Annotated in this window: 43 protein-coding genes and 6 pseudogenes; 16 read left to right on the top strand and 33 right to left on the bottom strand. The window is 57.7% G+C overall.

The genetic code is table 11. The features are described 5' to 3' along the window. Window positions 1-341 precede the first annotated feature (341 nt). The 4 genes from ACLBXN_RS09195 (at window position 342) to ACLBXN_RS09180 (ending at window position 6,017) form a co-directional block, all read left to right on the top strand. The gene (locus ACLBXN_RS09195; protein WP_003055289.1) at window positions 342-944 is read left to right on the top strand and encodes an isochorismatase family protein; all 603 of its coding nucleotides are present in this window, start codon (window positions 342-344) and stop codon (window positions 942-944) included. 266 nt (window positions 945-1,210) lie between these two features. Then, a complete protein-coding gene (locus ACLBXN_RS09190; protein WP_447611903.1) occupies window positions 1,211-3,103 on the top strand; it encodes a propionate--CoA ligase in 1,893 nt (630 codons plus the stop codon). A 202-nt stretch (window positions 3,104-3,305) separates the two neighbouring features. Then, entirely contained in the window at window positions 3,306-4,694 is a 1,389-nt protein-coding gene (locus ACLBXN_RS09185; RefSeq protein WP_447611902.1) for a phosphomannomutase/phosphoglucomutase, read from the top strand. Between the two features lie 18 nt (window positions 4,695-4,712). Then, on the top strand, window positions 4,713-6,017 hold the full coding sequence (locus ACLBXN_RS09180; protein WP_447611901.1) for a 3-deoxy-D-manno-octulosonic acid transferase: 1,305 nt from the start codon (window positions 4,713-4,715) through the stop codon (window positions 6,015-6,017). A gap of 81 nt (window positions 6,018-6,098) precedes the next feature. Here the strand turns inward: ACLBXN_RS09180 and ACLBXN_RS09175 are convergent, their stop codons facing one another. The 5 genes from ACLBXN_RS09175 to ACLBXN_RS09155 form a co-directional block, all read right to left on the bottom strand. Then, window positions 6,099-7,565, bottom strand: a complete 1,467-nt coding sequence (locus tag ACLBXN_RS09175) for a TolC family outer membrane protein (RefSeq protein ID WP_447611900.1) — start codon at window positions 7,563-7,565, stop codon at window positions 6,099-6,101. Window positions 7,566-7,637: 72 nt separating this feature from the next. Next, window positions 7,638-7,985 (bottom strand): rhodanese-like domain-containing protein, encoded by a 348-nt coding sequence (locus tag ACLBXN_RS09170; protein WP_003055275.1) that lies wholly within the window; start codon window positions 7,983-7,985, stop codon window positions 7,638-7,640. Between the two features lie 117 nt (window positions 7,986-8,102). Continuing rightward, window positions 8,103-8,813, bottom strand: coding sequence for a protein-L-isoaspartate O-methyltransferase family protein (locus ACLBXN_RS09165; RefSeq protein ID WP_003055272.1), 711 nt, complete (start codon window positions 8,811-8,813; stop codon window positions 8,103-8,105). A 22-nt stretch (window positions 8,814-8,835) separates the two neighbouring features. Then, a complete protein-coding gene (locus ACLBXN_RS09160) occupies window positions 8,836-12,090 on the bottom strand; it encodes an efflux RND transporter permease subunit (protein ID WP_447611899.1) in 3,255 nt (1,084 codons plus the stop codon). After that, window positions 12,091-13,377, bottom strand: a complete 1,287-nt coding sequence (locus tag ACLBXN_RS09155) for an efflux RND transporter periplasmic adaptor subunit (RefSeq protein ID WP_447611898.1) — start codon at window positions 13,375-13,377, stop codon at window positions 12,091-12,093. 187 nt (window positions 13,378-13,564) lie between these two features. Between ACLBXN_RS09155 and msrA the strand changes: the two genes are divergently transcribed. The 3 genes from msrA to ACLBXN_RS09140 all read left to right on the top strand — a co-directional run bounded on the left by msrA (window position 13,565) and on the right by ACLBXN_RS09140 (window position 16,991). After that, window positions 13,565-14,101, top strand: coding sequence for a peptide-methionine (S)-S-oxide reductase MsrA (msrA, locus tag ACLBXN_RS09150; protein ID WP_447611897.1), 537 nt, complete (start codon window positions 13,565-13,567; stop codon window positions 14,099-14,101). A 90-nt stretch (window positions 14,102-14,191) separates the two neighbouring features. Beyond that, entirely contained in the window at window positions 14,192-14,695 is a 504-nt protein-coding gene (locus ACLBXN_RS09145) for a hypothetical protein (protein ID WP_447611896.1), read from the top strand. Window positions 14,696-14,855: 160 nt separating this feature from the next. Continuing rightward, on the top strand, window positions 14,856-16,991 hold the full coding sequence (locus ACLBXN_RS09140) for a TonB-dependent receptor domain-containing protein (RefSeq protein WP_447611895.1): 2,136 nt from the start codon (window positions 14,856-14,858) through the stop codon (window positions 16,989-16,991). Between the two features lie 62 nt (window positions 16,992-17,053). On the opposite strand, the gene ACLBXN_RS09135 is transcribed toward ACLBXN_RS09140, so the two are convergent. After that, the gene (locus ACLBXN_RS09135) at window positions 17,054-18,133 is read right to left on the bottom strand and encodes a tyrosine-type recombinase/integrase (RefSeq protein ID WP_447611894.1); all 1,080 of its coding nucleotides are present in this window, start codon (window positions 18,131-18,133) and stop codon (window positions 17,054-17,056) included. Window positions 18,134-18,276: 143 nt separating this feature from the next. Beyond that, a complete protein-coding gene (pdxH, locus tag ACLBXN_RS09130; RefSeq protein ID WP_447611893.1) occupies window positions 18,277-18,924 on the bottom strand; it encodes a pyridoxamine 5'-phosphate oxidase in 648 nt (215 codons plus the stop codon). Window positions 18,925-18,958: 34 nt separating this feature from the next. Here pdxH and ACLBXN_RS09125 point away from each other — a divergent pair, with 34 nt between their 5' ends. Further along, window positions 18,959-19,573, top strand: coding sequence for a nucleotidyltransferase family protein (locus ACLBXN_RS09125; protein ID WP_447611892.1), 615 nt, complete (start codon window positions 18,959-18,961; stop codon window positions 19,571-19,573). 121 nt (window positions 19,574-19,694) lie between these two features. On the opposite strand, the gene ACLBXN_RS09120 is transcribed toward ACLBXN_RS09125, so the two are convergent. Then, window positions 19,695-20,312 (bottom strand): superoxide dismutase family protein, encoded by a 618-nt coding sequence (locus tag ACLBXN_RS09120; RefSeq protein ID WP_447611891.1) that lies wholly within the window; start codon window positions 20,310-20,312, stop codon window positions 19,695-19,697. A 102-nt stretch (window positions 20,313-20,414) separates the two neighbouring features. Then, the gene (locus ACLBXN_RS09115) at window positions 20,415-21,044 is read right to left on the bottom strand and encodes a gamma-glutamylcyclotransferase (protein ID WP_343678683.1); all 630 of its coding nucleotides are present in this window, start codon (window positions 21,042-21,044) and stop codon (window positions 20,415-20,417) included. A gap of 301 nt (window positions 21,045-21,345) precedes the next feature. On the opposite strand from ACLBXN_RS09115, the gene ACLBXN_RS09110 reads away from it, so the two are divergent. Further along, window positions 21,346-21,870, top strand: a complete 525-nt coding sequence (locus ACLBXN_RS09110) for an OmpA family protein (RefSeq protein ID WP_043003138.1) — start codon at window positions 21,346-21,348, stop codon at window positions 21,868-21,870. Between the two features lie 78 nt (window positions 21,871-21,948). On the opposite strand, the gene ACLBXN_RS09105 is transcribed toward ACLBXN_RS09110, so the two are convergent. The 4 genes from ACLBXN_RS09105 to ACLBXN_RS09090 all read right to left on the bottom strand — a co-directional run bounded on the left by ACLBXN_RS09105 (window position 21,949) and on the right by ACLBXN_RS09090 (window position 24,144). Beyond that, window positions 21,949-22,476: a nuclear transport factor 2 family protein gene (locus tag ACLBXN_RS09105; protein WP_447611890.1), complete on the bottom strand. Its 528-nt coding sequence runs from the start codon at window positions 22,474-22,476 to the stop codon at window positions 21,949-21,951. A 147-nt stretch (window positions 22,477-22,623) separates the two neighbouring features. Beyond that, on the bottom strand, window positions 22,624-23,040 hold the full coding sequence (gene gloA, locus ACLBXN_RS09100) for a lactoylglutathione lyase (protein WP_003070839.1): 417 nt from the start codon (window positions 23,038-23,040) through the stop codon (window positions 22,624-22,626). Between the two features lie 73 nt (window positions 23,041-23,113). Continuing rightward, window positions 23,114-23,317, bottom strand: a complete 204-nt coding sequence (locus ACLBXN_RS09095) for a hypothetical protein (RefSeq protein WP_447611889.1) — start codon at window positions 23,315-23,317, stop codon at window positions 23,114-23,116. A gap of 704 nt (window positions 23,318-24,021) precedes the next feature. Continuing rightward, a complete protein-coding gene (locus ACLBXN_RS09090) occupies window positions 24,022-24,144 on the bottom strand; it encodes a hypothetical protein (RefSeq protein WP_447611888.1) in 123 nt (40 codons plus the stop codon). 221 nt (window positions 24,145-24,365) lie between these two features. Here ACLBXN_RS09090 and ACLBXN_RS09085 point away from each other — a divergent pair, with 221 nt between their 5' ends. Then, on the top strand, window positions 24,366-24,653 hold the full coding sequence (locus tag ACLBXN_RS09085; RefSeq protein WP_447611887.1) for a hypothetical protein: 288 nt from the start codon (window positions 24,366-24,368) through the stop codon (window positions 24,651-24,653). A 606-nt stretch (window positions 24,654-25,259) separates the two neighbouring features. Here ACLBXN_RS09085 and ACLBXN_RS09080 read toward each other — a convergent pair. Then, a complete protein-coding gene (locus ACLBXN_RS09080) occupies window positions 25,260-25,646 on the bottom strand; it encodes a type II toxin-antitoxin system VapC family toxin (RefSeq protein WP_447611886.1) in 387 nt (128 codons plus the stop codon). Next, window positions 25,646-25,861 carry a DUF2191 domain-containing protein gene (locus ACLBXN_RS09075; RefSeq protein ID WP_034371179.1) on the bottom strand — a complete coding sequence of 72 codons (216 nt, stop codon included), beginning with the start codon at window positions 25,859-25,861 and terminating at the stop codon, window positions 25,646-25,648. Before ACLBXN_RS09075 ends, ACLBXN_RS09080 begins: the two co-directional genes overlap by 1 nt. An 85-nt stretch (window positions 25,862-25,946) precedes the next feature. Here ACLBXN_RS09075 and ACLBXN_RS09070 point away from each other — a divergent pair, with 85 nt between their 5' ends. Continuing rightward, the gene (locus tag ACLBXN_RS09070) at window positions 25,947-26,765 is read left to right on the top strand and encodes a SprT-like domain-containing protein (RefSeq protein WP_447611885.1); all 819 of its coding nucleotides are present in this window, start codon (window positions 25,947-25,949) and stop codon (window positions 26,763-26,765) included. A 124-nt stretch (window positions 26,766-26,889) separates the two neighbouring features. Here ACLBXN_RS09070 and ACLBXN_RS09065 read toward each other — a convergent pair whose 3' ends face one another. Beyond that, window positions 26,890-27,213, bottom strand: a complete 324-nt coding sequence (locus tag ACLBXN_RS09065; RefSeq protein ID WP_447611884.1) for a hypothetical protein — start codon at window positions 27,211-27,213, stop codon at window positions 26,890-26,892. Window positions 27,214-27,765: 552 nt separating this feature from the next. Then, entirely contained in the window at window positions 27,766-28,926 is a 1,161-nt protein-coding gene (locus ACLBXN_RS09060) for an IS30 family transposase (protein WP_447611883.1), read from the bottom strand. Window positions 28,927-29,152: 226 nt separating this feature from the next. Between ACLBXN_RS09060 and ACLBXN_RS09055 the strand changes: the two genes are divergently transcribed. The 4 genes from ACLBXN_RS09055 (at window position 29,153) to ACLBXN_RS09040 (ending at window position 33,359) form a co-directional block, all read left to right on the top strand. Continuing rightward, window positions 29,153-29,671 carry a Csu type fimbrial protein gene (locus ACLBXN_RS09055; RefSeq protein WP_447611882.1) on the top strand — a complete coding sequence of 173 codons (519 nt, stop codon included), beginning with the start codon at window positions 29,153-29,155 and terminating at the stop codon, window positions 29,669-29,671. Between the two features lie 16 nt (window positions 29,672-29,687). Next, the gene (locus ACLBXN_RS09050; RefSeq protein ID WP_447611881.1) at window positions 29,688-30,461 is read left to right on the top strand and encodes a fimbrial biogenesis chaperone; all 774 of its coding nucleotides are present in this window, start codon (window positions 29,688-29,690) and stop codon (window positions 30,459-30,461) included. Window positions 30,462-30,528: 67 nt separating this feature from the next. Continuing rightward, complete coding sequence (locus ACLBXN_RS09045) at window positions 30,529-32,820, top strand: fimbria/pilus outer membrane usher protein (protein WP_447611880.1); 2,292 nt, start codon at window positions 30,529-30,531, stop codon at window positions 32,818-32,820. Then, window positions 32,811-33,359 (top strand): spore coat protein U domain-containing protein, encoded by a 549-nt coding sequence (locus ACLBXN_RS09040; protein WP_447611879.1) that lies wholly within the window; start codon window positions 32,811-32,813, stop codon window positions 33,357-33,359. The genes ACLBXN_RS09045 and ACLBXN_RS09040 overlap by 10 nt, the downstream gene beginning before the upstream one ends. Before the next feature lie 54 nt (window positions 33,360-33,413). On the opposite strand, the pseudogene ACLBXN_RS09035 reads toward ACLBXN_RS09040, so the two are convergent. The 13 genes and pseudogenes from ACLBXN_RS09035 to ACLBXN_RS08975 all read right to left on the bottom strand — a co-directional run. Beyond that, a pseudogene (locus ACLBXN_RS09035) lies at window positions 33,414-33,973 on the bottom strand (Tn3 family transposase); the annotation flags it as partial. A 31-nt stretch (window positions 33,974-34,004) separates the two neighbouring features. Beyond that, window positions 34,005-34,312 (bottom strand): annotated as a pseudogene (locus tag ACLBXN_RS09030) (transposase); the annotation flags it as partial. A gap of 57 nt (window positions 34,313-34,369) precedes the next feature. Beyond that, window positions 34,370-34,683: pseudogene (locus tag ACLBXN_RS09025) on the bottom strand (helix-turn-helix domain-containing protein); the annotation flags it as partial. Between the two features lie 31 nt (window positions 34,684-34,714). Next, window positions 34,715-35,293 (bottom strand): annotated as a pseudogene (locus ACLBXN_RS09020) (transposase); the annotation flags it as partial. 97 nt (window positions 35,294-35,390) lie between these two features. Next, window positions 35,391-35,831: a type IV pilin protein gene (locus ACLBXN_RS09015; RefSeq protein WP_447611878.1), complete on the bottom strand. Its 441-nt coding sequence runs from the start codon at window positions 35,829-35,831 to the stop codon at window positions 35,391-35,393. Between the two features lie 31 nt (window positions 35,832-35,862). Continuing rightward, a complete protein-coding gene (locus ACLBXN_RS09010; protein ID WP_447611877.1) occupies window positions 35,863-39,552 on the bottom strand; it encodes a pilus assembly protein in 3,690 nt (1,229 codons plus the stop codon). Window positions 39,553-39,590: 38 nt separating this feature from the next. Beyond that, complete coding sequence (locus tag ACLBXN_RS09005) at window positions 39,591-40,418, bottom strand: pilus assembly PilX family protein (RefSeq protein ID WP_447611876.1); 828 nt, start codon at window positions 40,416-40,418, stop codon at window positions 39,591-39,593. A gap of 5 nt (window positions 40,419-40,423) precedes the next feature. Continuing rightward, complete coding sequence (locus ACLBXN_RS09000) at window positions 40,424-41,296, bottom strand: PilW family protein (protein WP_447611875.1); 873 nt, start codon at window positions 41,294-41,296, stop codon at window positions 40,424-40,426. Window positions 41,297-41,305: 9 nt separating this feature from the next. Continuing rightward, window positions 41,306-42,010, bottom strand: a complete 705-nt coding sequence (gene pilV, locus ACLBXN_RS08995; protein ID WP_447611874.1) for a type IV pilus modification protein PilV — start codon at window positions 42,008-42,010, stop codon at window positions 41,306-41,308. After that, on the bottom strand, window positions 41,998-42,582 hold the full coding sequence (locus tag ACLBXN_RS08990; protein ID WP_447611873.1) for a GspH/FimT family pseudopilin: 585 nt from the start codon (window positions 42,580-42,582) through the stop codon (window positions 41,998-42,000). Before ACLBXN_RS08990 ends, pilV begins: the two co-directional genes overlap by 13 nt. Before the next feature lie 57 nt (window positions 42,583-42,639). Then, complete coding sequence (locus tag ACLBXN_RS08985) at window positions 42,640-43,209, bottom strand: GspH/FimT family pseudopilin (RefSeq protein ID WP_447611872.1); 570 nt, start codon at window positions 43,207-43,209, stop codon at window positions 42,640-42,642. A gap of 222 nt (window positions 43,210-43,431) precedes the next feature. Further along, the gene (locus ACLBXN_RS08980; RefSeq protein ID WP_447611871.1) at window positions 43,432-43,758 is read right to left on the bottom strand and encodes a hypothetical protein; all 327 of its coding nucleotides are present in this window, start codon (window positions 43,756-43,758) and stop codon (window positions 43,432-43,434) included. A 7-nt stretch (window positions 43,759-43,765) separates the two neighbouring features. Beyond that, window positions 43,766-43,978, bottom strand: a complete 213-nt coding sequence (locus tag ACLBXN_RS08975) for a hypothetical protein (protein WP_447611870.1) — start codon at window positions 43,976-43,978, stop codon at window positions 43,766-43,768. 547 nt (window positions 43,979-44,525) lie between these two features. Here ACLBXN_RS08975 and ACLBXN_RS08970 point away from each other — a divergent pair. Beyond that, window positions 44,526-45,425 (top strand): annotated as a pseudogene (locus ACLBXN_RS08970) (IS5 family transposase). Between the two features lie 1,426 nt (window positions 45,426-46,851). Here the strand turns inward: ACLBXN_RS08970 and ACLBXN_RS08965 are convergent. From ACLBXN_RS08965 to ACLBXN_RS08955, 3 genes and pseudogenes are all read right to left on the bottom strand, one after another. Then, window positions 46,852-47,412 (bottom strand): annotated as a pseudogene (locus ACLBXN_RS08965) (IS3 family transposase); the annotation flags it as partial. Between the two features lie 713 nt (window positions 47,413-48,125). Then, window positions 48,126-48,404 carry a C80 family cysteine peptidase gene (locus ACLBXN_RS08960; RefSeq protein WP_447611869.1) on the bottom strand — a complete coding sequence of 93 codons (279 nt, stop codon included), beginning with the start codon at window positions 48,402-48,404 and terminating at the stop codon, window positions 48,126-48,128. A gap of 117 nt (window positions 48,405-48,521) precedes the next feature. Next, on the bottom strand, window positions 48,522-57,656 hold the full coding sequence (locus ACLBXN_RS08955; protein ID WP_447611868.1) for a hemagglutinin repeat-containing protein: 9,135 nt from the start codon (window positions 57,654-57,656) through the stop codon (window positions 48,522-48,524). Window positions 57,657-57,671: the final 15 nt, after the last annotated feature.

The raw sequence follows: 57,671 nt of genomic DNA, 5'->3' as shown, positions 1-57,671 counted from the left end.
GGACTCTATTTCCAATTTTTTCTCTTGGTTTTTGATGCAGCACAGCAAGTGAGCTGCGGGCATAAGCTTATTGCCTGAGGTGCTCTCAAATTTGCAGCGTATGACAGTACGTAATTTCCCCATTCTGGTGAATGCGGGTCGGGAATGCACCAATTCATGGTATTGACACAAAAAGGGCGTTGCATTGACGGACTCTCTGCCCCGGAATGCGCTTGCAGCGACAATAGCGCCATCGATTGCAGCCGACGCGGCGTTCTCCCTCGGCGCATTGCACGCCGGTCTTGCGCAAGCGCTGCGCTTTTTTGGCGGCAGGCTTGACACAGTTTTAAGAAAGATTTGCCATGTTGTTAGAAGCTTCCGAGTCGCAACTGGTTCTGGTGGACTACCAGGACAAGCTGATGCCCGTCATCCATGAAGGCGCGCAAGCGCTGGCCAATGCCGTCAAGCTGGCCAAGATGGCGCAGTTGCTGGAGGTACCTGTCTGGGGAACGGAGCAGAACCCTTCGCGCCTTGGCGCCAACAATGCGGAGCTGAAGGCGCTGTGCCAGAAGACGCTGGAGAAAATGTATTTCAGCGCCGTGCCTGAGGGTCTGGGTGAATGGCTGCGTCCTCCTGCCAAGCCGCAGGGCGGCAATGCGCGCAGCCTGCCCAAGCATCTTCAAAAGCCTCAGCAACAGGCGCCCGAGCGCAATATGGTGGTGATTGCGGGTTGCGAAACCCATGTCTGCCTGTTGCAGACGGCGCTGGAGCTGCTGGAAGACGAGTTCGATGTGTGGGTGGTGACGGATGCCTGCAGCTCGCGTACCGAGCGTAACCGGGATGCTGCGTTTGACCGTCTGGCGGGTGCCGGCGCCGAGCTGGTGACCACCGAGATGGTGATGTTCGAGTGGCTGCGCACCTGCGAAGACCCCGCCTTCAAGGAGATGCTGGCTCTGGTCAAGTAATCGCGTGCACTCAGTGAATGGAAAAAGCGCCCCTCATTGGGCGCTTTTTCTTTGGGCGAGGCGTTGGCGCGCCAGATCTCTATTCAAGGATGTCAAGGTCTTTTGAGTCGAGCCCGGGCCGGCGACGGCCTTCATGGTTTGCGCCACTAGCACCTAGCTGCATGGATGCAGCTGTCAAGTGCTGTCAGTTTTTGGCAAGCGCGTTATGAATAATTATGAATTCAGAAAACTCTCTGCAAAAGACGGAGAGTCAAGGAGACATATTCATGACCACGCGTTTCGACGATTTTTATCAGCGTTCCATTGATGACCGCGACGGCTTCTGGGCGGAGCAGGCCGGCCTGGTCGATTGGCAGCAGAAGCCCCAGCAGATCTGTGACTACAGCCAGCCGCCATTTGCCAAATGGTTTGTGGGCGGCACCACCAATCTCTGCCATAACGCCATCGACCGTCATCTGGCGGCGCGCGGCGATCAGAATGCGTTGATCGCCATTTCTACCGAAACCCAGACCGAGAAGGTCTATAGCTACCGCGAGCTGCATGCGGAGGTCAACCGCATGGCAGCCGTGCTGCAGTCGTTGGGCGTACAAAAAGGCGACCGCGTGCAGATTTATATGCCCATGGTTGCGGAGGCCTGTTTTGCCATGCTGGCCTGCGTGCGCCTGGGCGCCATTCACTCCGTGGTGTTTGGCGGCTTTGCCTCGGGCGCGCTGGCGTCGCGCATCGATGATGCCGAACCCAAGGTCATCATCAGCGCCGATGCGGGCTCGCGCGGCGGCCGCGTCGTGGCTTACAAGCCTTTGCTGGACGAAGCGCTCAGGCAGTCCAGTCACCAGCCCGCCGCCGTGCTGATGGTCAACCGCGGACTGGCTGAAATGCCCATGAAGGCCGGCCGCGATCATGACTGGTCGGCCTTGCGCGCCCGGAACCTGGATGCGCAGGTGGATTGCGTCTGGGTGGAGTCAACCCATCCCAGCTACACCCTCTACACCAGCGGCACCACGGGCAAGCCCAAGGGGGTACAGCGCGATACGGGCGGCTATACCGTGGCATTGGCGGCCAGCATGCCGCATATCTTCGATGCCCAGGCGGGGCAGACTTTCTTCTGCACCAGCGATATCGGCTGGGTCGTGGGTCACAGCTACATCATCTATGCGCCGCTGATTGCAGGCATGGCCACGGTGATGTACGAGGGCCTGCCGGTCAACCCCGACGCCGGCATCTGGTGGAGCATTGTCGAGAAATACAAGGTCACGCACATGTTCTCGGCGCCGACGGCGATTCGCGTGCTCAAAAAGCATGATGCCGATTACCTCAAGCGCTACGACATCTCCAGCCTCAAGGCACTGTGGCTGGCTGGCGAGCCGCTTGACGAGCCCACGGCGACCTGGATCAGCCAGGCCATCAACAAACCCATCATCGACAACTACTGGCAGACCGAGACCGGCTGGCCCATCATGACGCTGTGCAACGGCGTGGAAAAGCAGGCCACGCGCTTTGGCAGTCCGGGCCGGGCGGTCTATGGCTACAACGTCAAGCTGATCGATGACGCCAGCGGCGAGGAGTTGACCCAGCCGAACCAGAAGGGCGTGCTGGCAATTGAAGGTCCGCTGCCGCCCGGTTGCATGCAGACGGTCTGGCGCGACGACAGCCGCTTTGTCAATACTTATTGGAAGAGCATTCCGGGTCGTCTGATCTACAGCACCTTCGACTGGGGTATCCGCGACGAGGATGGCTATTACTTCATCCTCGGCCGTACCGACGATGTGATCAATGTGGCGGGCCATCGTCTGGGCACGCGCGAGATCGAGGAGAGCATTTCTGCCCATGCCCAGATTGCCGAAGTGGCCGTTGTCGGCGTTGCCGACAATCTCAAGGGGCAGGCTGCGCTGGCCTTCGCCGTGGTACGCGATGCCGCCTTGGTGGCCGATGAGGCCTCCAGCAAGGCCCTGGAAGCCGATGTGATGAAACTGGTCGACGCGCGTCTAGGGGCGGTTGCGCGTCCGTCGCGCGTGATCTTCGTCACGGCTCTGCCCAAGACGCGCAGCGGCAAGCTGCTGCGCCGGGCATTGCAGGCGGTGGCCGAAGGTCGTGATCCCGGTGACCTGAGCACCATGGAAGATCCGGCGGCCCTCACCCAGGTGCAACAGCGGCTGTAACTTCCGCAACGGTTGTTGCGAAGCTTCACTCCCTTGGTTGGCGCCGAAGGGACGGCGCGCCGGGATTTCGGCGAATCCAGAGTTCAAGGCCTGCGACCATCAAGGCGCAGGCCTTGCTGTTTGCAGCCTAAAATCGCCCGATCACGCTGCGCAGCCCGCTGCCTGGCGCCATGGAATTGAAAAACTTCGAGAAAGAGCTGTCGTGCAAGTTGCATCCTCCATCTTCAAGGCCTATGACATTCGCGGCATCGTGCCGTCGACACTGACTGAAGACGTCGCCCGTGGCATCGGCCGCGCATTCGGTATGGCAGCGCTGGTCGCCGGTGAAAAAACCGTGGCGGTTGGGCGTGATGGCCGTCTGTCGGGTCCCGCGCTGTCGACCGCACTGATGCAGGGCCTGACCGAGGTGGGCGTGAATGTGATCGATATCGGCCTGGCCACCACCCCCATGCTCTACTTTGCCGCCGCCACCTTGTGCACCAGCGGCATCCAGGTGACGGGCAGCCACAACCCCAAGGATTACAACGGCTTCAAGATGGTGCTCGCAGGCCGCGCCATTTATGGCGATGAAATCCAGGCCCTGCGCGTGCGCATGGAAACGGAGGACTGGACGATTACCGGTGCCGGACAGATCGGCCGGGCCGATGTGCTGGCCGACTACACCGCCCGCATCGTGGGCGACGTGAAGCTCGCGCGGCCCATGAAGATTGTGGTGGACAGCGGCAACGGCGTGGCCGGTGCATCGGCTCCCGCCATCTTCCGTCAGCTGGGCTGCGAGGTGATCGAGCTGTTCTCTGAAGTCGACGGCAACTTCCCCAATCATCATCCTGATCCCAGCAAGCCCGAGAACCTGCGCGATGTGATCCATGCCCTGCAGACCAGCGATGCCGAGCTGGGCCTGGCCTTTGACGGTGACGGCGACCGCCTGGGCATTGTGACCAAGGACGGCCAGAACATCTTCCCCGACCGTCAGATGATGCTGTTCGCCAAGGATGTGCTTTCGCGCGTGCCAGGCGGCTCCATCGTGTTCGACGTCAAATGCACCCAGCGTCTGGCCCCCGAGATCGAGGCGGCCGGCGGCAAGGCCGTGATGTACAAGACCGGCCATTCGCTGGTCAAGGCTCGCATGAAGGAGCTGGGCGCGCCGCTGGGCGGAGAGATGAGCGGCCATATCTTCTTCAAGGAGCGCTGGTATGGCTTTGACGATGGAACCTATGCAGGCTGCCGTCTGCTCGAAATCGTCAGTCGCGAAGCCAACCCCAGCGCACTGCTCAATGCACTGCCCACCAGCTTTTCCACGCCCGAGCTCAACGTGGCCTGCGCCGAAGGTGAGCCCCATCGTCTGGCCGCCGAGCTGCAGGCGCTCGCTGCCACGGAGTTTGCTGAACCTGCCCGGGTCAGCACCATTGACGGCCTGCGCGTGGACTGGGCCGACGGCTTCGGCCTGATCCGCGCCAGCAACACCACGCCGGTGCTGGTGCTGCGCTTTGAAGGCCATACACAGCAAGCCTTGCAGCGCATAGAAGCGCAGATGCTGGCTCTACTCAAGCGCGTCAAGCCCGATGCTCAGGTAGGCGCTTCCGCGCACTGACCGAAGCAGCGCTCAAGCATGGCCAAACCGGCTCCCATGAGCTTTGCCCGTGCGCTGTTCAGTGCGCTGGCCTGGGCGGTGCAGCCGCTGCTGCGGCGCAAGCTGCGTCGCAGAGCGCTGGCTGAACCGGGCTACGGCGTCGCCGTGCCTGAACGCTTCGGCCTTTACCAGCCAGCAGATCTGGGGCGCGACGGACGCGGCCGTTGGGTGTGGATTCATTCGGTGTCGCTGGGCGAGACCCGGGCTGCCGCCATTCTGATCAAGGCCTTGCGCGAGCGCATGCCTGCGATGCGTCTGCTGCTGACGCACAGCACTGCGACAGGGCGAGAGGAGGGGGCGAAGCTGTTGCGGCCGGGCGATGTGCAGGTCTGGCTGCCCTGGGACTCCCTGAGCGCCACCAGGCGGTTTGTCGCGCAGTTCCAGCCTGCTGTGGGCGTGCTGATGGAAACCGAGATCTGGCCGAATCTGATTGCGGCCTGTGCCAATGCCGGTATTCCTCTGGCCCTGGCCAATGCACGTCTCAATGAGAAATCCGAAGCTGGTGCCCTGAGAGTCAGGCCACTGTCTCGCCCTGCATACGCCGCGCTGGCTGCCGTCTGGGCGCAGACCGAGGCCGATGCCAGGCGTCTGCGCAATGTAGGCGCCAGCGTGGATGCGGTGCTGGGCAATCTCAAATTCGATGTGCAGCCCGATATTGCCCAGATCGCCCGGGCAGGCCAATGGCGCGCAGCACTGGCGCGCCCCGTACTGCTGTTTGCCAGCAGTCGTGAGGGCGAGGAAGCGATGTTCATCGATGCGCTCAAGGCCCTGGGCGATGCTGCAGCGGCGGTGCAATGGCTGGTCGTTCCACGTCACCCTCAGCGCTTTGACGAGGTGGCGAGCTTGCTGGGCAGGGCGGGCTTTGCTGTTTCTCGGCGCAGCCAGTGGGAGCAGATGCCTCCCCTGCAGTCCGGCGCGATCTGGCTTGGCGATTCGCTGGGCGAGATGCCCCTGTATTACGGCCTGGCTGCGGCAGCCCTGATGGGCGGGAGTTTTGCGCCGCTGGGCGGACAGAACCTGATCGAGGCGCTGGCCTGTGACTGCCCCGTGATACTCGGACCGCATACCTTCAATTTCAGCCAGGCTTCCGAGCAGGCGCTGCAGATTGGCGCAGCCCTTGGCGTGCAGGATATGGGAGCGGGCCTATGCCAGGCCCTGGACCTGGTGGCCAAGCCGGATCGTCTGCAGGCTGCCGTACAAAGCTGCCGCCAGATGGTGCAGGGCAATCGGGGCGCGGCTGCGGCCACGGCCGAGGCGATTCAAGCGTTGATGAATGCTCCTTGATCAGGAGCATATGGCGCCCTACAGGTAAGGGTTTGAGGCCGGTATGGCGGTAAACCCTGAAAGCCTGCTTCTCGACCGGTCTTAACGCTTGAGCGTTCTGGCTGCAGGCTTTGCAGCAGCCATGCCGCTTGTGACCGCTGGCCTGGCTGCGGCAGCCGGGGCAATACTGGGCATGCGTGTCAGTGCGTCGATCATGCGCAGATCATCGTCGCTGAGCACTCCCGCGGCCTGGCGCAGCTTGAGCTGGCCAAGCAGCACCTGATAGCGCGCATTGGCCAGGTCGCGCTCGGTCTGGTAGACCTGACTCTGGGCATTGAGCACATCGATATTGATACGCACGCCAACCTCATAACCCATCGTGTTGGCTTCCAGCGCACTCTGGCTGGAGGCGAGAGCCGCTTCCAGCGCCTTGACCTGAGCCTGGCCGGACTGCACACCGAGGAAGGCCGTGCGCGTGGCCTGCTCCACGCTGCGACGGGCATCGTCGAGCTGGGCGCGGGCTTTTTCCTCCAGCGCCACGGTTTCCCGGATGCGGTTCTGCACCGCAAAGCCCGCAAACAGCGGCATGTTCATGACCACGCCGATCTGTGCTGCGTTGGTGCGATAGCTCAGGGGAATGGAGGGGGTCATGGAGCCGTTGGGATAACGGTTGACCACATAACCGGCCTGCAGGTCCACGGTGGGCTTGTGGCCGGCCTCGGCCTTCTGCGTGTCCAGCCTGGCGATGTCCAGGGCCAGCTGGGCCTGACGCAACTGGGGCTGGGCGGCCAGTGCCTTGTCCACCCAGTCTTGCATATTGTCGGGCTCCACCCTGGGCAGGGTCAGCGGTGCAGCCAGCGGCGTGGGCTGAATGCCGACGCGGCCCACGAGCTGATCCAGGGCTACGCGCTTGACCTGCAGGTCATTTTGCGCAGCGATTTCCTGGGCTGTGACCAGATCGAAGCGTGACTGGGCTTCGCGTGAATCGGTGATGGTGGCCGTGCCAACTTCGAAATTGCGTTTGGCCATCTCGAGCTGGGTGCTGATGGCTTGCTTTTGCGACTGGGCCACCTGCACGCTGTCCTGGGCCGCCAGCACATCGAAATAAGCCTGGGACACACGCACGATCAGGTTCTGTGCAGCCGCATCCAGCTGAGCCTGGGCCACATCCACGCCTCGCTGCCCCTGCTCGTAGGCAATCTTGTTGGCCGGACGGTACAGCGGCTGCTGGGCGCTGAGCTGCACGTTCTGTTGTGTGTTGTTGAAGCTGCTGGCCATGCCGGGTATGGGCACGGAGGTATGGATGTCCACATGGGTGCGGTTGGCACCCGCTGACAGCCCCACGTTGGGCAGCAGCCCGGACAGGGCCTGATCGGCACGGCTGGCGGCCGCTCTCGCATCGGCTTGCTGTGCCTGCCATGAAGCGTCATAGCCGCGGGCCTGGGCCACCAGCTCTGACAAGGTCTGCGCCTGTGTCTGAGCGCCGGCCCACGCCAGCAAAACTCCCAAGGAAATGGCACGCAGAGCGTGGGCGGAGGGGGCTTGCAGAGGCCTGGGCAGCTTGGTCATAGATGTCAGGTTTGGGCGGTCTCGATCACAACGGGGAACTCAACAGGCAGGAGGCGGGGATGTCGGACGGTCTTAGTAACGGGGGACGCTGGGGTCTGCGCTGAGCGACCAGGCATCAATGCCGCCGGTGATGTTGCTGACGTCCTCAAAGCCGTTGTTGACCAGAAACGCAGCCACGCTCATGCTGCGCGCGCCATGGTGGCACAGGCAGGCGACGGGGTGGTCGGGGTTCAGCTCCTGCAGACGACCGGGGATATCGTGCATGGGAATGCAGCGCAGCTCGAAGCCTTCACCGGGCTGGATGCTGGCCAGGGTGACTTCCCAGGGCTCGCGCACATCCAGCACCACAGGCTTGATGCCATTCGCGGCATGAGAGGCCAGCCATTGCTGGAATTGGGCGGGCAAGACCTGGGTCAACATAAAAACTCCTGGTGGCCGGCCGTCGAATCTGCGGGCCGGCCCTGACACTGAAAGACAGGCCCTGCCGGGTGCGCCGGTGTGTCAGGGCGCAGGAAGCAGGGCTAACGCAACAAGCGTTTAGAACGAGAAGCGCGAAGGCTCTTCAAAACCCACGAGGCGCGTGGCAGCGGTATCCCAGGGTTGCTGGACTTCGAAATTGCTGCCGTTCTTGGTCACCAGCGTGAAGCGCATCACGGGCATGTGACCGACGATGGCGGCAATGCGGCCACCTTCGTTGAGCTGGGCGTAAAGGGCATCGGGAACCTGTGCCACCGAGCCGCTGAGCACGATCACGTCAAACGCGCCTTGAGCCAGGGAAGCTGTGGCACCGTTGGCCAGCTTGACTTCGACATTCTTGACGCCGGCGCTGAGCAGATTCTCACGGGCCATTTCGGCCAGTTCGGGATCGATCTCCAGCGTCACGACTTCCTTGGCCTGGGCGGCCAGCAGGGCTGCCATGTAGCCGGAGCCGGTGCCAATCTCGAGCACGCGGTCAGTAGGCTTGATCTTCACGTCTTGCAGCATGCGTGCTTCGATCTTGGGGGCCAGCATGTGCCAGCCTTTGGCGGCAGCTTCTTCGGCAGTGCCCTTCAGGGGGACTTCAATGTCCATATAGGCCATGTTCGCGTATTCGGGCGACACATAGTCTTCACGGTGGACCTTGCCCATCAGCTCCAGCACGGATTCGTCCAGCACATTCCAGGGACGGATTTGCTGTTCGATCATGTTGAAACGAGCCTGCGCGTGCACATCGCGCGGGTCCACTTGGGCATTCATTGGCAGGGCCATGGTATCTCCGGGGAAAGACTTATCAGGACAAACCGTCGATTCTACGAGCCTCGGAGGCTTCGTGCGGCGGCTCAGCGCTTTTTGAGGGGGCGCCAGACCATTTACGGCGCATCCAGTTGGCAAAATCATCGAGATAGCAGTACACCACGGGCACCACGACAAGGGTCAGCAGCGAGGAAGTGATGACGCCGCCGATCACGGCCTGACCCATGGGCGCGCGTTGCTCGGAGCCCTCGGTGACCGCAAAGGCCAGCGGCACCATGCCGAAGATCATGGCCAGCGTGGTCATCAGGATCGGGCGCAGGCGCACGCGGGCCGCCAGCAGCAGCGCTTCGTTGCGCGGCAGGCCCGGCTCGGTCTGGCCGCTGGCCTCGTTGGTACGGGGCTCGCGGGCGCGGATGGCAAAGTCCACCAGCAAAATGGCGTTCTTGGTCACCAGCCCCATGAGCATGACCACGCCGATGATGGAGAACATGGACAGGGCTGAGCCAAACATCATCAGGGCCAGCACCACGCCTATCAGTGTCAGGGGCAGCGAGGTCATGAGTGCCAGGGGCTGGAGAAAGCTCTTGAACTGGCTGGCCAGAATCATGTAGATGAAGATGATGGCCAGCATCAGCGCGGAAATCGCGTAGCCAAAGGATTCGGCCATGTTCTTTGCCGCGCCGCTGAACTGGTAGCTGTAGCCGGGCGGCATGGGAATGGTGGCCAGCGCCTGCTTGATATCGGCCGTGACCTCGCCCGTGCTGCGCAGATAGACATTGGCGTTGATGGCGACCTCGCGGTTGAGATTGCGGCGGTTGATCTGGCTGGGGCCGGTGGTGTCCACCACGCTGGCAACCTGGTTGAGGCGCACGATGCGCATGCCTCCATCTCCGGTCGCCAGTGCAAACGGCAGGCGCTCCAGGTCCTGTGGCGTGGTGCGCGCCTCGGGCTCGAGCCGCACGTTCACGTCATAGGTCTGGTCGTCGCTGGCCCGCCAGTTGCCCACGGTCTGGCCGGCGACCCAGGTGCGCAGCGCGCCGGCCATATTGCCTATCGACAGGCCCAGGTCGGCTGCGGCATCGCGATGGACCTCGATATTGACCATGGGCTTGTTGGGCTTGAGGCTGGAGTCCAGATCGACCAGGCCCGGAATATCGTCGATGCGCTCCTGCACGATCTGGCTCAGGCGGGCCAGTTCGTCCAGATCCGGGCCCATGAGCGAGAACTCGACCTGCTTTTGCCCGCCCACGGCCTCGCGCAGGCCCACATGGGTGAGCTTGATGCCTGCAATCGCCTGCAGCCTGGGGCGCAGATAGGCCGAAATCTCGTCCACATTGCGGCTGCGCTGATGGCGGTCAACCAGGCGCACATAGATATTGGCGTAGTTCTTGCCGTTGGCATTGCCGGTGTTGATGGTGGTCAGCGTGTAGCGCACCTCGGGCAAGGCGCGCAATATGTCCGTCACCTGTCTGGCCTTGGCTTCGGTGGCTTCGATCGAGGAGCCTTCGGGGGTGTTGAAGCTGATCGAAGTTTCCGAGAAGTCTGCCTTGGGCACAAACTCGGTGCCAAGCAAGGGTACAAGAGCGATGCTTGCTATGAAAATTATGAATGCCAGCGCCAGGGTGAGCAGCTTGTGGGCCAGCGACCAGCGCAGTATTCCCTGGTAGAAGTCCGAGAGCCGATCGCTCATGCGCTCCACCCAGGCCGTCACGCGTCCCAGCGTGCGGTCGTACAGGCTTTTGCTGCCATGTTCGCCATGGGCGTGAATCGCCGGGTCATGCCAGACGCTGGAGAGCATGGGGTCCAGGGTGAAGCTGACGAACATGGAGATCAGCACGGCCGCCACGATGGTGATGCCGAACTCATGGAAGAACTGCCCGATGATGCCGCCCATAAAGCCTATGGGCAGAAATACGGCGACGATGGAAAGCGTGGTGGCGAGCACGGCCAGCCCGATCTCCTGCGTGCCTTCCATGGCGGCCTGATAGGCGTTCTTGCCCATCTGCACATGGCGCACGATGTTCTCTCGCACCACGATGGCATCGTCGATCAGCAGGCCCACGCACAGCGAGAGCGCCATCAGCGTGACCATATTGATGGAAAAGCCGAACCAGTACATGAAGAGGAAGGTGCCGATCAGCGCGATGGGCAGTGTCAGCCCCGTGATCACCGTGGAACGCCAGGAGTTCAGGAACAGAAACACGATGAGCACCGTGAGCAAGGCACCCTCGATCAGCGTCTGGCGCACGTTGTCCACGCCCACGCGGATGGCGCGCGAGTTGTCGGCAATCGCCTGCAGGCGCACGCCGGGCGGCAGCTCGGGGGCGATGGCCTTGATCGCTGTATTCAGGCCGTCGACCACCTCGATGGTGTTCTCGTCCTGGGCCTTTTGCACGGTCATCAGCAGGGTGCGGCTGCCGTTGTAGAGTGCCAGGGTCTGCAGCTCCTGCGCATCATCCTGCACGCGGGCCAACTGGCCGACGCGGATCGGAGCGCCGTTGCGGTAGGCCACGATGATGCGGGCAAATTCCTCGGGGCGCTGGATGCGGGCATCGATCTGTACCACGCGTTCCTGGGCTTTGGAGCGGATCGCCCCCACAGGCAGATCCTGGTTCTCGGCACGCACCGCCTGGGCAACCTGCTCGGGGGTAATGGCATAGGCCTCGAGCGCCCGTGGATCCAGATAGACATTGATCTCGCGCTTGGTGGCTCCGACCATGTTCACGGCGCCCACGCCGCGCACGTTCTCCAGCCGCTTTTTCAGCACCTGGTCGGCCCAGCTGGTCAGTGCAATCGCATCGGGCGGCGTTACGCTCTGGCCATCGGGGGCGGTCTCGCCGTGCAGAGCATGGGGGTCTGGCAGCACGGCCAGCGACCACACCGCCGTGCTGGCCGGGTCGAAACGGATGACACGCGGCTCCTTGACCTCGTCACGCAGAGTTGGGCGCACCGAGGCGACCTTCTCGCGCACATCGTCGGCAGCGCGGCGGCCGTCTATATGCAGCTGGAACTCGATGATGACGACGCTGGTGCCTTCGTAGCTGCGCGAGGTCAGGGCATTGATGCCCGCGACCGAGTTGACGGCTTCCTCGATCTTCTTGGTGACCTCGCTCTCCACGATCTCGGGCGAGGCTCCCGGATACTCGACCGTGACCACCACCACGGGGAATTCGATGTTCGGGAACTGGTCGACCTTGAGACGCTGGTAGGAAAAAACGCCCAGCACCACAAAGGCCAGCATGAGCATGGTGGCCAGCACCGGGTTTTTCAGGCTGATGCGCGTGAACCACATTTAGGGGCTCCCGGGACGAACTGCATCCGCCCCCTTGGCGGCGGGGGCAGCAACCGCAGCCGGGCTCGACGCTTCGACCAGCGTGCCTTCACGCAGACCGCCGGTGCTGCCGGCCAGTATCCGGTCACCCGCATCCAGACCCTTGAGGATCTGCACCCAGGTTGCGCCTTCATGGGCGGACTGGCGTCCCAGTTCCACAGTCTTGTGGACCACGCGAAGCTCGGTGCGGCCGGCCATCTCCTGGGCCGGCTCCGGTGCGGCTGCAGTCACGGCCGGCTTGCCGGCTTGCAGCACCTGTACATAGGGCAGGGGCTTGTCGGTGCGTACGGCGGCCAGAGGCACGGCCAGCCGGCTGTCCTTGCCGGTCAGTATGCTTCCCTGCAGAAACAGGCCGGGGCGCAACTGGGGAAGGCGCTGACTGCTATTGTTCTTGGTGGCCTCGTCCTCTTGTACCGCCAGATAGGCCGCCACCGTGCGCGAGCCGGTCTGGGCGCTGGGATTGATGCGCACCACCTTGGCGTTGATGGCCTTCATGTCCTGGGGAGCGCCGGGCACTTGCAGCTCGGCCATCTGGCCGACCTGGACCTGTACCGAATCGGCGGGGGCCAACTGGGCCATGATTTCCAGCTTGGCCGGATCGACGACTTCGACGATGCGCGCTTCCACACCGACACGCTCGCCGTTCTGGACAAAGCGCTGGGCGATCTGTCCGTTCATGGGGCTGGTGATGACGGCGTCGGTGACGGACTTGCGGGCCACATCGGCGGCTGCTTGCGCGGCGGCCAGATTGGCGCGGGCCGAATCCAGGTTGGCCTGAGAGGTCAGCAGCGCTGTGGTCGAGATAAAGCCTTTTTGCACCAGGGCCGCATTGTTGTCCTGGTTGCGCTGGGCAATTGCCAGCTGGGCTCTGGAAGCGTCGGCCTGCTGCTGGGCCTGGCGCCAGCGTGCCTCGGCCTCCGTGGCGTCGACGCGCGCCAACTGCTCGCCCTTGCGGACGCTATCGCCTTCGCGCACTGTCAGGCCGCGTAGCTCGCCCGCGACATAGGCCTTGACCACGGCCGAGTTCACCGCCTGAACCACACCGTTGAGCGGAACGCTCAAAGCAAGCTGAAGGGGCTGGACCGTCAGAACCTCCTGGGCAGCCAGTTGTATGGGGAGCTCCTGCGGAACCGCCGCATGGTTCGTGGCTTGTTTTTTATGCTGCAGATTGACGACTGCGCGCCAGCCTATGACGACCAGCAAGCCGATGAGAGCCAGACTCAAGGCCCAGCGGCCGGAACGCTTCATGGTGTGTATCCCTCTGAGGCAGGTTTTTCTGTTCTATGCGCCACATGGTAGGTGCGCCGGGCACAGCTTGTATTGCAAGTGTAGTGGGCGCCCCGCAGCATAGCGGGGCCGCAATCGCTGTCATTGGTGAAAATGGGTAGTTGATTTGAGCTACGCTTGACGCGTCTTAAAAAACAAGGAGCCGGTGATGGCAGCGGAAACCATTTATCTGGGCGGAGGTTGCTTCTGGTGTACCGAAGCCGTCTTCGACCGTGTGCGCGGAATAGTCGATGTGCAGAGCGGCTATGCCAATGGCCACCTGGATCATCCCAGCTATGACGACATCTGCACCGGCCAGACCGGCCATGCCGAGGTGGTGAAGCTCGACTTCGACCCCGCAGTCATCAGCCTGCGCGATGTGCTGCTGATCTTCTTCGGCACCCATGATCCGACCACTCTGAACCGCCAGGGCAACGACGTGGGCACGCAGTACCGCAGCGCAATCTTCACCACCGATGCACAGCAAATGGCCGAGGCACAGGCATTGCTGCAGGAAATGCAGAATGAAAAAGCATTTGATGCGCCCATGGTTACCCAGATCGAGCCCCTGACCAACTATTGGCCCGCCGAAGACTACCACCAGGACTATTTTCTGCAGCACCCTGGCCAGGGGTACTGCGCTTTCGTGGTCGGCCCCAAGGTGCAGAAATTCCAGAAAGCGTTCTCACGCTGGCTTAAGGATTAACCTTGGCTTTCAGCGCACGGCCCGGAGTGCAGATACACTTTGCAACCCCTGGCCGCTTTCGCACCGTCCGAGATCGATTGAGCCCATAACGTGTCACTCCACTCCCATCTGCGCCGACCCCGCCGCTCAGCCCCTGCTGACGGTCGCCTGTGTCTGCGCGAAATCTGGGTGATGCGCTGGCTGCTGGCCCTGGCCCTGGCCATGGTGCTGGGGCCGACACTGGGCCAGATGCACCGTGCCGTTCACCTGGGCAGCGCGCCCGGGGGCAAGGTCCATGCGGTGCACAGCCATGCGGCCCCCACGCTATTGGCAGCCTCGGTCGAAGCGATAGGAAATTGCCCGACTGACCGCAGCAACTGCGCCTCGGACCTGTCCTGGGTGCATGCGTTGTTTGCCGGTCACGGACCGGCAGAATGCCAACTGCTCGACCAGGCCAATCATGGCTATGCCGGGCCCGTGGCCGTGCTCGCTTTCAGTGAGCCGCCACCTGACAGTTTTATCCCCCGGCCTTTTGCTCCCGCGCCCAGAGCCATCTTTATTGCAGCGCCATTGGCTGCCCGCGCGCCCCCTCTGTCTCTCAGCTTCCTGGCCTAGGTAGGAGCCATGCTGCGGCATGGTTTGCTGCCTACACCAGAAACTTCAGAATTGATAGCTGTAAGCGCTTTATTCATAGGCGATTCAGTCTGTTTTTATTGAATTTCCGTGCGTACTTTCTTTGATGGTCTGCGTACGCACGGTTGTTTGTGGAACTGAGATGTCTCAACGTTTTTCGAATTCTTCCGCCCATTCCTTGCGCCGCTCCCCCAAGTCGGCTCTGGCCCGCGCCATCGAGGCGCTGCAGCCAGCAGGGCGCGGACTGGCCCTGGGCACGGGCCTGGGCCTGCTGGCCTGCTCACCCCTGGCCTTTGCGCAGTCCGATGCAGCCAAGCAGGAGTCCAGCCTGGCCGAGGTGACCGTGTCGGCGACCGGCATGGCCGCCGGCGATATGGCCACGCCTGTTCAGGTGCTTGGCGAAGAGGAATTGCGCCTGCGCCGCGCTGCAACCCTGGGCGAGACCCTGGCGGCCGAGCCCGGCATCAATGCCAGCCATTTCGGCGCAGGAGCCAGCCGGCCCGTGATTCGCGGCATGGATGGTGCGCGGGTCTCCGTGCTCAGCGATGGCTCGGAGTTGCTCGACGCATCGACCGTCAGCCCCGACCATGCGGTGACCACCGAGCCTTTGCTGGCCAGGCAGATTGAAGTGCTGCGCGGCCCTTCGGCCTTGCTTTACAGCCCCGGCGCCATGGGAGGCGTGGTGAATGTGCTGGACGGCAAGATTCCGACCCAGGCGCCCGAGAAGGGCCTGGAAGGTTCGGCCGAGGTGCAGGCTGGCACGGCTGCAGGCATGTCGGCAGGTGCGTTCTCCCTGACCACGGCCACACCGCTGAAGAACGATAACGGCCAGCTGGTGCTGCATGCGGAAGGCGTGGCGCGCAACGCGGGAGACTATCGCGTGGGCAGCGGCTGGGGCCAGAGCAAGGTTCCGGGCAGCTTCAGCCGTGGCAACACGGGCAGCGTGGGCCTTTCCTGGGTAGGCAATCAGGGCTATCTGGGCCTGGCATACACGCGGCAGCAGGCCAAGTACGGTTTGCCCGGCCATCAGCACAGCTTCGAAGGCTGCCACGCACATGGCGATCATCTGCACTGCGGCTCCCATGACGGACACGACCACGACCACGATCATGAGGAGAGTGGCAGCGTGCCCGTGGTCGATCTGACCAGCGAGCGCTGGGATCTGCGCGGCGAATGGCGCAAGCCCACGGCCGGTATTGCCGCGCTGCGTCTGCGTGGCGGTCTGACCAATTACCGTCACGACGAGATCGAGGACGGCAGCGTTGCCACCCAGTTCAGAAACAAGGCCCATGACCTGCGCCTGGAGATGGAGCATGAGCCCATCGCCGGCTGGCGTGGCACGCTGGGTCTGCAAACCCTCAAGCGCCGCTTCAGCGCCACCGGCGAGGAGGCCTATGTGCAGCCCACGGATACCCAGCGCCACAGCCTCTATTTGCTGGAGGAATACCGCTGGCAGGATTGGAGCTTTCAGGGAGCCTTGCGCCACGACCGCCAACGCGTGGAGGCCGAGCTGAGCAACGAGCGTCGCAGTCATAGCGCCACTTCGGCGTCGTTGGGCACGGTCTGGAAGTTCCAGCCTGGCTATAGCGCATCGGCCTCGTTCACCAGCGGCAGTCGCATGCCCACGGCGGAAGAGCTGTTTGCCAACGGTCTGCACATGGCCACGGCAACCTACGAGATCGGCAATCCCAATCTGTCACGCGAGCGCTCGCAGGCGCTGGACCTGGGTCTGGCCAAGACGACCGGTGATACGACCTGGAAGCTCAATGCCTATCACTACCGTATCAAGGGCTATATCTACGGCGCCACGCTGGATGCCCACGAAGGGCTGCAACTGCTGCAATACACCCAGGGCAATGCGCGCTTTACGGGCTGGGAGGCTCAGCTGAGCCAGCGCCTGAGTCGCGAGTTGAGCCTGAGTGTGTTTGGCGACGGTGTGCGTGCGCGTCTGGAAGACGGCTCTGCGCTGCCACGCATTCCGGCCTTGCGTGCGGGCCTGCGGGTGAATGCGCGTATGGCCGGCTGGGACACCATGGCTGAATGGACCCAGGTGCTGCGCCAGAACCGCACAGCCCAGTACGAAACCCAGACGCCGGGCTACGGCATGCTGAATCTGGGCGCGAGCTACCTCTGGAAGAGTGGCGGCAACCAGTGGCAGTTCTATGTCAAGGGCCAGAACCTGACCAACCGTCTGGCCTACGCTGCCACCTCGTTCATCAAGAGTGCAGCGCCGTTGATGGGTCGCAATCTGGTGGTCGGTCTGAGAATGGACTTCTGATCCGGCTCTTGGTGAGCCAAGCCGCATCCGGCCCGGGTTTGGGCCTGGGTCGGATGCTACAGCTATAGATAGTGCTGCAGATGGCGCAGGGAACGGGTGCTGTCCACACCTATCCTGGCAATCACTTCCGATTCGGGAACGCCGGCGCGCAGCCATTGCACGATGGCCGTGTTGCGCAGTACCTGCGGCCCCACGCGCTGCAGCGGAAATTTCTGGCTGTCCTCGGGCTGGGCCTTATGGGCGCGCTGGATGATCTGCGAGGCCACATGGAACAGCATGCGTACCGACAACTCGCCGCCACGACGCGAGTAGAAGACGATATGGTTGCCGTCAATCACCGACGGCCCGCGCTGTGCGGCGCTGAATCTTCTCCAGCTTTGCAGGGCCTGGGCCACGGAGTCGGGCAGCTCAAGCAACCGTTGCTGCGCATTTCTGCCGCCTTCTATCTGCAGGTAACGGGGCAGGGGCGATTCTCCGTTCGCAATGCTTTCCGAGCTGCCAACCCAGACCTGATCGGCACTTGAAAGCAGGTTCTTCCATAGCAGGCAGCGCACTTCCTCGGGGGCCAGAGCCATCTCGTAGAGCAGCAGCACTATGGCGCGGTCGCGTGCATCCTGATAACCGTCAGCGCTGGGAAAGTGTCTTGGAAGCGATTGCCAGAGCAGGGGAGGCAGACAATGCCCCTTGCCGTCTTCGGAGGGCGGGCGTTCGGCTGGTTCGAGACCGGTTGCAGGGTTGGCGCTGATCCAGCCATGCTCCATCGCATGCTCATAGATGCGCTCCAGCAGCCGCCAGTAGCGGCGGCGGGTGACCGGACTGATCTTGCGCTCGGGGTGGTGATGCGCGCGTTGTCCGTCGCGTATCTGCAGGAAGCTCTGCACATCCAGCTCGCTTGCCTGATGCCAGGACTTTGAAGGCAGCGGTCTGCGGGCAGGGCGCTTTTTATCGCCGATAGCAGCATGTCCGGACAGATGCATCAACCAGGCCTGCCAGACCTTTTCGTAGTTGCCGTCTGGAGAAGTGTCCAGCGCATCCCAACTCTTGCTGCCCTCATGCTCGAGCCAGTCGCGAAACAGCTGGCTTCCGGTTGGCAGTGTGGATGGATCTGGAGACGGCTGACGCTGAATGCTTTCATCTTGCATAGAGTGATTTTAATGTAACTTACATGAATAATTTATCGCGATCATAAAACATTCATTCACTTAATGACAGGCCCTGTGTAACCAAGGAAGAGGGCGCATTCTGTTAACGCGCCCACACGTTTTCATGACAGACCCGTCAAACCTTAGGGCGCCAGCCGTTCGCGAATCCACTGCTGACCTTCCTGCCGATAGCTCAGGCGGTCATGCAGGCGGCTCTTGCGCCCCTGCCAAAATTCCCAGCGCTCGGGCACCAGACGAAAACCGCCCCAATGAGGAGGCCGGGGAGGATTGAGCAAAAACTGCGCACTGTATTTGGCGGCATTGGCTACCAGCACGCTGCGGCCGCTGATGACCTGGCTTTGCGGACTGGCCCAGGCACCAATCCTGGAGTCCAGCGGGCGGCTGGCAAAGTAGGCATCGCTTTCCTCGGCGCTGACCTTTTCGACATGGCCTTCGATGCGCACCACGCGCTCGAGCTCCACCCAGTGAAATTGCAGGGCGGCGAATGGATTGCCTGCCAGTTGCCGTCCCTTGCGGCTGTCGTAATTGGTGTACCAGACAATGCCGCGTTCGTCATAGCCTTTGATCAGCACTATGCGCGTGCTGGGCCGCAGGTCTTCGCTCACGGTTGCCACGGTCATGGCGTTGGGCTCGGGTACCTGGGCACTGACAGCCTCCTGCAGCCATTGATCGAACTGCTGCAGGGGATTGGGGTCGGAAGCGGATTCGCTCAACTCTGCGCGTTCATAGCTTTTGCGCAGATCGGCAATGGATGAAGATAGGCTGCTCATGCGCGTATTGTGCCCCGCTGTCAAAGCTGGCGTTATGCTCGGCGGCAATATGAATCAAGAAGTTTTGCGCGCTCCCTCAATCGATCCAGGTCAGCCTTGTGTGCTGGTTCTCGCTGCGGGCAGAGGCGATCGATTTCTCGCATCAGGCGGTTCCAGCCACAAGCTTCAAGCCATGCTGGGCCTGCAAACCGTTCTGCAAAACACTCTGGCTGCAGTGCAGGCCTCCGGTCTGCCCTGGCATCTGGAATGCGGGCCGCATCCCGGCATGGGCGACAGCATTGCGGCGGCCGTCAAGGCCACAGCCGGCGCCAATGGCTGGCTGATCCTGCCTGCAGATTTGCCCTTGATTCAAGCCAACACGCTGCAACAACTGGCTTTGCAGCTGGCACAGCTGGAGAGTCGTGATCTGCGTGTGATCCAACCTTTTTATCAGGGTCAGAAGGGCCATCCTGTGGCTTTCAGTCGTGAAGCTGGGCAGGAACTTGCTGAACTGAGTGGCGATCTGGGCGCAGCCTCCATCGTGCGCAACGCGGCGGCGAATCAGCGTCTGCAGCGCTGGGACTGCGACGACATAGGCTGCGTGCTCGATGTGGACACCGTACAGGCTTTGGAAGAGGCGCGCAGGATCTGGCAGCAGCGTAATTCTTGATTGTCTAAATCGGAAGCCTTTGAATTTACCGAGCTCGTCAATCAGCCAAGGCCCGGCTTCGGCTGCCTGACCTTGTCCTTGAAATGCACGCCCGCTGCTCATTTACCAGGCGATGGCAGGCTTAGGCGCCGCGCTCGATCACGGCACAAGCCAGGCGCGCGCCGGAATTGCCAGTCGGCTGGGTCGTGTAGTCATCCGGATCGTTGTGCACGATCAGCGATCGACCCAGAATGCCGTTGCTGCCTCTGTCCAGCTTGAGTTCCTTGCTCACAAAATCGATGGCTGCCACGCCTTGGGTATCGGCATCCAGGCTGGGCAAATCGCCGATGTGATGGGCTTTGCTGTCGCCGAATTTGCCATGTGCCTGCTGTCCCGGGTTGAAGTGGCCGCCGGCGCTCAAGCCGTCCCCGCTGGAGCAGTCGCCTTTTTCATGGACGTGAAAGCCGTGCTCGGTATTCGGCGCCAGCCCTTCCACACGGCCTTTTACTCGCACGCTGCCGTCAGGTTGCGGGAAGAACTGCACCGTGCCCGTTACCTGGCTGCCCTTGGTGGCTTCCAGGCGTGCAATCGACTGCACGCCTTTCCCGGGACTTGCCGCTGAAGCTGCTTCAGAAGAAGAGGGAGAGGGCACTGCCGTGTTGCTGGTCGTGGAGCAGGCTGTCATGGCCAGGCTTGCAACAATCGTCAAACCTGCCCAGGCAGGGCGCGAAAAGAGGGAGGCAACACGGTTGGGGGACATGGCAATCTTTCCGAATTCAAAAGGGCATTGTGCCCCGGATCGTCAGAATTTCAAGTGTTCTTGCCCTGTAGCCCAATACAGCAAAGCGCTGGTAGCTATGTTTCAAATAGCAGTAAAAGACGGGCAACCGCTTTGTTGGAAATCTGCGTAGGCCAGCAGGCGCTTGAGTGCCTTGTCGTCGATGCCCAGTCGTTGCAGCTCCTCGAAAGTGGCCTGTGCATAGTCCAGCGTTGTGCCATATATGCCCTGGGCCTCAGAGAAGATGCGCCGGTATTCGTCCGGCGCCAGCTCGCCCGTGTGGTGCGGGCTTTGGCGCGAGAGCGTGAATGCGAGGGCCTTCACGGCACCATGCGGCGTGCGGCAAGGCAGCCAGCGCGGGTCATAGACGGCATTGGGCATCTCACGCAACCAGAGCTTGCGCATCACGGTATCGCCTTGGTTGCGCGGAATGCGGAAGGCCATGCCCTGGCAACTGCCGCCAGAGAGCATGCCGAACACCAGGCCTGGCACCTGGGGCGTGCCACGATTGATGGTGCTCCACATTTTGAGAGCGCGGTGCCAACCATGCACATGGGCCGAGCGACGTTCGCTGAAGTCGAATTCGGGACGCCAGATCAGGGATCCATAGCCAAAAATCCACAAATCCTCGTCGCCTCCCCACTGCGCCAGAGCCCGCTCCAGCATCTGGTCAGCATCACGCATGGAATGGTTCAACAAGGGCAGGGCGGACATGGAAACTCCTCAAACCGGATTCAGGACTGAATTGACTTTGATATATAACGCGCTGGCGCGCCGTCGGTGCACCAGCACATGCGCGAAGGCGTAAAAGCAACGCTTTCCCACAGTGAAATGTCCGAGATTTGAATCTTTTTTGCGATTGCAGCCGCAGCCGCCGTTAGGGCGTTTCACGGCAAGCCTCTAGAATGCGTGGTTTTGTCGCTTTGCCAGCCGGAAGCTTGGAATCAGGCCGCAAAGCGTCATGAATACAGGTTTCGTACTTTCATAATCACCCGCAAATACGGAGATTTCATTCATGTCCTTCAACAGCTCTGACGACGATAGCCAACAACGCTTTGCCCTGGGTTTTCTGTTTGCCCTGATTGCTCTGGTTGTCTCCACCGTCGTCGGCACCGTCGTCTACAAGCGCGGTATTTCCCACGCACCCAAGACTGAAGCCGCAGTGTCCGCCCCCAGCGCGACCAATGTGCCTGTGGTGGTGATTGAAGAAACTGCCCGCGTGATCGTGGAAAACGGTGTGGTCAAGTTCTACTTTGTCTCGGGCAAGGCTGAGGTGGCCGCTGGCGCCAACGAAGCGCTGAGCGACGTGGTCAAGGGCGTGGCCGAAGGCAAGCGCGCCGTGATTTCCGGTTTCCATGATGCAACCGGCAGCGCTGAAATCAATGCCGAGCTGGCCAAGCAACGTGCTCAGGCCGTCCAGGCCGCCCTGATGGCATTGGGCGTGGCGGAAGACAAGGTCGAGCTGAAGAAGCCAGAGCAAACTCAGGCCGATGGCTCCAACGCTGAAGCTCGCCGCGTGGAAGTGATTCTGGCCGACTGATTCAGCCCGGCACTCTGACCCAGAGCCCGATACGGCATCCGCTGTATCGGGCTTTTTTGCTGTTCGCAACTGGTCCAATCAGCTGTTTTCAATGAACCCGGCTGCCGAAGGCTGACCCAGAGCGAGGACTCTTTCAATGCCACCAGCATCGACCTGGCGCATGACAAACGATCTCCGCGCAAAGCGCATGGAACGGATCTGCCAGCACCCGTTGATGCGTTCGTACTCATCGCTGTACTGACCAGAGAGATTGACGATAGTGCGTTCCTTGACATTGATCTGGCAAAAATCCAGATCCCACAAGCCTTTGGCGCTATCAGCGCCTGTAAAGCGGATCTCAGGGTTGTGGCCGTGATGCATATCCTGGATGGAAGGGTTGGCAACCGCCAGTCTGGTGAAGGTTGCAACCCATTCTTCGCGATCCGAAAAAGGCGGAAAGCCGTCGGCTTCGATGACTGCGCCATGCTTCACAAAGCACTCACGCATGGCGTTCGGCCGCTTTTGATCGCAGGCCCGCAGGTATCGAGCCTTCAACGTTGTTATCGACTGGATATCTTCAAGATGCCGCAAACGCTGCTGAAGTTGCGCCAGGATCGCATCGCTCATTGCCTGTCTCCGGATTTGTGTTTGAGCACCGAGTCTTGAATAGCGGCCAATGACTGAAAACCCCTGTTTGGACGATAGGTAGCTCGCTCAGGCATGAAAAAAGCGGCAACCAGGTGCCGCTCGTTCCCGGAATTCGGAGAAGAAAAATCAACGCAGACCGGTGCCGGTACCCAGATCGTCCTTGCGTTGGATCAACTCGATCTTATAGCCATCGGGATCCGTCACAAAAGCTATCACCGTGCTGCCACCTTTGACGGGGCCTGCTTCACGGGTCACATTGCCGCCAGCAGCCTTGATCTTCTCGCAGGCTGCATAGGCATCGGGCACGCCCAGAGCAATATGACCGTAAGCCGTACCCATGTCGTAGCTTTCGGTGCCCCAGTTGTAGGTCAACTCAATCTCCGCCTGACCCGGGTTTCCGCCTTCGAAGCCGAGAAAGGCCAACGAGTACTTGTACTCGGTGTTCTCGGACGTGCGCAGCAGTTGCATGCCGATGACGTTGGTATAGAAATCAATAGAGCGCTGGAGATTGCCAACGCGCAGCATCGTGTGGAGGAATCGCATGGTCGCCATTTTGCCAGCAGGTTAGGAGCTGTATATGAATAGGGGCAGATGCAGCGCTCTGATCCTCGCGTGGTTAGACAGGAGCCTGCTTCCACCACGGGCGGATTACGGGGACTGCCGGGTATTCAACTAGGCCACGCGCCTTCATGGCCTTGGTGATGAAGCTGCGGATCTCGCGCCCCAGGCGCATCGTGGGGTGCGATGTGTTCCAGACCGGCCGGCCGAAAGGCAGCACCATCGCCTCTGCATACTTCCTGAAATTTGCTGCGATTGCCATGATTTGCTGCCTTTCTGGTGTGCCGGGCCCATAGATTCGGAGCCGGGTCGTCAACTGTCTGCTGCCCGTTTAACTGTCCCTTGTTTGCACCGTTCCCCTGAGTTCTTCGCCGTGCCTTTAGCGGTATCAGGATGGCGTTTCGGAGTGGGGAAGCTTTGTAACGCGAAGCTTTATGAATCCCCCCGGAGAAAGGGCAAGGCCGCAGGCCGCTCCTGATTTAGCATGGCCGAAGAGGCGAAAACTCTGGGGAATGGTGCTGGGCGCGACGTATCACGGGCAGCTGATGCCGTGCGGCGAGCACATGGAGCACCGAAGAGTGCTCAGTCTTTGGGAAACGTGCGGGAGCACCAGAGATTCTGCTAGTGCGTAGTTGCCTGCTGCATGATTGAAGGCGATTGCGTCGATGGTAGAAATTCCCCATCGAGACTCCCAGAACAGAGCTAAATGAACGGCGCGAGGAGCTTGCCGGTCGCGCCGATATTTTTTGATGGTGGACGGCTTGAGGTCTAGAAGCCTAGCGAGCTGTGCATCGCTGTAGCGCAGATCATCAAGGATGTATTGCAGATGCGGCAAATGTGCAGGGTAAGGTGCTCTAAACATTACCTAGGTTTCGGCATGCACAACCTTGAGAAACCCGTAGCGAAAGGGCTTACTGCTACAACTAGCCTAGCATTTGCGATTAAACATAATATACATCGTATTCACTAAAGAAGAAGTTCGGGCAGAGGCGTCACGACCGTGATACCCGCGCCCAGCTTGCTCAGAACTTCCGAGCCATGTACCGAAGCCTCGGCATGGATCTGCCTGCATGCGCGAAGTTTCTTCATGTCTCTCAGCGTACTTTACATAACTGGGAGTCAGGCAAGCATGACATCCCTTTTTCGACGTACAAGCTTCTGAGACTGCTCAACCGAATGGAACTGCCTGGTCAGGCGTGGCAAGGCTGGTGCTTCTACGGCGGTAAGCTGATCATCAAGAAAGATCGAAGGGTGGCGTGCTCGAGAGCAACGCGAGCATGAAGAGCTCTTGCAGGCTGTTCTGAAGCGTGATGGAGCCTTTGCCCTGTTGGACGAAGGCAAGGCCATCATCCAAGTTCGAGACGAACCATGCCAGCACCGTCGGCCGTAAGGGCAGCAAGCACCAGTACCTGCGCAACGAAACCGGCGTGCAGGAACTCAAGGAAGCCAGCGCTCAGCGGATACGGGCCTACAAGGCTGAATGGATGCGTCGCAAGCGTGCTGAGAATCCCGGGTTTGATAACGAAGCCAAGCGGCGCCGCAGAGCCAACCGAACACCCGATCAACGAGACCACGAGCAGCTCGTGGCGTGCATGTAGCAGCAGCTCTTGAGCTTGGCAGGTATTGCTCCCTGGCAGCAAAAGTCTAAGGCCCCTGACCTCTGTTCCGACTGGGCAAACGTTCCTGCAGCCAATGACAGCGACAGCCAGGAGGTGGCGTGATGCTTGACTCTAAAGCTATGCATGTCCGCCATCAGCAAGCCTACATGACTACTCACCTACTCACCACGTCCCCCATCGTTTTCCGACGGCAGGGCGACGGGACACAACGGCCCGTCACGAACAAGATTAGCAGGGAACCCATTGAGCACACATCCACACCCAATACGGCTCGTCGAAGCTTTGGAAGACCAGCTTGACCAGTACCCGCTGGCGAGCGTGATCCGCTCTCATGCCGAACTCATCGAGCAGCGGTTGGAGGACTGTCTCGTTGAAGGCTACTAAGAGAAGTCACGCAACTAGGCTAACGTCGGAATTCCTGGCCAGAGCGCGCCAGCGACTACATCACAGAAACAGTCCTACGCCAGGTGGGTGCTTGTAGTCACCCTTGACGATGGGCTTGTGTAATGCGGTCGGCGCGACTTCAGGATGCGGCGAGGTTCGGCGTCTGCTTATCCAATAACCCAAGAAGGGCTTTCCCGACTCTCAATGCGTTGGTATGGCATAGGCCACGCCAAGCTGATCGGCCAACTCCGCGAGGTGTCGATCTGCCGTCCAAAGCAAAGCGCCTGGTGTGATTAGCGTCGAGGCCAGCAGCGATAGATCGACCAAGCCGCAGCCCTTACCGAATAGCTTGTTCTTCTCAAGGAAGGCCAAAGTCTCGGGAATTGAAGCTTCCTGGCTCGGCCGCAGCATGGCCAGAGCTGCGAGCGTATCGGCACGCGGCGCTGGCGGCGTGCCGCAGGCCAACTCTGCATGCACCATGGGATGCATCAGCACGCTGTCTTGTACCAAGAGCTCCTGCAGGTGAATGTCGGCCTCCCGAAAATGCCTCACCCACACCGATGTATCGACTAGAACGGACACGGGCATTAACGAGAGCCTTCAGCATCTGCTGCGCTGCCACGGCGTGGCACATCGGGCATGTCTGGCGCGCTTCCGCCCAGGGCTGCCAAGCGCTTGCCTGCCTCGACGCGAGTGAAGGTCTCAAGTGCCAGGCGTACCAGTTCAGGCACAGCAATACCGGGCGCTGCAACAGCGCGGGCACGGTTCACGACTTCGTCGTCGATCGTAAAGGTCGATCTCATGGCTACTCCTTTAACATCAAATTTGATGCATTGTCGCATCAGATAGGATGTTTGCGAATGATTGTTTGTATTGCACAATACAAAAATGAACCATCAGCCAAACCAGCTCGACCTTGTGCCCTCACCCCGCTCGGCACCCACGCAGGAAACCTACAACGAGCTGCAGATGGCCTACGACCATTTCAACGAGCGGCTGTTTGAGGGGCAGCTCCCAAGCTGCTTGATTACGCTGCAGCGGGAAAAGCGGACTTTCGGCTACTTCTCTGCGGCTCGCTTTGCCTCGTTGGACGGCTCAACCACAGATGAGATTGCGATGAATCCGACCTACTTTGCGGTCGTACCGATCATCGAAACACTCCAGACCCAAGTCCATGAAATGACGCACTTGTGGCAGCACCATTTTGGCAAGCCAGGCCGAGGCCGGTATCACAACGAGGAATGGGCGCGAAAGATGGAGAGCATTGGGCTCATGCCCTCCTCTACTGGGCAACCTGGTGGCGCTCGAACGGGTGATTGCATGGCTGACTATGCCGTCGAGGGTGGCCGCTTCTTGGCTGCATGCAAGGAATTGCTGACCGCAAATTTCACGCTCAGCTGGTACGACCGCTTCCCCTCTGCAGATCATGTAATCGCTGGCCAGGCCAGCATGGCCAACCACATTCAATGCATCCAAGGGACAAAGCCTCCTATGGCTAGCATCCCTGCCCTGGCCGAGGCAGTTAAGCCCACGGGCTTAGCTGTTGCCGCCACTGCAGGGGAAGACGGCCTGCTTACTACGCCCCCCAACAAATCCAATCGGGTGAAATACAGCTGCAGCGGATGCAAGGACACAGTTTCGGTTTGGGGCAAGCCAGGACTCAAACTCATCTGTGGAGCCTGCCGCCATAACTTTGAACCCCAATAAATGGTGACGAATGGTCGTCACATGCTGACTACCCCTGGAGCACATTGAAGACGACGCAATCATCAACTCTGACGGTTCACCATTAGTTTCCTTGCGCTGCAGGCCGACCACGGAAAGATGGCGGCTACCGCTTGAGTCCCGACCAGAACTGTGCGTCTTCAATCCTGTTTAGCTCCATGCCTATTCGCTCAAGCTCATGGCGGTTGCGCATGGATGTGGTCGCGTCAGTGCTGCTCAATGCCTGATTTGCTCGCTCAAGCTCATTGAAGCGGATTCGTACTTGGGCAACCGCACTTGCATCCGCATGGGACTGCAGCTGATCGACTGAATCCTTCAAGCGTGTAACTGTGTAGTTGAATCTGTTCTGGGCGTCGGTACTGGCCCGCAAGAGCAAGCTCACCATTCTCAGACTGCCGCTGGGCATCAAGATCACGGGTGTGAGGGTCAAAAATGTTCTCGCTAAACAGGGGCGGAGTGTTGAATGGACTCGTGGGGGTGGTTGGAGCCGGCTCGGATGAACTCTCATCATCGGATGGAGCAAACCTTTTGGCTTGAAGAACTGCAACCCGTGCTTCCTTGGAATGTAGAAATGCATTCCATTCTGCTTCTCCACGAGCAGAAGCGGTTGCTGGCTTTTCCTCCTGATCGTCACCATTGAAGCAGCCGGAAGTCAGTAGCGAAAGAAGCACAACAAAGCAGGTTTTCAGCCGCATGAGCATCTCTCTCTTTTGTGTCCCGACATGATATTGCAGAGCGGCAATTTCCTATATTGGAAAGGTGCGGCCCGACTGGGCAAAAACGCCCGTCTGGGTTAATAAAAGATCGCTAGGCCTAAGCCAGCGCGAGCATCAGGTAGCTTTCGCTTGAGATGGTGACATCGGATTCACAGCACACCTTCAGATACCCATCGGAATCCTGATATCCAGGCCAGTCTTTGCTGCAACTGCTCATAGCACCTGGACGATAGTTGCAGTGTTCGCAAGATGCCCAAAGTTTGGATTCAACCGATGGATGCAACACATTCGTTAAACATCTCAGTCGGGGTTCTGTACCCCAAGGTCTTCCTGGGTCGCTCGTTTAATTTTCTTGCAATCGCATCCAATTCATCTTGCGAGTAGCCAGAGATGTCGATGCCCCTGGGCAGGTACTGTCTGAGTAGCCCATTGGTGTTCTCGTTCGTTCCGCGCTGCCATGGGTTTTGTGGATCGCAGAAGTAGACCTGGATGTCGGTGGCCACCGTGAATCGTTTGTGCTCCGCCATTTCCGATCCTTGATCCCAGGTCAAGGAGCGATAGAGCTCTTGTTGCAAGGTCTGTGCATGCCTGGCCAGCGCCGCAGCGACGGTGTACGAGTCCTTGTCCACTAGCTTGACCAACATTACGTAGCGGGTGTGGCGCTCTACTAGCGTTGCCACCTGGCTGTAGGCATCGCCAAACAACAGATCGCCCTCCCAATGGCCCGGCACTGCTCGATCCTCTATGCAGGCTGGGCGCTCGCTAATGGGCACTGCATCGACGATCCGGCCATGGATGGGGGTCTTCTGGGTGTAGTGGCGTGAGCGACGCATCCCCCGGGTACGCCGCAAATGCACCAGAAGCTCTTTCTTCAAGGCTCCGCGTGTTTGGACGAATAGCGTGCGATAGATGGCTTCGTGAGACACCTGCATATCCTTTGCGCCCGGGTAAGTTCGTTTGAGCCATCCTGCTATTTGCTCAGGTGACCATTGACTTTGCAATTTACCGGCCACGATCTGCGCCAACGCAGGATTGCAGGCCAACTTGCACGTCTTTGGGCGGTGCGCTCGCTGCCAGGCTGCCTCATCTGCTTTTGTAGCTCGGTAGCAGGTTTTGCCGCCATTGCGCATGAGTTCTCGACTGATGGTGGATGCTGCTCGCTTCAAGCGCCTGGCAACGCAGCGGATGGATTCACCTGCGGCCAAACTGCGCGATATCTCCTCGCGCTCAGCCAAAGACAGGGCCAAACGCGGCCGATGCCTTGCTGGTGGCCGGATGCCCCCTGTCGCACTCAGGATGTTGTGAATCGAGGTGTGCGGTCGCTCAAACAGCTTGCCGATCTCGTGCAAGGTATCCCCAGCTTTCCAGCGATCCCACATCAGGGCCTTCTGTGCTTCGGTGTAGTAAATCCGCGGTCTTTGCTTCATGCCAACACTCCTTGCGCCAGAGGCGGTCATTGTGTTGCATTGACCAGTTGAATCCACAACTTGATGCGGGCCTCGCCTTCATACGCGAAATGACGCTCGATGCCATCCAGCAGTTTCACGAATCCATTGTTAAGCTTTTTTCATTTTTTACTTGTTTTTTGAAGTTTACTTTTAAGCTTTGATCTCGGTTTCGCGTAATTCAACCCATTTACTCTGAGGTGAAATTATGAGTACTTCTTTCCGCAAAAACTTGACTTCGCTGAGCATGCTCAGTTTCGTTTCGGCTGCAGCACTTGTGCACTCACCTCTGCATGCCGCAACCGCCACCGCAAACTTCAATGTCACAGCCATGGTTATGGGTTCTTGCTCAATCGAATCCCCACCGGTAGGCGTAAATTTTGGTGTCTATAGCTCGGAGTTCGGAGCTTCGGATGTGGGTGCATTTTTCACCACGAAATGCGATTCGGGAACGACTTACTCCTTGGGCTTAAGCGCCGGTACCAGCCATGGCGCCTCAGTGAACTCCCGCGCCATGACCAGCACATCCACCGGCGGTAAGCTCAATTACGCCCTGTATAGGGATCAAGCATATACCGAAAATTGGGACAATACTACCTCGGGCACTGGCCATGTCGGAAGTGGCCAGGCGCAATCGTTCACTATCTATGGGCGTATTCCTAAAGGTCAGAACGTTCCCGCGGCAAATGACTACCGCGATACGATTCAGCTCACGCTGACTTACTGACCGAGTGAAGCACCCTATGCGAGCTCGCTTCGTTCGTACAGCATATTTGGCACTGGGATCCGTCGCGAGCTTTTTTGCGATGCCTGCCGCCATGGCGGTAGGCATCCAAGTGGCACCGGTGCGCGTGACGCTGACCTCAACGCATCCTGTGGCCTCTATGCGGATCGGCAATTCCGGTGACACCGAGCTTTCTGTTCAAGCAGAAGTCATGGCTTGGAGCCAGCAAGACGGCAACGATGTGTACCAACCCACGCGTGATGTGCTGATCAACCCGTCCATTTTTCGCATCGCCCCCGGCGCGCAGCAAATCGTGCGTCTTGGCCTAGAGAGAAAGCCGGAGGCCAGCGAATTGAGCTACCGCGTGTTCTTGCGCCAACTGCCGCGCGAGCAGGTCTTGCCCAAGGTTTCTGACGCTCCGATGCAGATTCAAACGCTCCTGAGCATTAGTGTGCCGATTTTCGTGCCGCCCACGGTCGCGGTGGCGACCCAGGCGAGCTGGCAACTCGTCACTGCTGCTTCAGGTAAAGGCCGCACTTTGCGTTTCAACAACACAGGCAGCGGGCACATTCAATTGCTGCAAGTCGTCCTGCGCCGGGAAGACAGTGGGGCGGAGTTGTTCCGGCAATCCATGTCGACTTACGTACTGGCCGGCCAAGCGGTCGATTTGCCGCTGATCTTGCCTCTGTTGCCAGCCGATGTTCCCCTGGTGGTTGAGGCCACCAGCGACTTGGCCATCCCCTTACCTCCTACGCAGCTGCAGAGTACCAATGCTACCTCCACGACACATTAGTTTGTTGCTGTGCTTAAGTTGCCTTGGCGCGCAAGTTACCGCCGCGCAAACTGAGGCCGAGAAACCGGTGTCGCTGATTCTTGAGGTGCGCGTCAATGGCACCGTCGAACCGACTAGTCGCCCCGTGCTTCTGGTTGGCTCGCGGTTGCTTTTCAGCGCGAGTGATGTAAACACTTGGCGCATCGTGCCTCCAACAGAGCTGGCCACGCGAATCGATGGCACGGACTACTACGATCTGGCAGCTATCCCTAACAGCACGGTAACCCTGGACGACAGCACCCAGGTCGTAAACGTTCAATTGCCGATTCAAGCATTGATGCCCAACACCTTGACGGCCGGTCATGCAGCTCCCCCCATGCCTTCGCAGGCCACCTTTGGCGCCTTCTTGAACTATGATTTGGCGCTTCAACACACACCCACCGGAACACACACGACTGGATTGGTCGATGCGGCCGTTTCCGACGACTGGGGCTTGGCTGCCAGTAGCTTTCTCATCGGTCGATCGTCCGTTGGGGGGAGCTTTGGGGACAGTCATGGTGCGACCCGGCTCGACACCTATTACCGCATGGATGACCCGGTCAGGTTGACACGACTGACCCTGGGTGACAGCATCAGCCAGAGAGCCAGTTGGTCAACTCCCTTCCGTTTTGGCGGCGTGCAGTTTGGTACCCAGTTTGCCCTGCAGCCCGGCTACATCAGCTATCCCACGCCCACCTTGCATGGCGGATCGGCCCTGCCATCTACCATCGAGGCCTATGTGAACGACACGCTGCGCTATCAGGGTCGGGTCAATGCAGGGCCGTTTGCACTCAACAGCGTGCCCATGCTCACCGGGGCCGGGGACATAAGTTTTGTCGTGCGCGATGCGATGGGCGTTCAGCGCACTGTGACCACGCCATACTACGTAAGCTCGTCGCTGCTGCGCGCCGATCTGTCGTCCTACTCGGTGGAGTTCGGCTGGACCCGGCTCAACTACGGCCTCACGAGCTTTGACTATGGCCGTCCGTTCACTGTTGGCACCTGGCGCCACGGCTTGAGCGACAGCGCCACGGTCGAGGTGCACGGCGAAGCCAATACCGCAAGCCAAATCGCCGGAGCCGGCCTGAACTGGGTCTGGACGCCGATGGGCGAATTTGGTCTGTACGGTGCTGCCAGTCGCGGCGATGCCGGCACCGGCACCGGAACCAATAACGGAAATGGTACGTTATGGCGTGCATCGTTTGCGCACATCGCCCCCAAATGGAGCTTTTCGGCCAGCCGACAGGCTGCCAGTCGCAATTTCACACAGATTGCGTGGCAAGACGAGCGTCGCTCTGCCTCGACCGAGCAGCAACTCATCCAAGGCACCAGCAGCCATTTGGTGACGCAGGACCAAGTGTTTGTCGGTCGCTCTCTGGGCCACTTCGGCAGCGTGGGCGCCTCTTACACGGCCTTGCGCTACATAACCGATGAGAAAGTGCGTGTGCTTTCGCTCAACTGGTCGAAGGCGGTGACACGCAACGCTTACTTGAGCACCTACGTCGCTCGTTCGGAAACGAACAGCGGCCGCGTCAATTCTGCGGGCCTGACACTCACCATTGCACTAGGAGAGCGGCTCACAGGCTCGTTGGGCTTGCAGCGCCAGAACGGTCGCAATTCCTACACCGCCGATGTGACCCAGATCCCCCCTCCCGACCGCGGTGCAGGCTGGCGCGTACAAACCGCACGCGGGGATATCAATTCCACACAAGGCCAGTGGGATTGGCGCGAGCCCTGGGGTACCGTGGGTGCACAGGTGGTTGACCTGCAGGGCCAGACCAGCACGCGCTTGCTGGCTAGCGGTGCCCTCGGATACGCCGGGGGCTTGACATTTGCCACCCAGCGCTCAGGCGACGCGTTTGCGCTTGTCACCGTTCCCAACGCACCCGGTACCCGGGTCTATCGCGAAAACCAGCCCGTGGCCAAAACAGACGAGAATGGCCGCGCGATCGTCTCAGGACTGCGGGCCTGGGAGGTCAACCAGATCAGCATCGACAACGAAGACTTGTCGATTGCAGCCCGGGTTGGCAGCGACACGCTGCAAGTCGTGCCACGCGCCAAGGGCGTGGCGGCCGTTCGTTTCGACATTTCGCAGACACGAAGCGGCATGGCCACGGTGCGCCTGCCCGACGGCCGGCCATTGCCGCCCGGAATCGACCTCACCAGCACCGCACGCGAGACGCCCTTGATCAGCGGTTTTGACGGCGCGGTGCAAATTGACCAGCCGCGCACCGGCGAGCGATTCGAGGCGCGTTGGCGTGATGGTACATGTAGCTTTGTCGTTGGCGACGTGCCCGCTCAAGGTACATTCCCGCAACTTGGGTCCTACACATGCCGATAGTCTTTCGCTCCGCCGGCTGTTCCGCCGCACGTACAGCCCTCTGGCGACCAATGCTGCCCTTGGTCATCTGCGTCGGTGGCTTGCTGGCTGGCACGCCAGCCCAGGCGTCGTGTACGGCCCTGGTACATAACCCCACCTGCAGCGCCACCGTGAGCGCCACGCCTTTGATGTTTGGGAACTATCTCGCCATCAATAGGGCTCCCACCTCCGGTAACAGCATCGTCAGCGTGACTGGCACAGCGAGCGGACCATCCAATCAGGTGTCCCTGGGCTACACGATCAGTTTGAGCAGCGGCAATTCGGGATCTGCCAGTAACCGCCACCTCATCAATGGCGCCGCACGGCTGTCTTACAACATGTACACCAGCGACAACTACGGCACGGTGTGGGGTGACAACACCGTGTCGGACAGCATGGGACTGTTTGGCTCAGCCTCGCAGACCAAAAACTACACGGTGTACGGCCGCATCCCGGCTGCCCAGTTCTCGGCTCCGGCTGGCAACTACCACGATCTGATCACCGTCACGGTAACTTACTGAGAGGCCACACCCCTCGGCGCGGTTGCGATTCCACCGTAAGGTGGGGGTATTTCGTTACTCCAAATCAAGTCCGTTGAGTAGCGCGTCCAGGTCAATCGTTTTGCCGCCATCCTGGAAGGTGTAATGCCCGCCCAGCAGCAAGTGACGCCAAGGTTGACATGATGAACGCCGGCGCCTTGGGCTTGCCCTGGCAGCGCTCCAGTAACCGTGAGAAGATAGCCGCGTTGCAGTAAATGATGGCGTTGGCCACTAGGTGGTCGCACTGGTGGCTGATCATAGTCGATGTCCGTCTGGCCTGTTAGCTCTTTCTTACTGCCAACATGGGCGATGGCCGTACGCAACTGGAGCTAGGACTCAAAGCGGTTTTGTGAGCGGTGCACGTTGCGCTGCAACTGTGGGTCGCGCAGTTAGAGCAGCGTGTAAATGCTACGGGTGAGTTTGTCATACTCGGACACAGACACCCGGGTGGGATTGGAGGTGCTGTAGGTACAAATCTTGCGGATGAGTACCGCCTTCGTCATGTCCTCGAGTGCCAGCGTGGCCACGATCTGGTCGATGCCCTTTTTTTCATTCCCGATAGCTTGCAGGTCAATGCGTGCAACCGGCTTGATCAGGTTACATCTTGTTGGACGACACGCTGACACAGATCTGGTCATGCTCGCGCCGACGTACCAGCATGGCTTGGTGCAAACGCTGCCAGACGCCATTGGCATTCCAGTCACGCAGGCGCGCCCAGCAGGTCATACTACTGCCGTAACCAAGGACTGAGGCAAGTCTTGCCATGGGATGCCTGTTTGTAGCACGAACAGAATGCCATTGAGCGCTGCTTCATCGCTCACGGTTAGCTTACGTGCGCCAGCTTTGACGGAAGGCGTGAAGGCCGGGATCAGGAGCTGCAGCTGTCGCCACAGTTTTTTGCTAACGGGTTGTCTTGCCGTGAGGGCCAGAAGCATAAATGCTTCTGGCTTATTTTAGGTAGTCAGCCGAGCGACGATCTACTGCGGCGACTACCCATTGACCCATTTGCGGTCGCTGCAATGGGGCTTGTTGCGGTCGATGAACGAAGTTTGCCGAAGACCGAGCACCTCGCGTCCCTGAGCATCGTGGATCTTGCCCTTAGGATATATTGACGCACGCGGGGATTTGTGACCAGCTTGGCGGGCTTGGGCCCTCTGGTCACCTGCGCGGACTTCCACTGCGCGACCGATGCCTGATACTCGAGCTTGCCTCTGCGTGTTGTAGCGTTTCGGGTCAGCTCTCGCGAAACGGTGGAGGGACTTCGCCCCAGACGGCGAGCGATCTCGCGCTCCCCGACTGCGCTCGCCGAGGTCCTTAGGCAGGCCTCGGCGACGCTACTGTATGCGTAGCGCTTTTTCAAGCATCAGTCGCTCAATACGGTGCGCAGTCCGCAGTGCTCCCCCAATGCCAGCATGCCATGCCAGATGCGCCGTGCTCCGTATGTTCGGTCGCTCCCCAAGAAGCTTTGTCGTGCCTGCACCTGCGCACCCAACTGCTCATCACTCAGGCTACGCTGGCTGCGTGGCCTCACCAACCAGGCATAGAAGCCACTTCGGGAGACACGGAGCTCGCACATCATATTGACCGGCCAGGCCTCTCGGTGTTTCGAAGCAAAGCCGAACTTCACATCGACTCCTTAGCGAAGAAGGCCGCGGATTTTTCAGGATGTCGCGCTCCATCTTTAGCTTGGCAACCTCCTAGCGAAGCCGCTCTATCTCGGCTTGCTCGGGCTTCATCACGTCCTTGCCGGGAAACGCCTGCGGCGAGTCTGCCGTCAGCTCGCGCATCCATGCCCTCAGCCACGTCTCGTGCACATCTAGGTCGCGCGCAGCTTGCGGTACTGCAACGCCTGGCTCGGTCACCACCTTGACCGCTTCAACCTTGAATTCCCGGCTGAACTGTCGTCTCGTCCCCATAAACCACCTTCGGTTTCATCTTCCACCTTAACAAGGTGTCTGTGAAACCGGCTGCAGCACACTTAGCTGCTCTGAGAATAATGTAGACGCATCTGCACTACTTGGCCCAACAGTCGGAGGCCGTGGTGCCCCTTGCCAGATTGTCCGCATTCTTCAGCCCTGTGTTGCTGAGAGTGAAGTCCCCGCACTTGTCCGTTGACTGAGCTCCTGGATCTTTGCGTTTGGCGATCAAGGTGTAGGCCGCAGTGCTGCTGGCTTTCATTTCGATCTGATAGCGCTTGCTTGAGTCGGCGGACCAGGACAGGTTGGCTGGTAGCACTTTGGTGAGGTCTGAGTTGGTTGGATAGACTCCGGTTGCCGTGGCTGCACGCTCCATCCATAGCTGGGCTTGCAGCAGGCCTGCTCGTGCGTCGGCTCTGTGACCGCGGCGTACATATTCGGTATAGCTGGGATAGGCAATGGCACTCAGGATGCCGACGACCGCGACCACAATCATCAGCTCGATCAGCGTGAAGCCTTTTTGTTGGCTCTTCTGCATTTTCAATTTCTCCTCGTTAAGTTGGCAGCCATCAACGCAGCTGGTGCCAGCTGGGACGAAGCGACTGCTCAGGCATACGGGCCAGCATTTCCTTAACGTTCTTGGTATCGATGTCCGAAATTTTGTTCTTCTGGGTGATTAGCGTGTGGGAGCCTTTGCTTACCTTGACGCGCGACACATTCAGATCCAGCGCGTTGTAGAGCCCGTCATTGTTTTTATCAACAATCTGAACCGATGGGCGCAGCCCATCCATGATGTTGATAAAAGTGCGGTATTGGCGCTCTTCATCCACGGTACTGGACTCGCAGCTTTCGATATTGGGGTCGACATCTGTTCCCTTGGCTGGGACCTGGGAGTAAATGGCCAGGATATTGCTGCCGTCATAGAATTCCATGGGTTTGAGCTGACGCTCACCGACTGCAGGTAAATCCAGGTACCAGCCGTTGTAATTCGGCCAGGTACTGGCACTTAGCTTGTTGTCATCATTGCTCGCTCCAACGGTTCCAAACTGTCCATTGTCGAGCTCTGTAATTGTTTGCTGTGCCAGTTGAGCTGTAACAACTCCGGCCCCCAGGGCTCTCGGAACTGGAATGCAAGTGCCATTAGGGGTTGTGCAGGATGTATTGCCATTATTGACTTGCAGGCGCGGTCCCAAGGTTGTGGTTATCAGGTTGTAGCGAGTGTTATCCAGAACGGAATATATGGTTTGTACATTCCGGTTATTCTCATCAGCCTTGGTGGCGTTACGGCCGGTACCAAATGCCACCATCATGCCTCCAACGGCAATGGTTTTGCTATCGGCGCCCGTTCCAATAGTCATTTTTCGATCATTAGCACGCACAGTTGGAGGGGCTGTAATGGGTTGTGCAAGAGTTCTGGCGTTGTTTAATGAGGCTGGTCCTTGCGCTGTAAACAGAGGTCGTCCATTGAACGCTACTCCCCAGTTGCTGGAATCAGCGCTGGTTAGGTCAAACTTCCACATATTCCCCTGGTTATCGCCTGCATAGGCGATATCAGGTAGTCCATCACCGTTAAGATCGATTAAGCGAGGTGCTGCTAAGCCATTGTCACTGGCAATGCCGGAGCCAGTGCCAATGTCGGCGAGGCTCGCATCAATGGTGCCTACGACAGGAATACGCTTGAGTGCCATATCCCCGTCCAGATACTGAATAAGTAAGACAGGGCGCTGGGTGGCGCTGTTGTAGCCATTACCCATGACAACTGCCCACCGGTTGTTATTCATGCGTGTGATCTGCGTGGTACGCATCGGATTGTTTTCATCGGCAACAGGTGTTGCAATGATGTTTCCGATGTCCCGGTCTTCCAATACCGCTTTGGCACAGGCTGCTTGTTCTGCGCTAATCATTCCTGTCAAGGCGCAGTTAGGCGCAGTGGCTGCGTTCATCGCGGAATCTGTACTGCGAGTCCGGTCCAGTTTGACTACGGTAGACGCATCGGCAGTTGCAAAGCTACCTGGAGTGGTGACATCTAATACAAAGTAGCCTTTTCCACCTGCTCCGAGAGATCCGACCAGCATTGTTCTCCAGTTCGATCCCGGATTGGTGTCTGTCTCTATATTGGAGCCGGTATAGATATCCCCAGTCATGGGAGATCCATCTACAAAATTGCGATGCTTTTGGTTGTAGGTGGGATCTGTCAAGCGACCTAAGCTGGGAATAGTTCCTTGAGGGATATAGGCAATTTTTTCCGATCCATCAGTGGCAGAAAAACCGTGCAGCATGCCATCATTGCCGCCTGCATAAATCATTGGGGTGCGAGAGCTCTGTGAGCGAGTGAAGTCGGCATAGCCTCTTAATGGATAGTTGCTGGATGGCGGTCCCGTGAACCAGATAATGGAGTTTATGATGTCTCCCTGGATGCTCTTGCGCTCACGAAATGGCTGAGAGGCTGTGTAGCCGGTGCTTTCCGAACCTTCCATGGTGCGTACCCCGCGGATGAAATTCAGGCGATTCTGTCCTGCGGCTGCTCCTTCGTCGGTTCCAGATCCATCAGGCTTTTTCTGTAGCCATGCTTTTTGTGTCGAGCTTAACTTTGAGTCATCAGTGGCCCATTGAAAAAGAACGCCTCCTTTATATTTGTCGGTTACCCATTTGTCGCTCCAGCTAAGAATGAGCCTATTGCTGGTGGTGATTTTGGCACCAGTAGCATTCAGCGCATCAAGCTTGTCTGCTGTATTCTGACCATTCCATCCAGGTGTAGAAACAGTTGATCCATCTGTTCTCACGGTTTCGGCTTTGATGAATCCCTTCCAGCCATTTTTTGGCTCATAATTTGCTGTGAACTTTACAACGCCATTACGTGTATTATTATATCCGCTGGTGGCGGCAGCGGCGGAGCTCATTTCATGTTCTGTTTGGATAATTATTTGTCCAAAAATTTCACGAAATGCCTTTTCCAGATCTTGGCCCTTTTCCACAGCATAAAATCGACCTCGACCATTGAGGGCTGCGTGCCAGAGGTCAAGAGATCTTTTGTTTTCATTGTCCATCGCAGGCCATGATTTGTTTCCTGTGACGAAATCAGGAAAACTTCCATCATATCCAAATGGCAAGTTGTTAGTCGGAGCTGCAATGCTTGGTGCGCCTGGCCAGGTTGTCGCCATCTGACTGAAGCCGATGGTGTAAGTAACCATATGAGGCCAGGTGGCCGGGTTGTACTTTGGATTCCAATACCTCTCTAGTATTGCATCTTTACCTCTCGAGTCTTTCCCAAAATTCTCAGTTTGCGGTGCCTTGTCATATTCCGGTGTTGGCTGTATAGAGCCCTTTAAACCATGAATGCCTGAGTCGTCTTTGGCAGTTTGTAAGGCAGTTCCCCAACTATAGAAAGCCCAGTCAGCCAAGGTTTTTGTATGGGAGTCTCTGTATAGGGATGTTTTTCTCTGCTGATCTGGGCTTCCCCCGTAAAAAATTCCATCCGGAAGAATTATGTTGGTTGCATTATCTTGGCGATTTAAATCCCCGATGCTTAAGGAATTATTATTCCAGCGGCCGTCCGTCATTATGATGTGGTAGTTGCGACGGCAGCCGAGGTAAGGGGCACCCTGCTTTCCAGGATCCATAGCCCAGGGACTATTCTTTGACAATTTACGTCGCATATAGTTGTCGGCTTGGGCGAACATTTTATGTGAAGGGGTATCTTGACCTGGCGTTAAGCTATCGACGAATTTAATAAAATTATTTCTATGATCTCCTTCTAAAAAGCGCATCGAATTTGTGTTCATCTCATCTGAGTCGACACTTTCCGCATACCAAGCCTTGCCATTGTTCCACATTGCTTGCCAGCTAAGGCGAATTTTTCTGTCTGGTATTAAATCTCTGTCACGAAAAACGCCACCTTCCCACGTTCCATCGCTATTCTGTGCGCCAATCAATGCATACTTGAGAACATTCATGCGTCGAGTGGTTAGCGGCCAGGTGCCATCTCTATTAGGTCTTTTTTCGTCGGTTACAGGTTTCCACTTTAAAGGATTATCACGAAATTCTATGAAACAGTTTATAGCGCCATCAGCATTGGTGCAAAACCTCATACTCCCTGAGTCGTCTACAGAGATAATCACATTGGGTGCAACGTGGGATTTTACTGTGCTAGGAGGCGCCTGAACTAACTCAATGGATGTCGCGATCGAAGGTATTAGAACTGCACTTGCTGCTATGGAAAGTGATTTTTCTTTGAAGTGAGTAGGCATTTTCTTTTGCATGGCAATCACCTGATCTAATAAATAGAGAATATGGCTGTCTAATCTTTAAGTTTTTGTCTTGCATACGTCTGCTGTAGCACAACCATCGTGTTGGGCTTGCGTCCATATGCCAGAGCTGTAATTCGATAGACGATATTAGGTGTTAGATTTAATGGCAGGATGCTTTGTGGATTTATTGCTCCAGTGCCCGTGCTATTCACCAGAACGCCGGAGTTTTTGCTGCTGTCGTCATAGGGTAGAATTTCGATCCAGTACCAGGCCCCTTGGTTGGCAGTACTTCTGTCGCGCAATATGCTGCTTGCGGGGCTGTCATCATCCCCGATTGCTGCGCCTGTGAATTGACCATAGCGCACACCGACGGGCGTGGTGGTGCCTGTATGTACACCGGTCATTTGTGCCAGAGTAATGCCCTTGGTCGAATCTGTGTTGTTCCAAAAATCCTGCTTGTCTTTGATGTCAGGACGATCGGCGCGCTTGATGCAGATCCCGTTCTTGCATTTCGGCGCTGTGTTGGGAATCTTGTTGGGGTCTGCGAGATCCGCCAGAAGCGTTCCCACCTCTTGTGCTTCTAGCGGGATTTTCTCTACAGTCGTGCGCCGGCAAACATTGCCGTCGCTGTCATTGGGTGTGCAAAAGCTACCATCAGAGTTTTCTCCGCGAATGTCGAGTTCGGCATCTTGCAGAATGGCTTGGGCTGCCTCGAATGCTCGCTGATAATCGGCGTCATTACCGACGATCAATTCATTGAAAAGCGATGTGCGGGATGCCCACAGTGCCAGCAGCATAGAGAGCATGACAAAGATGATCACAACGAATAGTGATATGCCTCTTTGTTTTCTTTGCCGGGAAGATTTGAATGCATTCATGATATTCAGCTGACAGTAGTCAGTCCCTGGCTGCGCAGCTGGTAGATGTTGCGGAAAACCATGTGTGCTTTTCGCGTGCGTGGGGACGCCAATGTATTCATGGTCACTGATGTACTGTTGTCGCAGTCCAGATAGGTGGTGTTGTCCGGCATATCTATGGCTTCATTGCCATAAAGCACCAGACATATTTCCACGCCGACAACTTGCGGCCAGGCGCTTGCCACAGTGGCTGCATCGACATAGCTGATCTGGGGGGATCCACTGGACGCCGATGTCTGCAGCAAATATCGCACTTGAAAATTAGCGACATTCTGAATGATGGGTTGTGAGCTCCCAGATGCGCCCACGCAGCGCAGTTCATTGTTTGTGGAATTGAGCGAGAACCGGCTTTGAATCAGGTTGTCATTAGGTGATTGGCCGAGGCAGTCGCGCAGCATGGATGCTGCATTTGTCGATGTATATACCGGCCTTTTGTAGTTGCGATAACCCAAGGTGAGCTTGTATTCATTGGTTCCGGGGCTGTCCATACCGCTGATGGTATTGAGCGCTGGGTCAAAATCTGTTGCTTTGGTTTCAAAGGCTACCGGGTCGGACATGTCGATATCGGCTCCTTCTGACTTCTGTGATGCCAGATTGAGCTTCAAGGATCCAGCTTGGCGGAGTTGCTGGCCAATGATGCGAAAGGCGTATGCAGCTTGCTGTTGCAGCATGCTGCTATCGCTGACGGTGCCGGTAACGCCTCTTGATACCATTAGCGCGCCCATGGCAACGGCTATCGTCAGAAGGCCGATGACGATGCCGACGAGCAGTTCAATCAGAGTTACGCCTCGTTGAGGGTGACTTCTCGCGCTGCGAGCAGGGATGACGGAGACTGTCATAGGTATGCGTCAGGTTCCTGGGCAAAAAAATAAAGGTGCGCTATTGCCCGCGCGAAAGTCCGGCGCGCAGCGTGCACTGACCGGTATGTATTGAAGATGGCAAGTGAAGTTGGCGGGGCAGGAGGTGGGGTCCTTGGTGCTGATGCTGCCGTCGCTCTTGATGCTGGCTCCGGTGTTGATGGCGTCCTTGTAGGCTTTTTTGGCGGCGGTGCCGGCGGCGTCGCTTGCAAAGTCCTCGCGCTCGTTTTCCCGCCAGCGTACGAGCACGCCCAATTGCCGGCGGTTGGTGATGCTGCTGGAATCACCATCGGCTAGGGCCAGAAAGGTGGTTGCATTGCCAAGCGGCAGAGCGCGCTCCACCAGACGTTTCCATTCCTTGAGGTCGTACTCCGCCAATTCGGCCTGGGTGCAGGTAGTGCTGCCGACGCATTTTTTGGTCGCGGCAGTGGTTGGAGGGGTGGCAGTCCAGCCCGTGACGTAGGTGTTGATGCCGCTCAGTGCATTGGGGTTCACCTTCATGCGCTCGCTAAGGTCTTCAATCAAACGGATTGCCTGAGCGCGGCGCATGCTGGTCTGGGTGTCGGTCAGCGTGCGCATTTGTACGCCGAGGATGCCGAGGATGCCTAACGCGGCGACCACGATGGCAATCAGCGATTCCAGTAAAGTAATACCTCGCTGCCTGCTGATTTGGCGAGTGTGATTCAGTTGGTGCATGGCACGTCTTTTTGTTCAATGACTCGAATTCGTCCGCCCGAAGACATGCAAATGCCTTTGGTTGCGGCAGAGGTTATTCCAGCAGGCTGAGGCGCTATCGTGAAGCCGATCAAATTGGCGCCGTCCATCATTCCCCAGCGGTCGACACTGATGGTGGCGCCTGATTTGGTTCTGGTGACGGTTACTTTGGCCGGTGGCTCATAGCGCTGAATCTCCTCTCCGCTGTTCCAGCGTCTGTTGCCATTGCTATCCACGAAGACGACCCAGCCGCAATCCCAGTCCTGGTTGGTTCCGTCGGTGACGCAGCCAACAGTGGTTCGGGGAAGCTTTTCCAGATATACGTTGCCGCCGCGCTTGATAGATTCTGAGCGGGCGAACATCAGACTGGATTTCATGATCTCCACGGCCTCCATGACGCGCCAGCGCTCAAAAATAAAGTTGAAGCTGGGCACTGCAATGGCGCTGAGGATTGCGACGATGGCAACGGTCACTATCAGCTCAATGGAGGTGAATCCGTAACCGCTCAAGCCGGGGGCGGCGAGATGCGGAGCGTTGTCGAAGCTGGTGTACATACAGACTCCTCGTTAAGGGCGGGCCTGTGCCGCTGCCCAATGATCCCGTTCGCTTGGTTAACTGCTGCATGAGCCGGTTGCAGATTCGAGTCGCTTGATGCGTCCACTGCTGCTGACGCAGATTGAGGATGCATTGGCGGTGCTGCCACTTTTTGGGGTCAGTCGAAATGCAAAATCAATGGCGGCATTCGTGCTTGAGAATCTTCCCCAGCGGTCGACCTTGATCGGGTCGGTCAGCTTGGCATCGCTGGTATTGGTGAACTGCACGCTTACCTTGTTGGGAGCAGGAGCGGTTTGCAATGTGTCTTCGCCGCTGTCCTGTGCGCCGTTGCTGTTCAAGTCGGCAAACACAATCCAGCCGCAGCTCCAGAGACTGGTATCGGAGCCCACCGCTGTGCAGCCTCCGCCATCGGCGCTGCGCAAAATAGTCACATTGCCGCCGCGCTTGATGGCTTCGGAGCGCGCAAAGTAAAACGTGGACTGCAGTTCCTCGGATGCTTGGCGTACGCGCCAGCGTTCAATGATGGGGTTGAAGCTGGGGGCCGCGATACCGGCCAATATCGCCAGAATGGCGATCGTGACCATGAGTTCTATGGCGGTGAAGCCTTTGATGCAGCGATATTCCATCTGAGGACAGTTGAATACTTAAGAACAAGTGGAATACATGCCGCTGTCGGCACAGATGAATTTCTCCAGATCACACCTTCAGCGTGCGCTCAATATCCATAAGCTTGTAACGCGCCAGTGCCAGATTGTTTTTTTTCGATCAAGCACCAGATAGAGGTAATGGTCGGCCAGAGTGATCAGCATGTCCTCAATATTGCAGCTGATGCCAAGCGATTTCATAGTCTAGAGCTTGGCTTGGACGACCTGTCTGTTGCCTGCCGCAGCCAAATCCAAGTTCAATCCTCCACCGGCCTGTGCCAGACACATACCACTACGGTAGTCGACTAAGGCTGCAGCCAATGCTCCGTCAATCGTCATCGCGGTGTCTATGGATGACTTCAAATTTGTGCTCATGTTGCTCTTACTTCCTTCCTCATTGAATTTGGAATTCTCAGTAGCGCTTTTCAGTTTGCTCAGTTCTCTCTCACTTCCTTGCTTACTGAAATTTGCATTGATTTTTTTCGGCTTTCTCAGTCCGCTCTCACTCCCTTCTTGGTTAATATGTTTCATATTTTTCTCAGATTTTTCTCACTCCCCATATATTCATTAATTTTTTCACAAAGTGCTGGAATATTTCGATGTCTTCCATCAGCCCTTTAGGAAGTGTGAGAATCCACACAATTGAAGCTGAAAGTATCGTGTTGTTCGCGAGTACAGCCGGCAGCATGGGAAAGCTGCCAGGTTCAACGAGAACTGCAATGGGATTGGGCTTGCAGGTAATTCGTGCCAAATCAACCGCCTTTGAAATGCGGTACCAACTGATTTTCGGTGCGCCAGAGACATAACGGGGTAGCATATTTCACTAGGTGCCATGACCTTTTCTTCCTGATACGCTCAACAGCGTGAGCACATATGTTCCCATACGAGAGGTGAGGTTCAAAAAAGTAACGATTAGGTATTGCATCCATGACGGCTCTATGTTTCTATCAAGGTTATCGTCTTGTATCACGTGCTACTCTATATCTTATGGCATCGAGCATGAGAACAATCTGATTAATACAGCGAATACAACTATGGCTGGAACTAGCTAGCAAGCAGCCTACGAACGTTGTATGCAAGCCGCGCAGCGTGGGTAAGATAGAAAGCTTAGGAATTTAATGATCAATTTTTTCTCAACGACTAGTTTTTACAAAATGCTAATGGATCAACACCGAAAAATACATATTCTTAAATTACTTTAACAATTATTGGGCGCCTTCTCCCGCTAGTGAACCTAAACATAATTTCCACACGCATGTGCTTGCACATGCGTGCCGGGTGCGGCAGCATCGCTGCCCATGGGGCAATCTGATCTCGGCCTGAACTTTTCACGCAAGCGCGAATTTCTTGAGCAGATGCAGCAAGTCGTGCCGTGGAAAGACTTGGTGGCCCTACGCCCCTGAAGGGCGTCGAGGAGGGCCACCGTTTCCTGTTGAGACGCTGCTGCGCATTCACTTCATACAGCGGTGGTTCACGCTCAGCGATCCGGCCGTGGAAGAAGCGCTGCACGACATGCCGTTGTTTCGGGAGTTCGCCGGTTTATCGTGGGAAGACGCCACACTGGATGAGAGCACCATCCTGCGCCTTTCCCCTTTGCTGAAAGCGCACCATTTCACGGAGCAAATCCTGGAGACAATCACGGACTTGCTGGTGAGCAAAAAGCTGATGCTGCGCACAGGCGCTATCGTGGATGCCACGTTGATCGCAGCGCCCGGCTCCACCAAGAACAGCACCAACTCTCGTGATCCTGAGTTGCACCAAAACAGTGGTACTTCGAAATGAAGGCCCACCTTGGCATAGATGCAGACTATGGCCTGTTGCACACCGTACGCGGGACCGCAGCCAATGTTGGCGATGTGGAGCAGGACAACAGCTTGCTCCACGACCAAGAGAGCGATGGCTATGGCGATGCTGGTTACCAGGAGGCTGACAAAAGCCCGGATATGCCTATCCAGACGTCTGAGCACAGCTGCGTTGACATATCGCCATGAAGCGCAGCAAGCGCAAGGAGCTGGATCTACATGGCCTTGCAATAGCAACTTGCGCAGCTCAAGCCCAAGACTCGGGCCAAGGCTCGCTATCGAGATTTAAGAAAGAACACCCAGCAGCTGCATACCCTGTGTGCCTTGGCGAACCTGTGGATGGCCATTGTCCATTTGCTGATCAACAGCCAACCTAAGCTTGCGAGGACAGCCTAAAAGGCAAGATGCCCGCGGAGCGCGGGCATCTTGAGTGCGATGGGGCATGGTTCAAGAGACCCATTCAAGCATTACCACGCGAGGATTCGCTTTATGCAGACCATCCTAGGTCAACTTGCTTTCTGACCACATTCATCAGGACCTCATGCGCGAAGTCGTCTGGGCGGTAAGAATCTGTCGAAACTAGATTACCCCCCCTCCAGCCATAGAGAGGTAGCACCAGTCCAAGCAAGCCAATACACTTTCAAGATCACAGTAAGCTCAGCGGGCTCGTGCTTCCCGCTCCTAAAGACGGCCCTCCTATATCCTCACCAGATGCGACCCACCTCAGCCGAATTTGGGACTCGCGGGCAAAAGACGTGAGTATGGCTATATTCCCTTGCGGTTCCACCATTAACGATAGCCTAGGCACGTGCTCGGCTTGCTCGCTGGCGGTCTTCGCCACTAACTGAAGAATTCTTGAGTATTTGGCCTGGATTATATCCACTGTATCAGTGGCGTTAGATACCTTGAGCTACTCGAACTTCACCACACCGTATACAGACATGGCTTCCCTCCTTTGCTATGGAAGCTCGAATTTAATCAGTCAAAGCACCTTTTAAAGCAGTGCCGTCCACAGACTAAGTGCCGGCGCCGAATGATAAGCCTCTACTGAAATGTGCACGATCCTCGGGTGTGCACATTGAAGCGACCCGGGAATAAAAAAACCACCGAAGCGAACCAAGGCGGCAAGTGCCGGCTTTCGGCCAGCAAGGAGACAAATGAAAACCTCTCGGAGTTCGTTCGTTTAACCTTGGATGCTTATTTTTTGAACACATCAGTGGGGTTGGAACGCTTGCTAAGCTGATCTCTTCGATATCCGCGTTGAGTTCCATGAGCTTCACCATGGAGCACTACCGCTACGACCCTGTCTTTACCGACGACTGACGTGACCTTGACCATAACTTCAGGGACTGTGCAGCGGACCACCGCAGTGTCATCCACAAACAAGGTACAGCTTACCAAGCTCTCAACGTCCATAACCACTCCTTTTTATACGAATACTTAAGATTACTGGATTGATAAAATAAATGTAATAATTTTTGTAAAATTCAATAAAATCTATCAAAGCGACAAAACCCGCTAGGTTTTATTTTGGTCACGTCGCTGGCTACCGTAAGTTAACCAGGGCAGCGGCAACCAGCTTCCGGCTGGCAGAAGTCAAACAGAAAAACTGCCCGAAGGCGGATCTTTGAAAAACCGGATTTTTACGAAGCCCGATTCACAACCAATCGTCTGGAGTGGAACGCAGCCAAATCAGCTGTGAACCTCATATCTGGATGCAACTTCTCCAAATCATCAAGCAGTTCATCTGAGACCATGTCCTCACTCCAGAGGCCTCTGCACTTAGCTCCAAAAATGCCGCTTAGGTCTTGTAGACACCGACCTAAGCTTCTCGGGCTTCCTCGAACTCTATTGGACTAATGTACGCAAGTATCGAGTGCGATGCGTCGGGTTGTAGAACCGCTCGATGTAGCCGAACACATCTGATCTCGCTTGCTCGTGCGAGCGGTAGATCTTGCGAGCTGTGCGCTCCGTCTTCAGACCAGTGAGGAAGCTCTCATTGCCGAGTTGTCCCAGACTTCGCCAGCACGGCTCATGCTGCACACGATGCCTTGCTCAGTCAGAAGCGGCTGGAAGTGTTGCTGGTGTATTGGCTACCCTGGCCAGAGTGATGCAGCCATTCCTGCGGCCTTCCACGACGTCAAACAGCTATCATCAGTGCATCAGCCACGAGTTGGCTGGTCATGCTGAACTAATCCACTATGCGTCCGCGAGTACAGGTCCAGCACAACCGCCACATACAGCCAGTCTTCAGCCGTCCAGATATAGGTAAAATCGGCAGCCACTTGCGGTTCGGTGCATCGGCCTTGAACTGGCGATCCAGCAAGTTGTCGGCGATGGCTCTGCGCTGGTGCTTAAGCAGGCCTCGGGGACGCGGCCGTGCAGCAGGTCTGATGCCAACTCGCGCCATGCCCTCAACTACGTCTCATCTGCACCTAGGTCGCCGCAGCTTGCGCCACTGCAACGCCTCGCACAGTCACCAGCTTGACCGCTTCAACCTTGAATTTCCGACAGAACGGACGTCTCGTTCCCACAAAGCACCTCCAGCTTCATCTTCCGCCTTAACAAGGTGTCTTTGAAACCGGCAACAGCCCAACGAATTATTGCAGGCAATAGGTTCGCCCAATTCGCGCGCTCCTCAAAGGAGACGGCAGCTAACCCGTCCGAACTCTTAATGGAAAGGTTCAGGCCGAGATCAGATTACTGCATGGGCCGCGATGCTACCGCACCCGACACGCATGTGCAGACATATGCCTGTGGGAGTTATGTAGAGGTTCCCTAGGAGATGTGAATCCTCCATGAGAAACAATAACCGCATTATTTGAACCCGCTCCGACGCGTTCGATGATGATATTTATACTCCAGCTAATTGATTGATTTTTTCTACCATATTAGCCGAATCCACTTCATCCATCTTTGATAAGGCACTCGGATCATTCAATGCCGTGGTAGTCCTCTTATCATTTTTCTCAAACTTGATCGCCCCTTTAACCCAGTCACAACCAAATCAAGATAAAAATCAGCCAGCGCTTCTTTTACATCTTCGGCACATTCAGCACCTTCGCATTACACCAATATATCCTTCTTAGGTGTCATTTAGGATGGAAGCCGATCAACAATCTGAGCCAGTTGCTCGGGATACTTGCCTTCCATCGTCGCCACATTACCATGTCCGACCAGCAGCAGCTTGATAGCACACTGGATATTCCTCAGATCGCCACTCACGCCTTGTAGCGAGCCATTAACTATTAGCTTCGTCAATACCGTACAGGGATGCTTCAATTGTAGGTTTCGCGCAGCGTTCTCAGTCACCTTATCGTTTCCAATCTGCACAATCAGACGCGAATCGTAAACAAGCTTCGGAGACCTTTCCACTTGTTTCGGAATGGTAACGGCTCAAGGCGCCTCCTCAACCGACACGGCATTTAGGCGGAAATGATATGTGCCCTCGCCATCCTGCCTCTTCAAAGCAGGTATCTTCCCCGTCAAACTCTATTTGCGGGTTGCTATACTAGTTGAATTCACATCATCTAGCTTCAGATCTGCGCCTTCCCCATTTTTATCAATATTTTCGCTGGAATTATTGATGTTAATATTTCCTGCATTCAAATTACGGACTACGTCCTCAGAACCACGCTCAAGGCCTGTGGACAAAGTGGGCGCCCGTCCCGGCCTCACAGCCGTCATCATTCGACCAAGCACCTTGTTGCCACCGATTGAAATTGATCGTGCAAATTTCGATTTGTTAGGCTTAATCTTCTTTAATTTATTATTGAGAATAGGGTTAAACATCCCCTTTTTTGCAAAAACTGGCAACTCGGTTATATTAGAAATTGCCTGTGCTTGTGAAAAAAAACCACCACAAGCTCCAAAGCAAGATTCAAGATCGATCCTTTTTATTGCTCCAGGTAAAACTGCACCATGTTCTGCCAAGGTGCTTTCAATTTTATCGACAAATTTCCCCGCATCCTTTGCACCCATCGACTGAAACGGTGCCCCGTGAACCCTAATTTTCAACGTGTGCATATTAGGGTCATAGAAAAGGATGCTGTCCTTTCCGAAAACATTTTCCTTGTAAACAACAGGCGAATTTATTTGGAAACTAGAGCGCGAAGAATCCTTGATTCCGAAGGGGTCGCCTCCGACACTTCTTGGCAGCAAGGAAGGCGGCTGATTGGCATTACCAGAATCAGGCCCAGTCACTAGCAAGCTCTCTTTTTCAGGTCCCTCGTTAAAGCTTAGGATGTCCGGCTTTTTTTCCGATGCACCTGCGTCACCAGATCCCTTTCCTGCCGACGGAGAAGATAGCCGAACATGGCTTGTTGCCTGCATAGAAGATGTCCCCACTTCCGAGTCGCTGGAGATGGAAAAACTTGCCTGCTCGGACTGTCCCCCACCCGGCATGTCGTCCATTGTCAACTTGCTTTGCAGCGGTCGGCCATCAGGCCCCAGTGTTCCAATATCTCGGCCTGAAGGCGGGTCGATTGGGCTCAACGGATAGCCTTTGCGACCATCTCCCAAGTCCCGAGGCGAGTTGAAGCTTTTGCTGGATGACACCTTCTCTTGCGAATTGTCATCGGTCTCGAGTTCCAAAACCCCTCCCCCGGTGCGATCGCCCATTGACGGCACTGCAGGACGCTTCAGGTGATCTGGTTGAGGCGGTACGGGAAGCTTTTGTCCCGTATTGGTTGGCAATTTGCTTTCGTGACCTTTGTCTGCGCTACCGATCAAATCTAACTCATACTTGTGCCCGCTTTTCGGTGGTAGACCAGCTTCTTCCAGAACTACGTTTTTCCCATCAGGGGTTATGAACAATGGATTGAATCTTGTGTCCTTAGGGTACAAAACTTCCTTTTCATAATCCTCCATCGATATTCCTGAAACATCCGCACCAGATTCTCCAAAGATGATGAATTTCTTCGTCTGTGGCGATTTTTCGAATGATTCAGCTATTTTTGGATCCTTGGAAGTCGAAAAATATCCAGGATCAGAAATCTCTGTGCCTTCGACTATCGATTGTCCCGCTGGCGCAAGTCCACCACGATAGGATTTTACGATCGTTCCATTGCTTAGTTTGGGAATGCCACTTTGCAGTCCTTCATCAACCGCTTTCCGATGGTCGGGCCGCTCCTTTTTTTCTCTCAGCTCTTCATTGAGTTTTCGATACTCACCATTGGTATACAAACCAATGCTCATCGCCTCACCGTCGGTTAATTTTGGTGAGGGATTGGGGAGATACTGTCCAGCCTCCATGCCAAAGTGGTTTATTAACTTTTCCGCCAATAGGTCTTCTACAGGTTTTGGCCTTGGCGGCATGGCAGGCCTTGGTGGCAAGGCAGGCAGCTGATTGACATTGCCAGAAGCAGGCCCCACTGTTCCAATATCTCGGCCTGAAGGCGGGTCGATTGGGCTCAACGGATAGCCTTTACGACCATCTCCCAAGTCCCGAGGCGGTTTGAAGTTTTTGTTGGATGACACCTTCTCTTGCGAACTCCCTTTCTGCTGATTTTTTTCATTGGTTGATGGGCTCCCCACGCTGGAAATGGTGCCTGTGTATGTCTGTTTATTGATTCGACAGGCAAAATTATGAATTGTGGTGCAATTACTACCGGATGCTTTCAAGGCGTCAAATACGTCTCTCATGTGCGCCTTCTTACCAGGCTGAATAGTGATTAAATCAAATTTATCTGTTGGCTTATAATGATCAAAGACAGGAGCATGCTCAAATGAATAATTTTTAATTGTAGTACCTGAGTCGCTGGAGTCAATCGGTGGCACTGAAAATCCTTGAAGCAAATGATCTGCTTTCGTTCCTATAGAAACATTTCCATCCAAAGAATTAAAATTAACCACTTTCCCGTCAGGGACCTTAACTTTTCCGGAGCCAGGCATAAAAATGTTGCGGGAAGGCGTATGGCCTCCATGCCCCAAAATTAATACTGTTGAAGCGTTAGGGCCGCGACTCTTAATATCAACATTTTTATAAGAAAATGTCTTAAGTTCACTTGATGATGATTTGGATGCGTCTTCCGAATTCAGTAAAGAACGGTTCTTTTCAAAATCTGGCGTCAACAAGCTACTATCAGCACTTAGCACTCCGCTATCCCGGCCTGACGGCGGATTTAATTCATTGGACGGCGCCTTCGTTTGCAAGTTGCTCGACACATTCTCATAGTTGACAGGCTTGAGCTGTCGTCCAGATTGCAGTTGCGGTGCGTGGTTTTCCTTTGAAAGTACTTTTCCCGGCAGTTCGGCAGGCTGATTTTGTTCAGCTTTGGCCCCGGCTTTTAGTTGCGCATCTATCTTGGTTGGTGCACCCGAAACGGGGGTGCTGTGAGTCGCCCGTCCAGACTGCGGTGCTCGCTCGCTGTCTTGTCCCGAAGTCTGTGGCAGCGGTCGAGCATCGGTCCCCAGCATTCCAATTTTCCGGCCAGACGGCGGGTCGACTGGGCTTAGCGGATAGCCTTTACGGCCATCTCCTAAGTCCAAAGGCGGGTTGAAGCCTTTGCTGGATGACACCTTCTCTTGCGAATTGTCTGTCTGCCGATTCTTCAGTTCCGGAGAATCGACACTGGCGCCACCCCTCTTGGCGTCAGGTTTTTTATCGTGCAGTTTTATTTCTGGCATGTATGCTTTGATGCCGATTCTGTCACTGGTGCTTTGAGTCGTTATCTTTTCCGATTTTCCTCCAGCCGACTCGTGAACACTGGTCGCATCCACGACCTGGACGTTCTCCTGCTTTAGATCGCTCCTTGCACTCAGGATCACCTTGCCGCCGCTCTTGATCACCGTTCCTGTGACTGTATCGCTGTTGGAGATGTCCAATCCGAATGCCGCATTCGGTGTGCCAGAGGACGAGAGGTTTTGCGACATACCCGCAAATTTGCTCGCGCCCTTGTTCTTCCCTCCGGAGACGGAGAGGCCGACGCTCACCTCCACAGACGTGCTTTTCTGTCGATCATGGGCCGCCTTGAACTGCAGATCGCCTTGCGAGACGAGCGTGACATCGTTCTTGCCCGCATCGAATGAGGTGCCGACGAAAGTCGCATCTCCGCCGCTGTGGATATCGATAGAGCCTTTGCCGCTTCTCACGCTTGCGCCGATCTCGGTATCGCGGCTGCTGGAGCCGATTTGCACTTGCGCATTGGCATTGACACCGCCGCCCTTCGTTCCAGCAGATACGCCTACATCGACGCCCACACCCTGTTTACTGCTTTTCTCATGGTTCGTGGCTGCCCCGAAGAGGAGCTTGCCACCAGCGTTCAAAGTCGCTTTGCCGTCGGCGGCAAGATGAGTTCCTTCAAAGCGCGAGTCGCCCTTGGTGTTGATCGACAGATTGCCGCCCGCGACGATGCCTCCGGCGATCGCCTGACTACTGGAGTCGCTCTCCTTGTTGCCGTGGTAGTTAACGCTCAGGTTTACGCTGGGTCCCAGGAAGTCCAGGTCGACGACCCCGCCTGCTGTGGTCGAGTCGTTGTGGGAACTGGCCGTGTTGTGCGCTGCGCGGTAATTGAGAGAGTCGGCGTCGAGCGACACGTTTTTACCTGCGCTGATGCTAGTGCCCTCGAAATCCGTCGCGCCGCTGGATTGACTGTTTGCGTTTCCGCCCGCTTTGATCGTAGACACGACCGCCCGGCTGCCATTCGAACTGCCGGCTTCATCCTCATGAACATAGCTTGCCGTCAAACCCGCACCGACCGAGGCGCTTTTTTCTGACCCGCTCAGACCCACGGAAGCAGCAGCGGTCGCCTCGGCGTATTGCCCAAGCTTCATCGTATCGGTCTGGGTGCCGGAGGTACTGTAGGTCTTGTCTGCAGCCGCCCGGCTGGTGATCGTCTTGGCAGATTGAGCGAAATCACCACCCGCATCGATCTGCGTGCCGACGTCATCAATGCGTTCGGTGGCCGTGCGAGTGATATTGCCCCCGGCGACAAGGCCCGAGGTCACCGCGGCGGTCGTGCCGTCAGCGCTGTCGGTCCGGGTGTTCGATACATAGTAGCCCGACTCAGCCCGGGCTTGACCCTGGACGCTCGCGTTTGCGCTCGCCCCTAAGCCCAGCGCGGCCCCGGCGTTTGCTTTTCCACTCGCCTTGCCGTCCACATAAAGTCCAGCCGTCGTGAGGCTACTGCTAGATCGCGTCTCACGGACATCGTTGACAGCCGTGTAGCTCTGTTCTTTGGCCTCGATGTTCACATTATTCTTGGCCGCCAGTGTCGAGCCTTCCAGCTTTAGCGTGTCTGCATTGACAATACGCAAATCGTCTCCCGCGCTGATCGACGAGCCTTGATGGTTGGTTTCGAGTGTCGACGTGGTATTCGTCCTGTGTTGTAGATAGTCCAAACGACTGTCCGAGCTCAAGCCGACGCGTGCATTAATCCCAACCTTGGCGGTCGGATTGACCTTGGCACCAACGGCAGCACTCGCTTCTGCACTGATTTCAGCCTCAGCGCTGTTGGTACTGCTTGCCATGATTCCGATAGTCAAGTTCTCCGTCGACGTCGTCGATGTTTTTTTGTCCTCGGCCGCCAGCAGCTCGATACTATTCACATCGATCACGGCATTACCATCAATCGCCACTTTCGAACCCTGCAAGCCGACGTTCTTCGCCTTGATCGCCGCGTCACCGCCGAACTTCACGGACGATCCGACATGATGCAAATCCGTTGTATCTGCTTGAATTTTGGTAACACTCATGAGTGCCAATCCCGCCGAAGCGGTACCGGTTGCGCTGGCCGATGCACCTGCTTGTACTGAAGCGCTGTAATTACCATTGTCGGCGCTGGCGTTGGCGCTTGCCGAAACCTCGGTTTTCGTAGAACCGGCGCTGGAGGCGCTGACCTGCAGCAGTTTGATGCTCTCGGTCGTGGTGTGTGTTTCATCGTAGTCATGGCCTGCGAGCAGGTTGATGTTGGTGGCGCTGATGTTGCCATTGCCCTTGACGTCGATGCTCGAGCCTTTCACTGTGAGGTCGTTCTTGGCATTAAGTGAAGCATTGCTGCCTCCAACCTGGAGTGTGCTGCCAACATTGCGCACTGAACCGGTGTGGGTGGTGATAGTGGTGGAGCCGTACAGGGAATCGTTCATGCCCAACCCACTGGCGGTGTTGACGGAGTGGATGTCGCTTTTATTTTCGCGCGCCAGGATATTCAGGTCGCCGCCCGCCTTCAGGTCGGCGCTACCTGCAGCCTTGGCGTCGGTACCGGCGAGCGTGATGTTCTTGCCCGCATTGATCGACAGGTCGCCGCCGCTTGTGAGGCCCGACTTCACCTGGTCGACCGTGGTCGTGGTGGTGGTCGTCGAACCGCTGCGGAACGCGCTGTTGTAGCTGCTGTGCGTGGTGGCGGCGGTCTTGTTCTGGATCGTGTCGAACGTGACGTTGCCGCCGGCCTTCAGGCCGGCATCGCCGTCGGCCGCCACGTTGGCGCCGGTGTTGGTGATGTCCTTGGCGGCATTCAGCAACAGCATGTCGGTCGATTCGATCGATGCCGTCTTGCCGATGTCGGTGGCATAGCGCTGATCGACGCCAGAGCCCGAAGCCGTCGTCTTATTGATGATGCTGCCCCCCGTCGACGTGATGCTCACGTTGCCACCCTTGATCGTGCCCGAGGTGTTGGTCACGTCGCCCACGGATACCACGTTCAGCGCCTTTTTGCCGGCGATGGTACCGCCCGTGTTGGTCAGCGAGGTGAGGCTCAGGTTGGCGTTCTCCACCGTGATGACCGCGCCCTGCATGACGCCAGCCTTGGTCTGCGGCGACAGGTACACCACGGGCGCAAGCACCACCCGGCCGTCGATCTCGGTCTGCACCATCCACACGATGTCGTGCGTGAGCTTCGATTGCTGTTCGGGCGTGAGCGCCTGGCCGTAAACGAGGCCCAGCGACTTGCTTTCGCTGACGGCCGAGTCTAAAAGGCCCTGCACTTGGACGCCCTCATCCTTCACGCCTGCCAGCAGCGAAGTGCGCATCTGTGCGATGAGCTGCTGCTTGATGAGATAGGCCTCGTAGCTCGAGTCGCCCAGGCGGCGCACGAGCGTGTCGACGTCGTAGCCCAACCGCTCGGCCAGGTAGTCAGAGCTCACGGTGGACGAGCCGATATGGTAGCGCGGATTGCTCTCGACCAAGTAGTTGGCACCCGGCTCCAGGGCGGTCACATAGAGGCCGTTGGGATTGGTCGGCAGCGGGATGTTGATGCCACCGAACGACGTGCCCGTCACGCCGTTGGCCGCGTTCACGGCCACGAAGAAAATGGCGGGGCGGCCATTCAGCGTGGTGACGGGGGTCACGGTGCCGGTGGTGGTACCCGTGGCCTCGCTGCCGACCGTGCCCTTGGTGGCGTCGTCGCCGTCCTTCGGCTTGACCGTGGCGGTCTTCGCGTCGCCCTTCTTCATGTCGGCCGTTGCCGCTATCGAGCCATTGTTGGTCAGCGCGAAGTTGCTGCCCGTCAGCACGCGGGCAAAAACGCCTGCGCCGATGTTGCTGATTTCGGTGACGGCTTTGGTGGTGCCGTCGTTGATGACGCTTCGTTTGTAGTACGTCAGGGGCCCGGCCGCTATGTACTTGGTTTCCTCGGTCCAGGTGCGCGTGTATGAGGTGCGCTGCAGCGCAAGGTCGTCGTTGGCGAAGGTGCCCCCGCTGCCGCTGAACGTGACAGTGTCGCCGGAGATGACGCCACCCAGGTTCTTGCCGGTGCTGAATAATAGGTTGACCGCACCGGTCGCGGTGATCTGCGGCTTGACCGTCGGCGTACCGCCGAAGTAGGTCTGGTCCTTGTACCAAGTCTCCTTGTAGTGCCAGCTCTCGTACTGGTCGCAGCAGCCGTGGCCGTTGTAGCCCTGGCTGTCGTAGCCGGTCTGGGTCTTGACGCGCGCCGACTCGTCGTCGTATTTGCGCGTGTCGCCGCCCAACACCTCATTGCTCAGATTGCGCGCGCTCAACGTGATCGAGCCGTTGCTGTCGATGGTGCTGTTGTTGACCAGCGTGTCGGCGTTCAGCGAGACCGACTGGCCCGCGCTGATCGTGCCCTGGTAGGCGGTGAGCGTCGCGGCATTCGTCAGCATGCCGGAAGCCGATGCGTTGAGGGCGTTGCCCGCATACAGCGTGCCTTGGTTCGTGAGGTTGCCGGCCGTGGCGCTCACCGTCAGGTCGTACAGCGCCGAGATGCCGCCGGTCAGCCCGTTGCCGAGTGATGGTGCGTTCACCTTCAGGTGGTGGCCCGAGAAGAGCAGACCGTTGTTGGTCAACGCACTGGTCGTGGTGATGCTCGTCAGCGACGGGTTGCCCTGGTCGGTCGACCCCAGCACGGCGGCCTTTGAGCCACCGAGCGTCAGCGTGCCGAGCATAAGCGTCATGCCGCGGTCCGAAGACAGCGTGGCGCCATCGCCCAGGCTGATAGTGCCCAAGGTGCCCGTGAGGGTCTGGCCGACCACCGTGCCGGCAGTGCCAATGCTCAGGGTGCTCGCGGGCGTGCCGATCACCTCAAGCGTGCCGTTGCGGCTTTGCATGAGGCCGTTGACGTTGGCGGTGTAGGCGTTGCCGCTGCGGTCCTGCATCGTGAGGTTGCGCTTGGCAATGAGCGTGCCGTTGCTCGTCAGGCCGCCCGTGCCCACGGCCAGCGTGAGCGCGCCCGAGGACTGCAGCTTGCCGTCGTTCGTGATCGTGGTGGCGGCCACCGTGCCGGCGCCGGTCGCGTCGGTGGTCACGGTCACCACGCCGCTGCTGCGGTTGTTGAGCATGTTGACTGCGCTGACCGTGCTGTTGGCACGCATTCCGCCCTGAAGAGTGCCGGCGTTGTCGATGCTCGCCACTTTGATGGTCAGACCGTCGCCGAGCAGCTTGCTGCCGACCGTGGTGGTTAGTGCGGCGCCCGTGCCCTGCACCGACAAATGATTGCCGGCCTGGATCGCTGCCGTGGTGCCGTTGTTGCTCAGGTCTGTTTCCACGTTGGCCGTGAGGTCGCCCAAGGCGATGAGCTTGCCGGTGTTGGTGAGCTGGTGGGCGCCAATGGTCTCGTTGCCCGCGCTCTGCAGCGTGCCGCCGTTGGTGAGCGTGCCGGTGACGGTCACGGTGTCGGTGGCCGTGTTCTGCTGCGACAGCAGCCAGGTGCCCTGGTTGTCGAGGCTGCCCACGGCGATTCTGCTGCCCGAGACGGCCTGCGTCGTGCCGGTGGCCGTGTTGCCGAACGACGCGGCCTCCAACGCCTGCGCCTGTCCGGCCAGCAGCTTGCCGCTGTTGACCACGGCTTGCGTGCCGTTGCCGTTGCCATCGGCAATGTCGATGCTCTCCTTGGCTTGGAGCTGGCCGCTGTTGGCCAGCGTGCCGTCCACGCGCAGGGTGGCGTCCCCCTTGTCGGCGGTGGCGATGCCGGCATTGTCCAGGCCTTTGCTGGCCGCGAGGTTCAGCGTGGCAGCCTTCAGCACGCCGGTGCGCATGTTGTTGAACTGGCCATCGCTGCTCACGCCGAGCCCGCCGCTGGCCTGCACAGTGCCCACATTGGTGAAGTTGCCCATGGTCGTGGCCGTGAGGTCGGCCGCAGCGATCAGGGTGCCCATGTTATTCACGCTGCCCGCGTCCACGGCGACGGTGCCTGCGCTCTGCAGCGTGCCACTGTTGACGACGGTGCCTGCCACGGTGAGCTTGTCGGT

Source organism: Comamonas sp. C24C (genome assembly GCF_053345995.1).
Note: the sequence above shows the minus strand (reverse complement) of the source record. Positions and strands in the feature narration are given on the sequence as shown.

Coding starts and splice junctions, on each gene's coding strand:
- ACLBXN_RS09195 (WP_003055289.1), top strand. CDS start 342: ATGTTGTTAGAAGCTTCCGAGTCGCAACTGGTTCTGGTGGACTACCAG.
- ACLBXN_RS09190 (WP_447611903.1), top strand. CDS start 1,211: ATGACCACGCGTTTCGACGATTTTTATCAGCGTTCCATTGATGACCGC.
- ACLBXN_RS09180 (WP_447611901.1), top strand. CDS start 4,713: ATGGCCAAACCGGCTCCCATGAGCTTTGCCCGTGCGCTGTTCAGTGCG.
- ACLBXN_RS09175 (WP_447611900.1), bottom strand. CDS start 7,565: ATGACCAAGCTGCCCAGGCCTCTGCAAGCCCCCTCCGCCCACGCTCTG.
- ACLBXN_RS09170 (WP_003055275.1), bottom strand. CDS start 7,985: ATGTTGACCCAGGTCTTGCCCGCCCAATTCCAGCAATGGCTGGCCTCT.
- ACLBXN_RS09165 (WP_003055272.1), bottom strand. CDS start 8,813: ATGGCCCTGCCAATGAATGCCCAAGTGGACCCGCGCGATGTGCACGCG.
- ACLBXN_RS09160 (WP_447611899.1), bottom strand. CDS start 12,090: ATGTGGTTCACGCGCATCAGCCTGAAAAACCCGGTGCTGGCCACCATG.
- ACLBXN_RS09155 (WP_447611898.1), bottom strand. CDS start 13,377: ATGAAGCGTTCCGGCCGCTGGGCCTTGAGTCTGGCTCTCATCGGCTTG.
- msrA (WP_447611897.1), top strand. CDS start 13,565: ATGGCAGCGGAAACCATTTATCTGGGCGGAGGTTGCTTCTGGTGTACC.
- ACLBXN_RS09140 (WP_447611895.1), top strand. CDS start 14,856: ATGTCTCAACGTTTTTCGAATTCTTCCGCCCATTCCTTGCGCCGCTCC.
- ACLBXN_RS09135 (WP_447611894.1), bottom strand. CDS start 18,133: ATGCAAGATGAAAGCATTCAGCGTCAGCCGTCTCCAGATCCATCCACA.
- pdxH (WP_447611893.1), bottom strand. CDS start 18,924: ATGAGCAGCCTATCTTCATCCATTGCCGATCTGCGCAAAAGCTATGAA.
- ACLBXN_RS09125 (WP_447611892.1), top strand. CDS start 18,959: ATGCTCGGCGGCAATATGAATCAAGAAGTTTTGCGCGCTCCCTCAATC.
- ACLBXN_RS09120 (WP_447611891.1), bottom strand. CDS start 20,312: ATGTCCCCCAACCGTGTTGCCTCCCTCTTTTCGCGCCCTGCCTGGGCA.
- ACLBXN_RS09115 (WP_343678683.1), bottom strand. CDS start 21,044: ATGTCCGCCCTGCCCTTGTTGAACCATTCCATGCGTGATGCTGACCAG.
- ACLBXN_RS09110 (WP_043003138.1), top strand. CDS start 21,346: ATGTCCTTCAACAGCTCTGACGACGATAGCCAACAACGCTTTGCCCTG.
- ACLBXN_RS09105 (WP_447611890.1), bottom strand. CDS start 22,476: ATGAGCGATGCGATCCTGGCGCAACTTCAGCAGCGTTTGCGGCATCTT.
- gloA (WP_003070839.1), bottom strand. CDS start 23,040: ATGCGATTCCTCCACACGATGCTGCGCGTTGGCAATCTCCAGCGCTCT.
- ACLBXN_RS09095 (WP_447611889.1), bottom strand. CDS start 23,317: ATGGCAATCGCAGCAAATTTCAGGAAGTATGCAGAGGCGATGGTGCTG.
- ACLBXN_RS09090 (WP_447611888.1), bottom strand. CDS start 24,144: ATGAAGAAACTTCGCGCATGCAGGCAGATCCATGCCGAGGCTTCGGTA.
- ACLBXN_RS09085 (WP_447611887.1), top strand. CDS start 24,366: ATGGAGCCTTTGCCCTGTTGGACGAAGGCAAGGCCATCATCCAAGTTC.
- ACLBXN_RS09080 (WP_447611886.1), bottom strand. CDS start 25,646: ATGCCCGTGTCCGTTCTAGTCGATACATCGGTGTGGGTGAGGCATTTT.
- ACLBXN_RS09075 (WP_034371179.1), bottom strand. CDS start 25,861: ATGAGATCGACCTTTACGATCGACGACGAAGTCGTGAACCGTGCCCGC.
- ACLBXN_RS09070 (WP_447611885.1), top strand. CDS start 25,947: ATGAACCATCAGCCAAACCAGCTCGACCTTGTGCCCTCACCCCGCTCG.
- ACLBXN_RS09060 (WP_447611883.1), bottom strand. CDS start 28,926: ATGAAGCAAAGACCGCGGATTTACTACACCGAAGCACAGAAGGCCCTG.
- ACLBXN_RS09055 (WP_447611882.1), top strand. CDS start 29,153: ATGAGTACTTCTTTCCGCAAAAACTTGACTTCGCTGAGCATGCTCAGT.
- ACLBXN_RS09050 (WP_447611881.1), top strand. CDS start 29,688: ATGCGAGCTCGCTTCGTTCGTACAGCATATTTGGCACTGGGATCCGTC.
- ACLBXN_RS09040 (WP_447611879.1), top strand. CDS start 32,811: ATGCCGATAGTCTTTCGCTCCGCCGGCTGTTCCGCCGCACGTACAGCC.
- ACLBXN_RS09015 (WP_447611878.1), bottom strand. CDS start 35,831: ATGCAGAAGAGCCAACAAAAAGGCTTCACGCTGATCGAGCTGATGATT.
- ACLBXN_RS09010 (WP_447611877.1), bottom strand. CDS start 39,552: ATGCAAAAGAAAATGCCTACTCACTTCAAAGAAAAATCACTTTCCATA.
- ACLBXN_RS09005 (WP_447611876.1), bottom strand. CDS start 40,418: ATGAATGCATTCAAATCTTCCCGGCAAAGAAAACAAAGAGGCATATCA.
- ACLBXN_RS09000 (WP_447611875.1), bottom strand. CDS start 41,296: ATGACAGTCTCCGTCATCCCTGCTCGCAGCGCGAGAAGTCACCCTCAA.
- pilV (WP_447611874.1), bottom strand. CDS start 42,010: ATGCACCAACTGAATCACACTCGCCAAATCAGCAGGCAGCGAGGTATT.
- ACLBXN_RS08990 (WP_447611873.1), bottom strand. CDS start 42,582: ATGTACACCAGCTTCGACAACGCTCCGCATCTCGCCGCCCCCGGCTTG.
- ACLBXN_RS08985 (WP_447611872.1), bottom strand. CDS start 43,209: ATGGAATATCGCTGCATCAAAGGCTTCACCGCCATAGAACTCATGGTC.
- ACLBXN_RS08980 (WP_447611871.1), bottom strand. CDS start 43,758: ATGAAACATATTAACCAAGAAGGGAGTGAGAGCGGACTGAGAAAGCCG.